This window comes from Marinobacterium profundum (assembly GCF_001528745.1).
Classification (GTDB): Bacteria; Pseudomonadota; Gammaproteobacteria; order Pseudomonadales; family Balneatricaceae; genus Marinobacterium_A; species Marinobacterium_A profundum.
This window is the reverse complement of record NZ_BCNS01000210.1, coordinates 1-57317: the sequence shown is the minus strand read 5'-3', so window position 1 is coordinate 57317 and position 57317 is coordinate 1. Positions and strand designations below refer to the sequence as shown.

Sequence of the window (57317 nt, the reverse complement as noted above, 5' to 3'; positions counted from 1 at the left end):
GCTGATAGATCAGGGAACGCGGGTTACTGCGATCAATCAGCAGCAGTCCCAGGCCACTGACAATATTGGTTTCCGCCCGGAAGCGGCGGCGGTAGGTGTTCAGGGCCTCGGTCGAGAGCAGTGCCGATTCCAGCGCCAGTGGCTCGCTGGGGTCGACATTGACCGGCACCAGCAGATGGCGCAGCAGCGAGGCTACTTGCTGGGCCTTTTCAAGTCGGCGGCCGATCTGCAGGAAGCGCCAGCCCAGGCCGCGGAACATGCTGTCCTGATAGAGACCGCTCAAAGCCAGCAGGGCAGATATCAGCGGATCCAGGGTTTCTTCAGGCGCTGAAGCCATTCCGCGAGCGACGGCGTCTTCCAGACCGTTCAGCTCATCGCGTATATCGTTGATGATGCGCTGAATATCGGCCGAAAGCAGTTCCTTGACCTCCTCGGCACAATTGAGCATGGCAATCAGTGACGCCTTGACGCTGCCGGTACGCTTTCCGTCGCTGATCACCGACAGTAGTTCCGGCTCAGGCTTGCGCAGCAGGTCCAGGTTGTCCCGGGTGAAGCCCGGCAAGGTCAATGTGACCTCGGAGACGGCCCGCAGCAGTAGCCGTTCCGCTCCTTTGGGCAGAATCACGGCGCTGTTGAGCTGGACGAATACGGTGCGCAGTACGCGGATCGCGGCATCTGCGCGCTCGGAATAGCGGCCCATCCAGAACAGATTTTCCACCATACGACTTGGCAGGGTGGTGTACTGATGAATATGACTGAGGCTTTCGCCGCCAGGGCCGGTCTGCAGCGTCAGCTGTTTTTCCGGTTCCGATGCCAATACCCATGTGTCCTTGCTGAGGGAACCGAGCTGGTTCGATATCAGGCGACTGTCGTTAGCGATGCCCACCCGGGTCATGCCGCCTGGCATCACCGAGTAGGAGCCTTCGCCAGCGACCGAGAAGCTGCGCAACACCGAGGGTCGCGAGTGCATGGCGCCCTTGTGCCAGCTGGGTGCCGAGGACGGCGCCGCGTATTCCTGCGCTGTATAGTGCAGTGGATTAAGCCGGATACGCTCGACTAATTCCTGGCGCTCACTGGCGGGCAGGTCACAGCCAAAAATGCTGAACTCGCCGGCGCGACGGGCGCAGCGCTTGATGACCAGCTTGTCGATATTGGCGAGCACATGGGCAAGATCGCCGGCATCGCCGCACCAGTATGTCTTGACCGAGGCCAGCTGCAGTTCGTGACCCAGGAAAAACTGGCTGATTTGCGGCATGTATTTCAGCAGTGCGGTGTTTTCCAGTACGCCACTGCCCATGGGGTTGGCTACCACGACCCGGCCTGAGCGTACCACTTCCAGCAGCCCCGGCACGCCGAGGCGCGAATCGCTCTTGAGCTCGACCGGGTCGCAGAAGTTGTCGTCGACCCGGCGCAGTATGACATCCACCCGTGTGAGGCCATCAAGGGACTTCATCCAGACGTAGCCATTGCGCACCGTCAGGTCGCCGCCCTGTACCAGGGGGTAGCCGAGGTAGTTGGCCAGGTAGGTGTGTTCGAAGTAAGTCTCGCTGTAAGCACCTGGTGTCAGTATGACGATGCTGGGCAGCTCGCCACCGGCCAGATTGGCTGGAGGGGCAAGGCGGGTCAGGGTGTGGCGCAAGGTGGTAAAGAACAGCGACAGCCGGTGTACGTGGCTGTCACGGAACAGGCTTGGGAAAACACGGCGCATGACGGTGCGGTTTTCCAGTGCATAGCCTGCGCCGCTTGGGGTTTGGGTTCGGTCACCGATAATGACCATGTTGCCGTCGGCGCCGCGCACCATATCGGCGCTGTGCAGAATCAGCTGGTGGTCGCCCTGCAGCTTGATGTCCTGACAGGGGCGCAGAAAGCCGCCGTGACTGTATATGAGCTCTGCCGGCAAAATGCCGCAGCGCACCAGTTCACGGGGGCCGTAGATATCCTTAAGTAGCAGGTCGAGCAGCTCAGCGCGCTCGCTCAGGCCGGTTTCGATCTGGTTCCATTCCTCGCTGGCAATAAGCAGCGGAACCGGGTCCAGTCCCCAGGTATGACTGGTCAGGGATGCACTGGACAGCGTGTAGGTGGCGCCGTCATCCCGCAGAATGCGTTCGGCCTTGCGCTGGCGATCATTCAGGGCATCGGAGCCCAGAACATTCAGACTGTTCAGTAAGTACTCCCAGTGGCTGCGAATGCTGCCATCGGGAGCGTAAACCTCATCCATGAGCCCCGCCGGACGCGGGTAAACCAGGGCATTGCCCTGGTCTGATTGTTGCTGTTGGGAAAAGCTCATTCGGCGTGAACCTGTCTCGTCGAGAGGTGTTATCAGGAAGGTTCAGCATAGTATACCCGAGACCGGGGCCACGCCGTGCTCCAGTTAAGGTTGACGGCGCAAATCCAGGGTATGCGGATACTCGTTGGTGGGCTCTTCCGGTGGTGGTGCCATCGGATGCGGTGCTTTCTGGTGAGGAAAGAAATCGCGAATGGCATCAAATTGCGACAGTGGCTCCTGGGGCCCAGGGGTATGACCGAACTCCCAGAAACGGTTGACGCGTCGGGCTTCGGCTTCAAAGCCGTTGACCGGGAAGCTGTCGTAGCTGCGCCCGCCTGGATGGCGCACATGGTAGGTGCAGCCGCCGATGGACTGGCCATTCCAGGTATCGATCAAATCGAACACCAGGGGCGCATGTACGCCTATGGTGGGGTGCAGTGCCGAAGGTGGCTGCCAGGCACGGTAGCGCACGCCGGCGACATACTCGCCCTTGCGGCCGGTATTGCGCAGCGGTACGCGACGACCATTGCAGGCCAGTACGTAGCGGCCTTCCGTCAGACCGCTGACTTTTACCTGCAGACGCTCCAGCGATGAGTCGACGTAGCGGGACGTGCCAAAGCTGCTGATTTCCTCTCCCAGTACGTGCCAAGGTTCGATGGCCCAGCGCAGTTCCAGCTTGATATCGTCGATATTCACGCGGCCGTAGTGCGGGTAGCGGAACTCTTCAAAGGGTGCCAGCCAGGAGAGCTGGAAGGGGCAGCCATGCTGTTGCAAATCCTTCACCACGTCCTGTACATCGGCCCAAGTGTAGTGCGGAAGCATGAAACGGTCGTGCAGCTCTGTGCCCCAGCGTACCAGCGGCTTGTGGTACGGTTCCTTCCAGAAACGCACCAGCAGGGCACGAATCAGCAGTGCCTGCACCAGTGCCATGCGCGGATGGGGTGGCATTTCAAAGCCGCGGAACTCGAGAATGCCCAGGCGTCCGGTGGCGCTGCCGGGGGCATAGAGCTTGTCGATGCAGAACTCCGAGCGATGGGTGTTGCCCGTGATATCGACCAGCAGGTTGCGCATCAGGCGATCGATCAGCCAGGGCTGGTCGACCAGTCCTTCTGGCATCTGCTGGAAAGCAATCTCGAGTTCATACAGTGCCTCGTCGCGACCCTCGTCGACCCGGGGCGCCTGGCTGGTGGGGCCGATAAACATGCCGGAAAACAGGTACGACAGGCTGGGGTGGTGCTGCCAGTAGGTCACCAGGCTGCGCAGAATGTCGGGCCTGCGCAGTAGCGGGCTGTCTTGGGGTGTGGCACCGCCCAGGGTAATATGGTTGCCGCCGCCGGTGCCGCTGTGGCGCCCATCGACCATAAAGGACTCTGTGCCAAGGCGGGACTGATGCGCCTCCTCGTAGAGGGTGATCATGTTGTCGGTCAGTTCACGCCAGTTATTGGCCGGGTGAATATTGACCTCGATCACGCCTGGATCCGGTGTGACCAGAAGGCGCAGCAGGCGGGCGTCTTTGGGGGGTTCATAGCCTTCGAGTACAACCGGCAGGTCCAGTTCGGCGGCGGTGCGCTCAATGGCACTGATCAGCAGAACATAGGATTCCAGCGCCTTGATCGGCGGCAGGAACAGGTGCAGGCGACCGTTCCGTGCTTCAATGCACAGCGCTGTGTGCAGCACCTTGCTGGCGGCTATTGGGTCCCTGGCGCTGGCGGAGTCCGCGGTGGTCTTCATGCTGGACTGGGCATTGCCTGCGGTAAAGCGGTTGATGTCGTAGACAGTGCTTTTCAGTGGCGGATGTTCGGCAAAGGGATCGGGGTCGGCTTCAACCTCGCGCTCTTCCTTGCTAACCCAGGGCAGGGAGTTGAGTGGCAGACGAAAGCCCAGCGGCGCATCACCCGGGATCAGCACCAGGGCGCCGCGTCGCATTTCCCAGCGGCTACTGCGCCAGCGCTCGCCCAGGTCATCCCGGCCCAGCGGCAGCACATAGCCACTGGGGGTATTCAGGCCCCGTTGCAGCAGTCTGGCAAGGCGCATGCGTTCGAGGCCGTCCGACAGCTTGGCCTTGAGTGGGTCCAGGTTGGCTGGCAGCTGCTGCTCCTTGTCGAGGTAATAGAGCGCATCCTCGAAGGCCGGGTGTATGTACTTGTCTGATACCTCAAGGTTGGCGCACAGGCGGCCGATAAAGCGTTCGGCATCTTTCAGCTTGTGTCCCAGGTCCTGATCGACCCGTGCCAGCAGTTTGGGGTTGTGCCACAGCGGTTCGCCATCCTGGCGCCAGAAGCAACCGAGCGCCCAGCGCGGCGTTTCTTCGCCCGGGTACCATTTACCCTGGCCGTAATGCAGCACGGCGCCGGGTGCGAAACGGTCGCGCAGACGCAGCAGCAGCGTTTTGGCCAGGCGCAGCTTGTCGGCGCCAAGGGCTTCGGTGTTCCACTGGGCGGACTCCATGTCGTCGATGGAGACGAAGGTCGGTTCGCCGCCCATGGTCAGGCGGACGTCCAGTGCATCCAGATCGGCGTCTACGGCCTCGCCCAGGGCCTGGATTTCCTGCCACTGGTGTTCGGCATAGGGCTTGGTTACCCGAGGGTCTTCATGGATGCGGTAGACCTTGTTGCTGTACTCGAACTCGACCTCGCACTCGTCCATGGCACCGCTGATGGGGGCGGCTGAGGCCGGGTCCGGGGTGCAGGCCAGGGGAATATGGCCTTCGCCGGTCATCAGGCCCGAGGTGGGGTCCAGTCCGATCCAGCCGGCGCCCGGGATATAGACTTCGCACCAGGCGTGCAGGTCGGTAAAGTCGGCTTCAGGGCCGCTGGGGCCGTCGAGGGATTTTACGTCCGAGCTGAGCTGAATCAGGTAGCCGGAGGCAAAACGCGCCGCCAGCCCGAGGCTGCGCAGGATTTGTACCATCAGCCAGGCGCTGTCACGGCATGAGCCTTTTTTAAGCTCCAGGGTTTCCTGGCAACTCTGAATGCCGGCTTCAAAACGCAGGCCGTAGCCAATGTCCTGCTGCAGGCGCTGATTCAGTGACACCATGAAGTCGTTGATCGGCATCTTCTCGCGCGACACAGAGGCAACCCATGCCTGCAGCAGCGGGCTGTCGGGCTCGGTGCATTCGAGGTAGGGCGCCAGTTCCTTCTGCTGGCTTTCGTCGTACTTGAACGGAAAATGCTCGGCATATTTTTCGACGAAAAAGTCGAACGGGTTGATCACCGTCATATCGGCGATGACTTCAACTTCGATGCACAGTTCAGTGGTCTTTTCCGGGAAAACCAGTCGGGCCAGGAAGTTGCCGAACGGATCCTGCTGCCAGTTTATAAAGTGGTTTTCGGGTGTGACCTTGAGCGAGTAGCTGTGAATCTGGGTTCTTGAGTGGGCCGCAGGTCGCAGGCGCAACACGTGGGGCGCCAGGTTTACATGACGGTCAAACTTGTACCGCGTCATGTGGTGTATCTTGGTCCGAATAGTCATCTTGACCCCTAGTCGTGAGCAAACCAGTTGCTTGCAATATTGTTGTGGGCCTCGGCCAGCACTAATTGCTGGTCGTTCAGGTAGTCACGAAAATCGGGGCTCAGGCAAAAGCCGTCCCTGATATCGTGTTTCGGCAGCTGTGGCTTAATGGATGTGTAGCGCTTGCCGGCGGTAGGCAGCCTGGCAGTGGCGGAGCTTATCTGGTCGAGGCAGAAGCTCACGGAGCGCGGGAAGTGTTCATCTGCGAGTAGAAAGTGCGCCACATCGGTGCCGTTGACCGCTGTGCGCATGGTGCGGCGGTAGGCCATATAGGCGCTGCCGGAACGCAGTACATTGCCCCATACGATCTGCGACAGGTTGGTGGTCTCGTTGTCTTCGGACAGCTGGAGTACGGCGGCGCCGGCGTCCAGCAGACGGGTGGTCATGTCGGCACGTTCCAGGTTGCAGCCCAGGCGCATGAAATGCCAGGCCGCATCACGGCTCATGGTGCCGAGCAGCAGGCCATTAATGCCCTGGCAGCCCTCAATGATGCCGTTAAGGAAGGCATGGCGACCGTTGCGGTTGATACCCTGCTGAATATTGTTGCGGGCGAACAGCAGCAGTTCGTTAACCAGTTCCCAGGCTTCGGCCGGCAGTACATCGCGGGCGGTGCGGATGTTTTCGCGCAGCATGGTCAGGGACGACAGCATGGAGCTGGGGTTGGTGTCGTCGGCGAGGGTGAATTTCACCACATTGCGCTCGTCCTGTACCTTGTAGCGTTCAAAAAACAGCTCGGTACCGCTGTTGATGATGACCAGATTAAACCAGCCGATATTGACGCTGCGGGGCAGGTCGAACAGCAGGTTGTCGTAGACGCTGACCAGTCGCGCCGTATTTTCGACACGCTCAAGATAGCGCGCCGCCCAGTAAATTCTCTCAGCTACACGGGACAGCATCATTTGGCCTCCGTATCAACGATCCAGGTGTCCTTGCTACCGCCACCCTGGGATGAATTCACCACCAGAGAGCCCTTTTTCATGGCCACACGGGTGAGTCCGCCGGTGGTCACATAGACGTCCTTGCCCTGCAGGATGAAGGGGCGAAGATCCAAATGGCGTGGCTCCAGCTTGTTGTTGTCCACCAGGGTGGGCGCGGTCGAGAGCGCCAGGGTGGGCTGGGCGATATAGTTGCGCGGGTTGGACTTGATCAGTTCGGCAAATTTGGCCTGATCCTTCTTGGTGGAATGGGGGCCAACCAGCATGCCATAGCCGCCGGATTCGTTAGCCGGCTTGACCACCAGTTTGTCGAGGTTTGCCAGTACGTATTCGCGCTGCTCGGCGTCTTCGCACAGGAAGGTTTCAACGTTGCGCAGCAGAGGCTCTTCCTTGAGGTAATACTTGATGAGCTCGGGTACATAGGCATAGATGACCTTGTCATCGGCAACCCCTGCACCTGGCGCATTGGCCAGCGCCACGTTGCCGGCTTTCCAGGCGCGCATGAGACCAGGCACGCCCAGTACCGAATCCTTGTCAAAAACTTCGGGGTCCAGGAATAGGTCGTCAATACGGCGGTAGATCACATCGACCCGGGTCAGGCCGTCGATGGTACGCATGAACACGAGGTCGTCTTCGCTGACCACCAGGTCGCTGCCTTCCACCAGTTCTGCGCCCATTTGCTGGGCCAGAAAAGCGTGTTCAAAATAGGCAGAGTTAAAGATGCCGGGGGTCAGGACCACAATTTCGGGTTGCTTTACCTTGCGTGGAGACAGGGCCGCCAGAGTGTCGAACAGGTGTGCCGGGTAGTCATCGATCGGCATGATATTGTCGTTTTCGAACAGTTCTGGCAGTACCCGCTTGGTGATAGCGCGGTTCTCGAGCATGTAGGAGACGCCGGACGGCACGCGCAGGTTGTCTTCGAGCACATAGAATTCGCCGTCGCCATCACGCACCAGGTCAGTGCCGCAGATATGGGCCCAAACGCCATGGGGCGGCGACACGCCGACACACTCGGGGCGAAAGTTGACGGAGTTCTCGATCAGGTGGCGTGGAATGATGCCATCGTTGATAACATTCTGATCGTGATAAAGATCGTTGATGAACATGTTCAGTGCCCGCAGACGCTGTTTCAGTCCGGCAGCGGTCTTGTCCCACTGCTTGAGAGAGATGGTGCGAGGAATAAGGTCAAAGGGCCAGGCCCTGTCGATATTTCCTTCCTCGGTATAAACAGTAAAACTGACCCCCATTTCCTGAATGGTCGCCTCAGCCATAAGGCGGCGCTTCTCAAGTTCTTCTTCGTCGAGGCTGGCCAGATAATTGGCAAGTTTGCGAGCTGGTGCTCTGGCGTTGCCGGGGGAACTGATCAATTCGTCGAAGAAACCACCGCTGTCGTACTGCTTCCAATCGATACTCATGGCTTATGCCTTCTGCTGATCCCTGTTGCATTTCAACTCCCCAAAATGGGGCATTTTTCGATCCATTAACGGGCATGGTGCACTGATATGGTGATGCCTGACCGGGAGGGCTGTCGAAAAGTCGCATCTTGCTACTCTAATACCGTTCATACAGCAATTTGCAGGCCAGAATGCAGGCTGCAGAGACGGATAAGCGAGTGACTCAGCCGCTACAGTGTAGCAGTGGCCGGCTTGGGCGTGCGAGAGTCCGCAAGAAAAGTTGCTGCAAATTCAGCGTGCTGCGCATGATTTTCGAGTCGACGTGAGTGTTATGCCTGGGTGGCCCCCGTAAGGGTGTCGATGGACCTGGATGCTATGCAGGGGTTATAGGAAGCGGTTGCGAAAAGGGTGTCTGAAAAATAGGTAATGGTGGCTAGTGCGCGAAACAGGAGCATTTGGTGGCTGCTGCTTTGGCCTGTCAGAAAAGTCGGCCAGGTGAGTCTGTTGCGTGAGTATTACGGTATGGCAGGGAGAAAACAGGCGTCCCGTAAAGCTTTGCAAAGGGACTATAAAAAGAGGGTAGTAAAGCGGCTGCGGATAAGAACGGTGTTGCTATGGATACTGCTTAATTTAATGAAAAGGTGTCTGAGAAAGGAAAGCGCCGGTGTAATAAAAGAGACTGAGTCAGATTTGGTCGGGGTAACAGGATTTGAACCTACGACCCCTGCCTCCCGAAGACAGTGCTCTACCAGGCTGAGCTATACCCCGACGTATCTGGCTTATCTAGCGCAGCCGTAGCTGCAATGGTCCTAAGACCCAACTGCACGCAGTTGTTAAAGCGGGAAAGTTTGGTCGGGATAACAGGATTTGAACCTACGACCCCTGCCTCCCGAAGACAGTGCTCTACCAGGCTGAGCTATATCCCGAACCAGTGCCCTCAGCAGGCCTTTGGGCAGGCTGCTGTGAACAGGGCGAAATTATAATCTGGGCTCGGATGATGTCAAGGCTGTTTTATAAAACAAGCGCTTAGGCATCAGTTGCGTATTATTGCATTTCAACTTCGCCGAGGCGGTTGGCGGTTTCCGGGCAGGCCAGGCGATCGGTGGCGACCAGTACATTGGCCAGATGATCATAGGCCAGGCGCTGCTGTTTGATGATCTGCTCGGCTTCGGTGAGGGCTTCCTCGACGCTGATCTGTCCGCTGCGATGGTCCTGACTGACCGTGAGGCTGCGTTTGTCGTTGGCGACGATACGCTTGTAGGTATTTTTGGCTTCAATGTTGAGGCGAAAACAGGCGGCATAGATGCCGTCCTTGAGGTCTTGTTCACTTGCAGGCTCTTCGGCTCGGCCGCTGGCGGCGCTGAGCAACAGCAGGACGAAAAGCGGGAAAGTCCTTTTCATTCAGTAACTCCGGTAGGCAACTTGGCAATGGCGCAGTCAGTATAGCGTAGCCCTGGCGTTGATCGTGCATAGTTCTAAGGCTGATCTTGTATCGTCCTTAGTATGATAAATCTGCAGGCGGGCTGAGTTCTGAGTCTCCCGCTTTGTTGGCAAAGTGCGCCTGAGGAGGGGCTGTTACACTGTGGTGGTGAATCTTCAGAAAGTGCTTGGCTGCGGTATTTGCCCAACTGAAAGGAGTGGAGGAATTGCGTATGTCATCAGGGAATCTGGCGCTGGGGCGCAGTGTTGCGGGTAAGGATGTTGAGTTGCCGCTGATTATGGCGAACCGCCATGGCTTGATCGCAGGTGCTACCGGTACCGGCAAGACTGTCAGTTTGCAGACCATGGCGGAAGGCTTTGCCCGCAGCGGTGTGCCGGTTTTCATGACGGACGTAAAGGGAGACCTGTCGGGGCTGGCCGCAGAGGGGCGTGGGCACCCGAAGATCGCCGAACGAGTGGCGCTGCTGGGGCTTGATGATTATCGTCCAAGGTCGGCGCCTGTGGTGTTTTGGGATCTGCTGGGGGTCAAGGGGCATCCGGTGCGTACGACGGTGTCGGATATGGGGCCGCTGTTGCTGAGTCACCTGCTGGAGCTCAACGAGACCCAGTCCGGCGTGCTCTATGCCTGTTTTCGCATTGCTGACGACGAAGGGCTTTTGCTGCTGGATCTGAAAGACCTGCAGGCGATGCTGGCCTGGATGGGCGAGAATCGCAGCGCGCTGGGCAGTCGCTACGGCAATATCGCCAGCGCCAGTATAGGGGCTATTCAACGTCGCCTGCTGATGCTGGAGTCCGAGGGCGCGGCGCAGTTCTTTGGCGAGCCCGCGCTGCAGATGGCGGACCTGATGCAGCGGGATTTCTCAGGTAATGGCGTGATCAGCGTGCTGGATGCAACGGCATTGATGACAAGGCCAAGACTCTACTCCACTTTTTTACTCTGGCTGCTATCAGAGCTGTTCGAGCAGTTGCCGGAAGTCGGCGACAAGGCTGAGCCCAGGCTGGTGTTTTTCTTTGATGAGGCGCATTTGCTGTTTGATCGCGCCCCCCGTGCGCTGCTTGACAAGGTTGAGCAGGTGGTGCGGCTGATACGCTCCAAGGGTGTCGGCATCTATTTTGTCAGTCAGAGCCCGGGTGATATACCCCAGGATATTCTGGGTCAGCTGGGGCACCGGGTGCAGCACGCGCTGCGTGCCTTCACGCCCAAGGATCGCAAGGTGGTGAAGGCGGCGGCCCAGACGTTCCGTGCCGCCGCCGGGGTGGATACGGAAAAGCTTATTACGTCGCTGGGGGTGGGTGAGGCACTGGTGTCGGTGCTGGATGTATCCGGTGTGCCAACGGAGGTGGCGCATACGCTGATGCGCCCGCCAGAGTCACGCCTGGGTCCGCTGGAAGATGCGGAACGGGCGCAGTTGCTGTCGCGTTCGCCAATGGGTGAGCGTTACGACCAGATGGTTGATCGGGAGTCGGCCTTCGAACTATTAAAGGCGCGCAGTGAAAAGGCACTGCAACACGAAGTTGAGACACAGGGCGATGCGTCTGCGGAGGAAAAAAAGCCGCGCAGTCAGACTGGGCGGGCCAGCAGTGGTCTGTTTGGCAGTCTGGCGAAAAGTGCCATGCGTGCCATCGGGACTCAGCTTGGGCGCCAGATCGTGCGCGGGTTGCTGGGTTCTATTCTGGGCGGGCGTCGCTAAGGCGCTATTGGTGCAAGGCGTGATGCGCGTTTCTGGGTGTTTGTCATGCTGCTCTTGTTCCAAGGTCGCGATTGCCAATGCCGGTGTAGCTAGGTAAAGTGCCGGCACTTTTTGATCGACGAACAGATGGCAGAGGTTGGGGCCGGTATGACTCCTTTAGGACGCTACAAGCAAGATCTAGAGCGGGATGATTTTTCCTATGATCCGGCGCAGGAGTTGGCGGTAAAGCATCTGCAGCGCCTGTTTGATGACCTGGTTGCGGCGCCGCCGCCAAAGCCAGGCCTGATGCAGCGACTGACCAGTGGCTGGAAGAAAGAGCCGAAGGAGCCGCTGCGCGGGCTCTATTTTTGGGGGGGCGTCGGCCGGGGTAAGACCTACCTGATGGACACCTTTTATGACAGTCTGCCGTTTGAGCAGAAAACACGCACCCATTTTCATCGCTTCATGCAACGGGTGCATCAGGATCTCAAAACCCTGGCTGGGGAAAAGAACCCGCTGGTCGAGTTGGCAAGGCGCTATGCGCAGGAAACGCGCATCATCTGCTTCGATGAGTTCTTTGTCTCCGATATTGCCGATGCCATGATTCTGAGCAGTCTGCTTGAGCAATTATTCGCCAATGGCGTATCGCTGGTAGCGACCTCCAATATAGTGCCCGATGGCCTCTATAAGGATGGTTTGCAGCGCGCGCGCTTTATGCCAGCCATCGCGTTGCTGAACAGATTCACTGAAGTGGTCAACGTGGACGGCGGTATCGACTACCGGCTGCGGGCGCTGGAGCAGGCTGAGCTCTATCACTCGCCACTGGATGCAAAGGCCGATGAAAGTCTTAATGCCAGCTTCGAAGCACTGGCACCGGATCTGGTTGAGGTTGTGGAAGGTGAGGTGCTGCAGATCAATGGCCGCGGCATTCGTTCGCGCCGCTGCTGTGAGGATGTGGTCTGGTTTGATTTTTCTGATCTATGTCAGGGGCCGCGCTCGCAGAATGACTATATAGAGCTGGCCAAGCTCTACCATGCGGTGCTGGTGTCCAATGTGCCGCAACTTGGGCGCAGTAATGATGATGCGGCGCGCCGCTTTATCAATATGGTGGATGAATTCTACGACAGTGGCGTCAAGCTGATTCTGTCGGCGGCGGCACCAATCCATGGGATCTATACGGAAGGGCGTCTGGAATTCGAAATTCAGCGTACCCAGAGTCGTCTGCTGGAAATGCAGTCCCACGAGTACCTGGCGCGGGCGCACAGGGCCTGACAAAAATATGCGGGTTCGGATGGGGAAACTGCTTTTTTGCTATCGCATTTGCAGTGCGACTTGTCTATAATTCGCGCCACCTATTTCTATGGGTTGTTACTGTTGTGGTCGGGATGCTCTCGAACACAACCAAGAATTATAAGTCAGTTCGGTGGCGCATCTGAAATGTGTGGCGAGAACTGAGTTAAATAAAGGCAATATACAGATGAAGACTTTTGTTGCTAAACCAGCCGAAGTAAAACGCGACTGGTACGTTGTTGACGCTGAGGGTAAAACCCTGGGTCGTCTGGCTACTGAGATTGCACGTCGCCTGCGCGGCAAGCATAAGCCGGAATTCACTCCTCACGTTGATACCGGCGATTACATCGTTGTCGTTAACGCTGAGAAAATCGGTGTTACCGGTAATAAGCGTAAAGACAAGATCTACTACCGTCACACCGGTTACCCGGGCGGTCTGCGCGAAGCTTCTTTCCAGACAATGATCGACTCTCACCCGGAGCGGGTTCTTGAGATCGCGGTCAAGGGTATGCTGCCCAAGGGCCCGCTGGGCCGTGCCATGAATAGCAAGCTGAAAGTTTACGCTGGCACCGAACATCCGCATCAGGCTCAGCAGCCCAAAGAACTGAACATTTAAGGGAAGGCAGACTATGTCCACTACTCAGTATTACGGTACCGGCCGTCGTAAAACCTCTACTGCTCGCGTCTTCCTGCGTCCGGGTACAGGTGTTATTACTATCAATGACCGCACGATCGAAAACTACTTCGGTCGCGAAACTGCGCGCATGATCGTGCGTCAGCCGCTGGAATTGACTGACTCTGTCGAAAAATTCGACGTTTTCGTTACTGTTGCCGGTGGCGGTGGTTTCGGACAGGCAGGCGCTATCCGTCACGGTATCACCCGTGCGCTGATGGTCTATGATGAAACTCTGCGTCCATCACTGCGTAGCGCTGGTTTTGTAACCCGCGACTCCCGTATGGTTGAGCGTAAGAAAGTCGGCCTGCGCAAAGCACGTAAGCGTCCTCAGTTCTCCAAGCGTTAATTCGCTTTCGGCTTCGGTCGAAGACTGTGGCAAGAAAAACGCTCAAGCCTTTTTGGCTTGGGCGTTTTTTTGTTTGGGTTAGGTCAAAAGTCGTATGGATGTCAGAGTATTGGTCCACCAATGTCCTTGTAAGCGAAGGGTATTTTCATTACCATTTGGGCCATTTTAAAAATCCGCTATTTGATGATTTTTAGTTGAGCGATCGGGTTATTTGCGTTCTTGCTGGGCGTTTAGTAGCAGATCGAACAAGGGGAGAGAGAGTTAATGAGTAATGACGGCGTGAACAAGGGGCGGCGTCGACTCCTGGTCGGCGCGACCTCTGCGGTAGGGGCTGTCGGTGCAGCGGGGGTTGCTGTTCCCTTCGTGGCCTCATGGATGCCCAGTGCCAAGGCACGCTCCGCGGGTGCTCCGGTAACGGTCGATGTGAGCAAACTGGAGCCGGGTCAGCAGATGGTCGTCAAGTGGCGTGGCAAGCCGGTCTGGCTGGTCAAGCGCAACGAAAAGACGCTGAGTGATCTGGCAGGTCTTGATAGTCGTCTGACGGACCCCAAGTCAGAAGTGCCACAGCAGCCGGAGTACATTCCGCATGATTCTAGCCGCTCCCTGCGCCCGGATATTTCGGTGCTGGTGGGTATCTGCACGCACCTGGGCTGTTCTCCGACTTACCGTCCGGAAATCGCGCCTGAAGATTTGGGTCCTGACTGGGTCGGCGGCTTCTACTGCCCTTGCCACGGTTCGCGCTTCGATCTATCCGGTCGCGTACTGAAAGGCTCTCCGGCGCCCTCGAATCTGGTTATTCCTCCGCATAATTACCCGGAAGAAAATATCCTCGTCGTCGGTGTGGATCAGGAGACTGCATAATGGCTAATCCGAACAAGAGCAAGGCCGAAGGCGGTCTGATGCGCTGGATCGACGATCGTTTTCCGGCGACGCAGATGTGGGAAGATCACCTTTCCAAATACTATGCGCCTAAGAACTTCAATTTCTGGTATTTCTTCGGTTCGCTGGCGATGCTGGTTCTGGTTAACCAGATCCTTACCGGTATCTGGCTGACCATGAGCTACAACCCGTCCGCAGAGGGTGCTTTTGCCTCTGTTGAATACATCATGCGCGACGTCGAATATGGCTGGCTGCTGCGCTACATGCACTCCACCGGCGCCTCGGCTTTCTTCCTGGTGGTGTATCTGCACATGTTCCGCGGCATCCTGTACGGCTCCTACCGCAAGCCGCGCGAGCTGGTGTGGCTGTTCGGCATGGCCATCTACCTGGCGCTGATGGCGGAAGCCTTCATGGGTTATTTGCTGCCCTGGGGCCAGATGTCCTACTGGGGTGCTCAGGTTATCGTATCCCTGTTCTCTGCCGTGCCCTTTATCGGTGAAGACCTGTCGTTGTGGATTCGTGGTGACTATCTGATATCGGGTATTACCCTGACGCGCTTCTTCTCGCTGCATGTCATTGCCCTGCCGATAGTGTTGCTGGCGCTGGTGGTGCTGCACATCATCGCGCTGCACGAAGTGGGTTCCAATAACCCTGATGGTATCGAGATCAAGGCTAACAAGGATGAAAATGGCGTGCCGCTTGACGGTATCCCGTTCCACCCTTACTACACCGTCAAGGATATTGTTGGTGTGGTCGTGTTCCTGTTCGTGTTCAGCATCGTGGTCTTCTTCTTCCCTGAAGGGGGCGGCTACTTTATTGAAGCGCCAAACTTTGAGCCTGCGAACTCGCTGAAAACGCCTGAGCACATAGCGCCGGTGTGGTATTTCACGCCTTTCTACGCCATGTTGCGTGCCATTCCGCCCATTGCCGGCTCCCAGTTCCCGGGTGTTGTCGTCATGGGTGGTGCTATAGCTGTTCTGTTCGTATTGCCCTGGCTGGACCGTAGCCCGGTCAAGTCCATGCGTTACAAGGGCATGATCAGCAAGGTAGCGCTGGTGATCTTCGCGGTCAGCTTCGTGATTCTGGGTTACCTGGGTGTGGTTGCGTCCAACCCGACCCGTACGCTGGTTTCCCAGGTCTGTACTGCGCTGTATTTCGCGTATTTCTTTCTGATGCCGATCTACACCAGGATGGAGAGCACTAAACCGGTTCCGGAAAGGGTTACAGGCTAATGAAAAAGTATCTGATTGCATTGGTGATGGTGCTGCTGCCGGTATCGGTACAGGCCTCGGTCGGGGGTGTTCAGCTCGACTCTATCGACGTGGACCTCGAGAACAAGGCCTCTTTGCAGCGCGGTATGGGCACTTTCGTAAACCGTTGCCTGGGCTGCCACTCGGCGGACTACCAGCGTTACGAGCGTGCCGCCATTGATCTTGAGATCCCAACCGAGCTGGCAGAGCAATACCTGCTGCTGGGAGATCAGAAAGTTGGCGAGCAGATGAGAATCGCCATGGACAAGGGTGATGCGGCGAACTGGTTTGGCAGCCCGCCGCCAGATCTGTCTCTGGAAGCGCGCCTGCGTGGTCCGGACTGGATCTACACTTACCTGCGCAGCTTCTACCAGGATGAGACGCGCCCCTGGGGTGTGAACAACGTGGTCTTCAAGGACGTGGGCATGCCCAACGTGCTGCAGGATCTGCAGGGTCTGCAGGTCAATCACTGCACGGCGGAAGAGTTTGCTCACGCAGCGTCCGGCGAGATCGATCCTCTGACCAACACTCGCATGTCCAAGTGTCTGACGGTTGCGGACAGTGGTAGCCAGACAGTCGAAGAGTTCGACAAGACGGTTTACGACCTGACCAACTTCCTGACCTATATGGGTGAGCCGTACCGTCTTGAATCCGAGCGTATCGGCACCAAGGTGCTTATCTTCCTGTTTATTTTCTTCCTGTTCGCATTTGCGCTGAAGAAAGAGTACTGGAAAGACGTACACTAAGGTCCTTGTGTTCGAGTATTGATCGTATGCGGCCTGAAGGATCGGGCCGCATTTATTTTTTTAAATGAATACTGACGGGGATTATCCGATGGGCGTAGTGGCTAAGCGTTCTTCCATGACCTTCTTTTCCAATGGTGCAGACCATTACAGCCACCGCGTGCGTATCGTGCTGGCGGAAAAAGGGGTTGCAGTCGATATCGTCGACTGCGCCGAAAATGACTTGCCCGAGGATTTGTCGTCACTGAACCCTTACAACAGCCTGCCGACCCTACTGGATCGTGAGCTGGTGTTGTATGAGCCGAATGTGATGATGGAATATCTCGATGAGCGTTTTCCACATCCGCCGCTGTTGCCGGTTTATCCGGTGGCTCGTGCCGAAAGTCGTTTGTACATGTACCGCATCCAGCACGACTGGTGTGGTTTGGCAGATACTATTCTGGCAGGCAAGGCTGATGCGTCCGAAATTGAGCGTTGCCGCAAGGAATTGCGTGACGGTCTGGTCGCCATTTCTCCGATTTTCGGAGAAAAGGACTTCTTCATGCATGAGGAATTCTCCCTGGTAGACTGCTGTCTGGCACCGCTCTTGTGGCGTTTGCCCGCCATGGGTATCGAACTGCCGGAAGCGCAGTGCAAGATGTTGGTACGTTACATGAAGCGTATTTTTGAGCGTGAAGCTTTCCAGGAAAGTCTGTCGGAAGCTGAGCGTGAGATGCGCGACTAGCAGCCTTTGGGTTGCAGCGCTGAATCAAGGGATGGAGGCGACTCTGTCCCTTTTTTATGGGTGATGCTCCGTGGGTTGTGGCTGCCGATAAGGTCGCAATGTAGCTGATGGAAAGGCGGCAAGGTCCGTTATGTTGAATTACAGAATGCAGGGTGTCGCAACAGGGATAGGCGGCTGAACTGTGGAGGTGAAGTTATGAACCCTAGTCGTCCCTATATTGCTCGAGGTCTGTATGAATGGATTCTCGACAATGACTGCACACCCCACCTGGTGGTGGATGCAGAGGCGCCCCATGTAGTGGTGCCGCGCCAGTTTGTGCAGGATGGGCAGATTGTGCTGAATGTATTGCCCTCAGCTGTGCGTGATTTTTTTATGGGGGAGAACGAGATTTCGTTTAACGCCCGTTTTAGTGGCGTGCCTATGCAGGTGCGGGTGCCTTACGCGGCGCTTATGGCTATCTTCGCCAAGGAGAACGCCATGGGTATGGGGTTTGGCATGGAGCCTGGTGCTGACTATTACGAACGCCTGCAGCCAGTGGATGGCGAAGAGTCGGCGGATGGGGAGGCGGATAAAGATGCTGGCAAGGCCAAAGGGCCTGTGTTGGCGGGCGTGCCCAAGAGGCCAAAGCCCGGGCGTCCGAGTCTCAAGGTCGTGAAATAGTTGCTGCAGAAGGGAGTCTGTATTTCGCCTGTGGGCGACATACTTTCTTTGCTCGTGCAAAGAAAGTATGCAAAGAAAAACACAGCCCCGATGAAGTCTTTTTGCTGCGCTCTGAGATTATTCTGCGGGCGCCGCTAGTGCTAATCGGCGTTGATAGAGTCCCTGTATCAACCTTGTCAGGCCTGATCGCACAATGACCTCAGTGCTCGCCGGCTTCATAAGGGGGAGCAAAAACCGCTCTGATATCGCTGATGCTGGATTGCCACCGTACCGGGCCGCCAGCGGGTAGGATGGGTGAAGTGCGCATTGTACAAGGCTTGTCATTGCTCAAAGCCCAGTGCGCGCCGTAACCCATCGTCGGTCGAATGGGTGGCATGGGGATGCCAGTGCTCGCCGGTATATGGCCATGGATGGGCGGTAGCCAGGAAATGCAGGAGCAATATTCTGCTCATCAGGGGAACAAGAGCCGCTCTGGTGTTTCGGACAGGCAGCGCGTGGCGCGGCCTGTCCAGTTGTCTTAGATGTATTCAAACGCCTTGACGATTTTCTGCACGCCGGTAATGGTTCGCACCAGGCGCACTGCTATGTCGGCTTCCTTCTGGCTTACCAGGCCCATCAGAAATACCGTGCTGTTTTCTGTAACGACTTTGATGCGGCGGCCGTTGATGTTGCGTTCTGCCAGTAGCTGCAGTTTGACGCGGCTGGTCAGGTAGGCGTCATTGCTGCGCACTATGCCGGACGTTGGGCCGGCAATCTCCAGTTCGTTGTGTACTTTGCGCACTTCGCGAATCTGGCTGGCAATGCGTTCGGCTTCATCGCGGGTGGCGGCGCTGGGAACCTGGCCGGTGAGCAGTACCAGGCCGTTATAGCTGGTGGCGCCGACGTGGGCGTTGCGCAGGCCGACCGAACCCTTGTTGATATTGACCAGAGTCTTGGTTTCGATGACTTCGTCTTCCAGGTAATTACCCAGAGTGCGGTGCCCCTTGTCTTCCTTGATAGGCTCTTCCCTTGTGGCGCTAATCAGGGAGGAGCAACCAGACAGGGCGACAATGCTGGCGAGGCTGGTGGCAATTAACAGTGTTTTCATCGGTTTCAGGCTCCAAACAGTTGGTAGTCGATCAGATCGCACAGGCAGTGCAGCACCAGTAGATGGGCGTCATGTATCAGTACATCGTCATCGGCTGGAACGCAGATTTCGATTTCATCCGGGCGTAAAAGTGCCGTGGTATTGCCGCCATCGTAGCCGGTCAGTGCGATAACGCTCATATCCCGGTCGTGGGCGGCCTGAATGGCCTGGACCAGGTTGCTGGCTCGGCCGTGGGTCGAGACCACCAGCAGGATGTCGCCAGGTTGGCCCAGGGCGCGAATCTGCTTGGAGTAAATGTCGCTAAAGCCGCTGTCTTCACTGATGGCGGTCAGGGTGGCGCTGTCGGCCGACAGAGCAAGCGCAGGCAGTCCCGGGCGCTCATGGCGGTAACGGTTCAGCAGCAAGGCGCAAAAGTGCTGCACCAGCGCGGCTGAGCCGCCGTTGCCGACGCACAGGATTTTGTTTTCATTTACCAGGCAATGCAGCAGTTGCTCGCCAGCGCTGGCGATCATGGGTGTGTAGTGTTCGATGGTATGGGCATTGATATCCATCGAACTGTGAAACTGGCTGACAATGCGGTCTTCGAGTTCCATTCAGCGGTGTTTCCGATCTCAGGGCCTGAAGGCGTCTTTATACCATAGCGGGGTGGCCGTCGGTGAATCTGATTCGAGTGCAATCACATCAAAGCGGCAGGGCTGGGTGGCCCGCTGGGGGTATTGGCTCAGGTAATGGTTAGCGGTAAGGATAATTTTATGCTGTTTGCGGGCATCGACCGAGGCTGCTGCGCTGCTCAGGCTGCTGCGACCGCGCTTGCGCACTTCAACGAAGACCAGGCAGTCGGCGTGCAGCATAATAAGGTCGATTTCTCCCAGGCGGCAGTGGTAGTTGCGCGTCAGCAGCGCCAGGCCCTGCTGTTCCAGCCAGTGCAGGGCCTGGTCTTCGGCAAGCTGTCCGCTGGCGCGCCTGTCCATCAGTTGCTCACGGGTGTCAGCAGCTTGGGGACGCCATTGTCGAACCGGGCCCATGGCAGATCCCTGGCGATGCGTGAACCTGAGACCAGGTGTAGCTCTCCGGTTTCGCCGCTGATGCGTGCCTGTGGGCTTGCCCGCAGTTGCTCCAGGTAAGGGTGCAGCGTGAAGGCGTCGGCGCCCAATGCGTAGAGGCGACCAAAGCGTGTGTCGGTATCATCGCGCTGCTGGCTCATTGCCAGTTTCAGTGTGCTGGGTGGGCCTATCACCCAGGGCAGGTCGCAAAAGAGGATGCCGTTAAGGTCAATATCGCTGATGCTGTTGGGGCTGCCGTTATACAGGTGCGACGTGGCATAGACCGGCAGGTTGGCGGCGTAATTGAAGGCCAGCAAGGGTTTGATCTGGCGGGCATCGATTGGCAGGGCGCTGAGGAAGAGGGCGTCAGCATCGTTGCGCGGCTGAGGTTCGGACTCGATGCGATTGCCGGTGACTGAGCGTATGCGTTTGGCGCGGGCCTCGCTGATATCTGTTTTCAGCAGAGCTCTGACCTGGCCGGCCAGGCTGGCCTGCTCGGCGAAGGTCACGGCGTCGACGACCTGGCCACCGAGGCTCTCGAATTCGCGGATAAAGGCCTGGCCTACACGGGAGCCCCAGTCAGTTTCAGGAATCATTACCAGCATCTGGCGGCGGCCGTCCTGCCAGGCGCGCTGGGCGGCTGCCTGTGCTTCATCCTCGGCGGCAAGTCCCAGCTGATAAAGGTTTGTCGGCGCTGCTATGTCGGTATTGTTCAGTGCCAGCACAGGTATGGGCAGTTCGGTGGCGAGGGCGATCTGGCTCACATAGTTCTTGTCGAGCGGGCCGACCACCAGATCCAATTGCATGGTGCGGGCCAGATTCAGCAGTTGCTCGGGCGTATTGACCAGAGTTGAATCCAGCAGTTGTATTTCCGGCACCGGCTGGCCTTCGCGCTGAGCCTGATAATAGGCGGCCATGAAGCCGTCGCTGATGGCGCTGGCTGCCTTGGAGAGTGAGCCGCTCTGGGGTAGCAGCAGTCCTATGCGTCGGGTCGGGGTAATGCTGGAGTCGAACAGCACGGCTACGGCTTGGGGTGGCAGTTGCAGTGCTGGGTGGGACTGCCACAGGGTGCGCCATGTCGCCAGGCTATTGTACTGCCCGGCCAGATCGGTGCTGGTGCGCAGGTTAATGGCCAGTTCGTACCAGCCCTGCTCGTAATAGGAGGCGTCGCCGCTCGCGGCCAGGCGCTCAAGGCTGGTGCTGGGTAACTCGCCCAGTAACGTCCAGATGCGTTCGTGCAGTTGCTGGCGCAGGGCAGGGTCCTGGCGCAGTTGCGCCACCTTGATCAGTTCTTTCAGTTCGCCCGGGTTGTCTTGTTGCTGCTGGTAGGCTTGTGCTCTCAGCTCGCCCAGTTCAATGGCCTGGGCGGTGGGCAGGGGTTCGCTGCTGGGCATTTCAGCCAGGTAGAGCAGGGCCTGGCTGCTGTTTTGTCGTTCCAGTGCGGTGCCTGCCTTGAGCTTGGCAATATCAAAGCGCAGGATCGGCGGCAGCAGTGCGGTGTCGATGCGCTCCAGAATGGCAATGGCCTGATCGCGCTGGTCTATATCGATCAGTTTGCGGGCGGCTTGAGCACGTAATTCGGCCGAGCGGATAGGCTGGGCGCGGTTGGCTTCATCGAGCAGGGCTGCGATAGCGTTTTGCTCGCGTTCGATAGCGTTGGCGGCGGGTGCGGGTGTCCTTGATGTCGGCGTACTGCAGCCAACAAGCAATAGGGCCAGCACGCTGGCGGTCAGAGACAGGCGCAGCGGATTCATCATATACTCTGTCACCCCAAAAGACGGATGGATTCAATATGTCGGAAGCGGTTTTGTATGTTGTCGCAACACCTATAGGCAATCTCGCAGATATGACTGCGCGTGCAATTGAGGTGCTGCAGACAGTGACACTGATCGCGGCGGAAGATACCCGTCACAGTGCACGTTTGATGGCGCACTTTAACATTAAAACTCCCATGATTTCAGTGCATGATCACAACGAACGTCAGCGAATTGAGCGAATTATTGAGCGACTGGCTGCTGGTGAAAGTATTGCGCTGATTTCCGATGCCGGTACGCCGCTGATTTCTGACCCCGGTTTCGTGCTGGTGCGGGCGGTGCGCGAGGCGCAGTTCAGGGTCGTACCAGTGCCAGGCTGCAGTGCGCTGGTCACGGCGCTCTGTGCTGCAGGCTTGCCGTCTGATCGTTTTGTGTTCGAAGGTTTTCTTCCGGCCAAGAGCCTGGCGCGGCGCCAGCGCCTGGATGCGCTGGCCCGGGAGGAGCGCACACTTATCTTCTACGAGTCGACTCACCGTATTCTTGCGTCCCTGGAAGACATGCAGGCCTGCTTTGGGGCTGGGCGCATGGTGGTGGCTGCGCGTGAGCTGACCAAAACCTTTGAAACCATAAAGGGTGCGCCTGTATCCGAGCTGCTTGATTGGATGCGTCAGGATGCCAATCAGCAAAGAGGCGAGTTCGTGGTGCTGGTTCAGGGCGCGCCCACGGCGGCCGAAGATGAGGTCAACATCGAGGCCATGCGGGTGCTTGATGTGTTGCTGGAAGAGCTGCCGATCAAGCAGGCTGCGGCGCTGGCGGCGAAGCTGACGGGCCTGAAAAAGAACTTCCTTTACCAGGCGGCACTGGCGCGACGCGACGCCTGATTGGGGTTAAGCAAAAAAAGGCCGGGTATCCTGGCTTGCGCTTTGTGTGGATACTGGTATTCTTGCGCCCGGATGAGTTCGCCGGACAGTCGTCGCTGCGCTTGCGCAGGGGAGGAAAGTCCGGGCTCCATAGGGCGGAGTGCCAGATAACGTCTGGGCGGCGCAAGCCGACGGCCAGTGCAACAGAGAGTAGACCGCCTAAGCGTGGAGCTCTTCGGAGCTGCATGACGGTAAGGGTGAAAGGGTGCGGTAAGAGCGCACCGCGTGGGTGGCAACATTCCACGGCACGGTAAACCCCACTCGGAGCAAGACCAAATAGGGACCCACTAGGCGCGGCCCGCGCTGGGTCCGGGTAGGTCGCTAAAGGTGTATGGTGACATGCATCGTAGATGAATGACTGTCCTCGACAGAACCCGGCTTACAGGCGAACTCATCCAACTAATTTTTTCATGCAGTAGCTGTATTCCGCGCGTCCGATTTTTCCGCGTTTTTGTTCTAATTGGCTGATTCCTATATCAGTTATTTCCCAGCCACCCTCGACGCTCAGTCAGTGGCCTCAAATTAGCTAATGCGTTCGCTTATCTTCATGGAAGGTGCCACTGCGGCTGCCTTGCATTGCCTGTGGTTAGTTCCTACTATAGTGTGCGCAAGTGGGGTAAAGTGGGTAGATGTGGGGAGTTGTGGGAATTCTGTGGTGAAAGATGGTTTGAACCGAGGCTGAAAGCTCCATGTTTCGAGGCGTAAATCCAATCAATCTCGATGCCAAGGGCCGTATGGCTATTCCGGCACGCTACCGCCAGCAGATTCAGGCGGGGTGCGAAGGTTGTCTGGTGGCCACTATTGATACCGAAGAGCGTTGTCTGTTGCTCTACCCACTGCCCGAATGGGAGCAGATTCAGCAAAAAATCGAGGCCTTGTCGAGTTTTAATCCGGTCACGCGGCGTATTCAGCGACTTTTGATTGGTCATGCCACGGATCTGGAGATGGATGGCAGTGGCCGTTTGCTGCTGACAGCGCCGTTGCGCGAATACGCGGGGCTCGACAAAAAGGTGATATTGCTGGGGCAGGGTCGCAAGTTTGAGATCTGGAGCGAGGATCTCTGGAATCAGACCCGCGAGCAGTATCTGAAAGATGTAGAGGGTGGTATGGCGCTGCCAGATGAGTTGCAGACGCTGTCACTGTAGGCCAAATGATTACAGCACAAAGGTTGTCGAGCGCGAATGATACAGGATTTCAGTCATACCACCGTATTGCTGCGCGAGGCGGTTGAAGCCCTAGTGCAGGACCCGGATGCCTTCTATATAGACGGCACCTTTGGTCGAGGCGGTCACAGCGGGCTGATTCTGGAGCAGTTGCAGTCCAAGGGGCGCGTGCTGGCGATCGACAAAGACCCCGAGGCGATCACCTACGCAGCTGAGCGTTTTGGCGATGAGTCCCGCTTTGAAATCGAGCGCGGTTCCTTTGCGGATATGGATCAGTACGTGCGTGCGCGCCAGCTGGCCGGCAAGGTCGGCGGCATCTTGCTGGATCTGGGCGTGAGCTCGCCACAGCTGGATGATGCCTCGCGCGGTTTCAGCTTTCTGAATGAAGGTCCGCTGGATATGCGGATGAATCCGGATGTCGGTCTGAGCGCGGCGCAGTGGATCGCGACGGCCAGTGAAAAGGAAATGGCAGATGTGATCTTTACCTACGGTGAAGAGCGCTTTGCCCGACGCATGGCGCGCGCCGTTGTAGCAGCGCGCCAAGAGGTGCAGATCACCACCACGGCGCAGTTGGCCAAGATTATCGCGGAAGCGAACCCTGCCTGGGAGAAGGGGAAACATCCGGCGACGCGAGCCTTTCAGGCTATCCGGATTCATATAAACCGGGAACTGGAAGACCTTGAGCGTTGCCTGGACCAGGCACTGGATTTGCTGTCGATAGGAGGTCGCCTGGTGGTGATCAGCTTTCATTCGCTGGAAGATCGCATCGTTAAACGCTTCATTCGCAAACATGTGAAGGGTGACGAGCATCTGCCCCGTGGCATTCCTGTGACCCAGGACATGCTGCAACAGCGTCTCAAATCCGCGGGCAAGGCGATCAAGGCCAGCCCTGGGGAAGTTCAGCAGAACCCTCGTGCGCGCAGCGCGGTCATGCGAGTCGCGGTGCGTATCAAATGAAAGTGCCCGCCATGGAGTGGCGCCCGTTCCGGATGCTGCAGTGGCTGCAGGGCTGGAAATCGGCCGACGCCGCAGCGACAGATACCAAGTCTGTCCCTGCGGCGTCCTTGCGTCTGTTCAGTGCCGCAGAGCTGACACGTCCGGCGATGGTGCTGCTGGTGCTGGTGGTGTTACTGGTTGGCAGTGCCATGGCGGTAATTTTCAGTGCTTATCAATACCGTATTCTGTTTAACCAGCATCAAAACCTGATTGCCAACTGGGATGAACTCCAGGTCGAGTGGGGTCAACTGGTGCTGGAAGAAAGTGCCTGGGCGGCGAATAACCGCATTGAACAGGTTGCGAGTAAGCGTCTTGCCATGCTGGTGCCTGAGCCCGGCATGATTGAGATCGTGCGTCATGAACGCTGATTCGGTCAAGGTTGAAAATCAGGCGGCCAAAAGCTGGCGCCTGTTACTGCTGTTTGCCCTGCTGGCGATCATCGCCTCGGGCATCCTGTTTAAGCTGTTTTCCCTCTATGGTCAGGATCAGGCCTTTTTGCAGAGTCAGGGCGATGCCCGCACTCTGCGCACCATGCTGATTCCTGCGCACCGTGGTCAGATTACCGACCGTAACGGCGAGCCCCTGGCGGTGAGCGCGCCTGTAGCGACTATCTGGGCCGACCCTGGCAAAGCCGATTTGAATCACCCATCCCTGGGACGTCTGGCGCAGTTGCTGGAGATGGATCGTACCGAGCTGCTTGATCGTCTCAACGAATTCAAGTCACGTCAGTTTATCTATCTGCGGCGACAGGTTTCACCAGAGCTGTCCCAGCAGGTCGCGGCGCTGCGGGTGCCCGGTATTCATGTGGATCGGGAATACAAACGCTACTATCCGGCGGCCGAGGTCACCAGTCACCTGGTGGGCTTTACCAATGTTGATGGTGAGGGGCAGGAGGGCATGGAGCTCGCCTACAACGACTGGCTGCGCGGTGACCCTGGCAGCAAGCTGGTACTCAAGGATCGGCTGGGTCGCACCATCAAGCACATTCGTTCGGTGGAGGAGTCCGATCCTGGCCGCAATTTGCAGTTGAGTATCGATCTTCGGCTGCAGTATCTGGCCTACCGTGAGCTTAAGGCTGCGGTGCAGGTGCACAAGGCTGATGGCGCGGCGGTGGTGGTGCTTAATGCCCATACAGGCGAAGTGCTGGCCATGGTGAATCAGCCGTCCTACAACCCGAATGATCGCAGCAAACTGAGCAGCGGTGCCTTGCGCAACCGCGCTCTGACCGACCTGTTCGAGCCAGGCTCACCAATGAAGTCGCTCACAGTGGCGGCCGCTCTGATGAGCGGCCAGTACAAGCCAGACACTCCGGTGGATGTGTCGCCCGGCTACATCCGCTTAAAGGGACACACCATTCGGGATCACCGTAATTACGGCACCCTGGATCTGACCGGCATTATTACCAAGTCCAGCAACGTTGGCGTGACCAAGCTGGCCCTCAGTATGCACGGCGATGCAGTACGCAATCTGATGACCAACGTGGGTCTTGGGCAGGTGCCGGGCACGGGCTTCCCGGGCGAACAGTCGGGCTCTGTGCCCTATGTGTCGGAAAAACAGGTCGTCGAGCGCGCCACCATGTCCTACGGCTACGGGCTCTCTGTGACACCGCTGCAGCTGGCTCATGCTTATATTCCCTTCGCCAGCAACGGCATGATTCGTCCCGTTTCCCTGCTCAAACAGAGCGAACCCGCGCCCATGGTGCGGGTAATGCCGGAACAGGTGGCGCGGGATGTGCTGGGGATGATGGAAACGGTGACCAACAGTGGTGGCACTGGAACTCGTGCACGGGTTCCGGGTTACCGCATTGCCGGCAAAACAGGTACGACCCACAAGATTGGCGCCGGTGGCTATATCGCCGATCAGTATGTCTCGGTCTTTGCCGGTGTGGCGCCGGTGGAGAACCCGGAACTGGTGATGGTGGTCATGGTGGATAACCCCAAGGGGCAGGAATATTTCGGTGGCGAGGTGGCAGCGCCGGTGTTTTCGCGGATAGCGGCCGGTGCGTTGCGGCTGCTGAATGTGGCGCCGGATGACTGGCCGCAGACAGATAGCAAGCGGGTGGCGATGAAATAACATGACTCCAATCGCGCAAGTTACATTGCAACAGCTCCTGCCAGAGGCGGTTAACACCCCTCTGGCTTCGCTCGTTCTCGGGGGGCTGTCCCAGGACAGCCGTACGCTGCAGGCCGGTGAGCTGTTTCTCGCCCGCCCGGGTTTGAGGCACCGGGGTGTTGATTTCATTCCCGCAGCCGTCGCCCGTGGCGCCGTGGCGGTGCTGGTGGATGAAACCGAGTCGGCGATGATCGCGCAGACCGATTTCGGCGTGCCGGTGCTGGCCATCCCGCAACTGGCGTGGCGCATAGGTCCCATGGCGTCGCTTTTTTACGGTGAGCCGAGTCGCGCCATGCAGATGATTGGCGTGACCGGGACCAACGGCAAAACCTCCTGCAGTCACTACATTACCCAGGCGCTGAACCTTGCCGGGCGGCGCGCGGCGCTGATAGGTACCGTGGGGAATGGTTTTATCGGTGCCCTGGCAAGTGCTAGTCATACCACGCCCGACCCCATCGCATTGCAGCGCCTGCTGGCGGATTTTCGCCGCCAGGGCGCAGATGCGGTGGTGATGGAGGTATCGTCCCACGCGCTGGATCAGGGGCGCGTCCAGGGCATCGCTTTCGATGTGGCGGCATTCAGCAACCTGAGTCGCGATCACCTGGATTACCACGGTTCCATGGAGGCCTACGGCGCCGCCAAGGCGCGCCTGTTCGATGCCATGGAGGTGCCTTTGCTGGCCATCAATGCCGATGATGCTTTCGGCCGCAGCTTGCTGCAGCGTTCTTTTGCCGATGCGCGTGAGGTGCTGGCCTTTGGTACTGGCACCGATGTGGATATTTATCCTGTCAGCAGTCAGCTCAACAGCAACGGCATGCAGCTGCGACTGCATACTCAGCTGGGTGATATGGATATACAGAATCGCCTGCTGGGGCACTTTAATCTGAGTAACCTGCTGCTCAGCGCTGCGGTACTGCAGTTGGCGGGGCTTGGTCGTGATCAGCTGCAACATGGCCTTAATGGCCTGACGCCCGTCTGTGGTCGCATGGAATGTTTCGGCGGCGGTGAACTGCCGCTGGTTGTGGTCGATTACGCCCATACGCCGGATGCACTGGAAAAGGCGCTGCAGGCGCTGTCCGATCATGTTGAAGGTCAGCTCTGGTGTCTGTTTGGCTGCGGTGGTGACCGCGACACCGGCAAGCGCGCTCAGATGGGCACTATTGCCGCACGCCTGGCGGATCGCGTGGTGGTCACCAGCGATAATCCGCGCAGCGAAGACCCGGTTCTTATCATCGGCATGATTCAGGAGGGCATCGACAGCGCCACGGTTTGCGAGGTGGAGCCTGACCGTGCCCGGGCGATCCAGCAGACCCTGAGCCGTGCCGGCACTGGCGACATAGTGCTGATTGCGGGCAAGGGACATGAGGATTATCAGGAAGTTAAAGGCCAGCGTCGTCCGTTCAGTGATCAACTGATCGCGCAGCAGGCGCTGGATATGCGCAAACAGGGGGCGCTGTCATGATCGGATGTTTCAGTCTTGCCGAGCTGAGGCCGGTACTGGATGGGCGTCTTGAAGGCGATGCGGGAGCCATCAGCATTAGCCGCGTCAGCACGGATACGCGTCGGATTCAGCCGGGGGATCTGTTTGTGGCACTGCGCGGTGAGAATTTTGATGCCCATGATTTTGTCGCCCAGGCTCAGAGCCTGGGCGCTGTAGCGGCGGTGGTCGAACGCCTGCTGCCACTGGCGATGCCGCAGCTAGTTGTCGCCGATACACGACTCGCGCTCGGTGCAATTGCGCAATACAATCGCACCTTTTTTGCAGGCCCCCTGATCGCAGTCACGGGCAGCAGCGGTAAAACTTCTGTTAAGGAAATGCTTGCTACCATACTGGCCGGCGCAGGCCCTACGCTGGCAACCCGTGGCAACCTGAACAACGAAATCGGCGTGCCGCTGACGCTGTTCGAGCTGGAACAGCAGCACCGTTATGCCGTAATCGAGATGGGCGCCAGTGGCCCTGGCGAGATCGACTACGTATCGGGGCTGGCCAGGCCCGATGTGGCGGTGCTTAACAATGCCTTTGGCGCGCACCTCGAGGGCTTTGGTTCGCTGGAGGGGGTCGTGCGGGCCAAGGGCGAGATCTTCAATGGTCTCAACGCCGGTGGCACAGCGGTGGTCAACGCCGATGATCCACATGCGGATACCTGGCTGCGACAGCTGGAGCAGCGCCGGGTATTGAGTTTTGGACTTGAGCGCAGTGATGTGGATGTGACGGCCAGGGACTTGTATTACCAGCCCAACGGCTGTTACGGCTTTGAACTGGTTGTCGGTGAGCAGCGCGCTGCGGTGCATCTGCGGGTGCTGGGGCGTCACAACGTCGCAAACGCTCTGGCAGCAACGGCCGCGGCCTTCGCAGCGGGTCTGGAGTTAAAGCTGATTGTGCAGGGGCTTGAGCGTTTCGAAGCGGTCGCAGGGCGTATGAAACCGCTTGCGGGCGTGGCGGGCTGCCGGCTGATTGATGACAGCTATAACGCCAATCCCGCGTCGGTCAAGGCTGCCATAGATGTGCTGGCGAGCCTGCCGGGTGAGCGGGTGCTGGTGCTCGGTGACATGGCGGAGCTCGGCGCTGATGCTGCCCAGCAGCATGGCGAGGTGGGAGCCTATGCGGCGGCGGCCGGAATTGAGCGCTTCTATGCCACAGGGCCTTTGTGTAGTCACGCGGTTGCGGCCTATTGCGCTAAGGGCGGTAGCGATGGACAGAATTTTGATAACAGAGCCGAGTTAATCGGCGCACTTAATACACTGGCGCACGCGCAGCTGACCCTGCTGGTCAAGGGGTCGCGCAGCGCCGCTATGGATCAGGTCGTATCCGGCCTGACGCAAGGGGAATCTCACTAGATGCTGGTTATTTTTGCCGAATTTATGACGCAGTATTTTAAAGGCTTTGCTGTGTTTCAATACATTACGCTGCGCGGCATTCTGGGTGTGCTGACGGCACTGGGGATCTCGCTGTTCGCAGGTCCGCGCCTGATCAGACTGCTGAAAAATCGCCAGATCGGTCAGTCCGTACGCAATGACGGTCCCCAGTCCCACCTCAGCAAAGCCGGCACCCCGACCATGGGTGGTGGCCTGATATTGCTGGCGATCGGTATCAGCACCTTTCTGTGGAGCGACCTGGGCAATCGCTATGTCTGGATACTGATGGGCGTGACCTTCATTTTTGGCGCCGTTGGCTGGGTCGATGACTGGCGCAAGGTAGTGGAGAAAAACTCCCGTGGCCTGCCTGCGCGCTGGAAGTATTTCTGGCAGTCCGTCGGCGGCCTGGGGGCTGCCATTGCACTCTATAGCACGGCTCCGGGTGTGGCCGAAACCACTCTGATCGTGCCCTTTTTCAAGGAAGTGGCGCTGGACCTCGGCATCTTCTTTGTCGTCTTTACCTATTTCGTGATTGTTGGCACCTCCAATGCTGTCAACCTCACCGATGGTCTGGACGGGCTGGCCATTATGCCCACGGTCATGGTGGCCGGTGCGCTGGCGGTTTTTGCCTATCTGACCGGCCACAGCCAGTTCGCCAGTTATCTGAATATCCCCTATATCGCCGGTGCCGGTGAGGTGATTATTTTCTGCGGTGCCATCGTCGGCGCGGGCCTGGGCTTTCTCTGGTTCAATACCTATCCGGCTCAGGTATTTATGGGCGATGTGGGTGCTCTGGCCCTGGGGGCTGCGCTGGGCACCGTGGCCGTAATCGTGCGCCAGGAACTGGTGCTGGTGATCATGGGCGGCGTTTTCGTGATGGAAACCGTATCAGTGATCCTGCAGGTGGCCTCGTTTAAGCTGACTGGCCGGCGCATCTTTCGTATGGCGCCGATTCATCATCACTTTGAATTGAAGGGCTGGCCTGAGCCACGGGTGATAGTGCGCTTCTGGATCATTACAGTGGTACTGGTATTGGTCGGCCTGGCGACGTTGAAGATCAGGTAAAGGTAAAAAGGACGAGGGGCGAGGTGCGAGGTGCGAGGTGCGAGGAGAAAGGTGCTAGCTAAAAGGTGCAAGGTAAAAGGTGCAAGGTAAAAGGTGGTGAGTTGGTATCACCGATGATGCGGTTATTGATGGTTGTGCAACAGGGAATGAGAGATAGATGAGTTTGATTTCGAGTGATCGGCTAACAGTGGTGATCGGTCTGGGCAAGACCGGGCTCTCCTGTGCGCGGCATCTGCAGCGCCTTGGCCGTCGCTTTGCCGTGGTGGATACCCGCCAGGCGCCGCCGGGACTCGAAGAGCTGCGTGCATTTGCGCCCGATGTAGACGTGCACTGCGGCGAGCTGGACGGCGACTTTCTGGCGCGGGCCGATGAGCTGGTGCTGAGCCCGGGTGTGGCCCAGAGTCATCCGGCGATTCGCCAGGCGGTGGCTGCCGGTGTGCGCCTGACCGGTGACATCGACCTGTTCTGCCGTGCCATAAGCGCGCCTGTGATCGCTATCACTGGCTCCAACGCCAAGAGCACCGTCACGACCCTGGTGGGAGAAATGGCGGCGGCGGCGGGTATTGATGTGGGTGTCGGCGGCAACCTGGGAACCCCTGTGCTGGACATGCTGGCCGGCGGCGAACAAGCACTCTACGTGCTGGAGTTGTCGAGCTTTCAGCTGGAAACAACGTCTGACCTGCGTGCCGAAGTCGCTACTGTGCTGAATATCAGTCCCGATCACCTGGATCGCTACGACAGTGTGCAGGACTATTACCGCGCCAAGCATCGCATCTTTCGCGGTGCCCGCAAGGTGGTGGAAAACAAGGATGATCCGCTGACCCATCCGCTGCTGCCCAAGGGTGTGGAAACCTGGCTGTACCATCTTGGCGTGCCTGATCTGAAGCGCTTTGGCTTGCTGCAGGACGCAGCCGGGCAGGACTGGCTGGCGCTGGGCCGCGAGCGGCTGCTGGCGGTCAGCGAGCTGCGTATCCGCGGTACCCATAATGTCAGCAATGCGCTGGCGGCGCTGGCCATTGGCCATGCTGCTGGCCTGCCGATGGCGGCCATGCTGCAGGCACTGCGCACCTTTGGGGGTCTCGAACACCGTTGCGAGTGGGTTGCCGATGTCGCCGATGTCGCCTACGTCAACGACTCCAAAGGCACCAATGTCGGCGCTACTGTTGCTGCGCTGAACGGGCTGGGGCCGACCCTGGCGGCGGGCGCAGGTATAGTGCTGATCGCCGGTGGTGATGGCAAGGGCGCCGAGTTTGCCGAGCTGGATGCACCGCTCAATCGTTATGCCCGGGCGCTGGTATTGATCGGTCGCGATGCACCGCGCATTGATGCCGCTATCAACACCGTTGCGCGTGTCTATGCCCAGTCCATGGATGATGCGGTTCAGCAGGCCGCTAGCCTGGCCCAGCCCGGCGACATAGTGCTGCTGTCGCCAGCCTGTGCCAGCTTTGACATGTTCAGCGGCTATCCGGCACGCGGCCATAGCTTCGTCGCTGCAGTGAGGGCCCTGGCATGATCAAAAAGTACTGGCAGGCATTGCAGCCGCAGCAGCAGGGGACGTTACCGTTCGACCCCTGGCTGCTGCTGGCCGCTGTCAGCCTGGTACTGACCGGTTTTGTGATGATCACCTCGGCGTCCATGGACGTGGCGGCAGAGCGCTTTGGCGGGGCTTTTTTCTTCAGTATCCGCCACGGCATTTTCATGATCATGGGGCTGGTGCTGGCGCTGGTGGTGTCGCGCATCCCGCTGGCATTCTGGCACCGGCTGGGGCCTGTGCTGCTGCTGGTGGCGCTCGTGTTGCTGGTACTGGTGCTGATTCCCGGCTTGGGTCGCGAAGTAAACGGCAGTCGACGCTGGATTGGTCTGGGTCCGATCAATCTGCAGGCGTCGGAAATCGCCAAGTTCTGTATGGTGCTCTACCTCAGTGGTTATCTGGTACGGCGTCTGACCGAGGTACGCAGTAGCTGGACCGGTGTGGCCAAGCCCGCGCTGCCACTGGGTATCCTGGTGTTCCTGCTGATTATGGAACCCGATTACGGTGCGGCTGTGGTGCTGATGGGCACTGTCATGGGCATGATATTTCTGGGTGGCATGCGATTTGGGCAGTTTTTGATGGTTACCTGCGGCGCCATTGCCCTGATCGGTGTGCTGGCCATCGCCCAGCCGTACCGCATGGAGCGCCTGAAGTCCTTCCAGGACCCCTGGTCCGACCCTTTTGGTGCCGGCTATCAGCTGTCCCAGGCCCAGATCGCTTTTGGTCGCGGTGACCTGTTTGGCACTGGCCTTGGCAGCAGTGTGCAGAAGCTGTTTTACCTGCCCGAAGCCCATACCGATTTTGTATTTTCGGTACTGGCGGAAGAGTTTGGTCTGATGGGCGCGCTGCTGGTGATCAGTCTTTATGTCGTGCTGGTAACGCGGGTCTTCCTGATCGGGCGCCAGGCGGAGAAACAGAAAGAGTTTTTCATGGCCTACGCCGCCTACGGTTTTGGCTTTATCTTCGCAGGCCAGGCGCTGATCAATATAGGCGTGAATGTCGGTGCCTTGCCCACCAAGGGGCTGACACTGCCGTTGCTGAGCTACGGCGGCAGCAGTTTGCTGGTGTGCTGCGCCATGATTGCCATAGTGCAGCGAATTGATTTTGAACTTAAAACCAAGCGTCTGGCGGCCGGGGCGCCGCGGTCGCGCAGGCGTCGTCGTGTTGGTACGGATGCGCAAGTAACGGAGTCTGCGACATGACGGCCTGGCAGGGTAAGAAAGTGTTGGTTATGGCCGGCGGTACGGGTGGTCATGTATTTCCGGCGCTGGCCACGGCGCGGGAGCTGCAGCGTGAAGGTGTGCAGGTGGAATGGCTCGGAACAAGACGGGGCATTGAGTCCGATCTGGTGCCGGCGGCCGGCATTGAGCTGCACTACATCGATGTGGCCGGCCTGCGTGGCAAGGGTCGATTGAGCCTTGCGCTGGCGCCTTTGCGCCTGGCGCGGGCGCTGTGGCAGGCCTGGTGTTTGCTGCGCCGCTACCAGCCGGACCTGGTGCTGGGCATGGGCGGCTTTGCCGCAGGCCCCGGCGGGCTGGCCGCTCGCTTGCAGGGGCGCCCGCTGGTGATACACGAACAGAACGCCACGGCAGGCATGACCAATCGCATTCTGTCGCGCATGGCAACACGGGTGCTTGAAGCCTTCGGTGGGGCTTTCGGTGCCGGCCGCGACGTCACCCTGACCGGCAACCCGGTGCGCGGTGCCATTCTTGAACTGGCACCGCCGGAAGAGCGCATGCAGGGGCGTACCGGGCCGCTACGCCTGCTGGTGGTCGGCGGCAGTCTGGGGGCGCGCGCCATTAACGACTTGCTGCCCAAGGTGCTTGCATCCCTGGCGCCGGAGCAACGACCGCTGGTGCGGCATCAAACGGGCAGGAAACTGCTGGATGAGACCCAGGCGCTCTATCGGGACTGCGGTGTTGAGGCCGAGGTCGTACCTTTTATCGATCGCATGGATGAGGCCTATGGCTGGGCCGATCTGGTACTGTGCCGCGCCGGGGCCTTGACGGTGAGCGAGTTGTCTATCGCTGGCGTTGCTGCGGTGCTGGTGCCTTTCCCGTTCGCGGTGGATGACCATCAGACAGGCAATGCCGCTTACCTGGCGGGTCCGGGGGCTGCGCGACTGATTCAGCAGCGCGATCTGGATGAGAGCGCGCTTAAAGCCCTGCTTGAAGAGCTTGGCAGTCGGGAAACCCTGCTTGGCATGGCGAAGATTGCGCGGGCGCAGGGTCGGCCTGAGGCCAGCCGCGATGTGGCGCGCATCTGCCTGGAAACCATGAAATGAACAAGATACACAAAAGCCTGACAGTGTTTGAAAGTGAGTAACCAGATGCACAAGAGTCCGACAGTATTTGAAGTACCCGAGTCTGTGGTGCGGTTCTGTCAGGACATCGAGAAGTGAGTCATTTAATGCGCAAAAGCCTGACAGTGTTTGAAAGTGAGTAACCAGATGCACAAGAGTCCGACAGTGTTTGAAGTACCCGAAATGCGGCGTATCCGCAGCATCCACTTTGTCGGTATCGGCGGTGTGGGCATGTGTGGCATTGCCGAAGTGCTGCTGAACCAGGGCTATGCCGTCACTGGTTCCGATATTCGGCCGTCTGCCACGACGCAGCGGCTCGAATCCCTGGGCGCGGGGGTCTTTATCGGCCATGCCGCAGAACATGTTGAACTGGCCGACGTGGTGGTGACATCTACCGCGGTGAACGAGCAGAACCCCGAAGTCATAGCGGCGCGCGAACGCCGGGTGCCGGTGATTCCCCGTGCCGAAATGCTGGCAGAGCTGATGCGCTATCGCCATGGCATCGCCGTGGCCGGCACCCATGGCAAGACTACCACCACCAGCCTGATTGCCTCGGTGCTGGCCGAAGGCGGATTGGATCCGACCTTTGTTATAGGTGGCCGTCTTAACAGTGCTGGCACCAATGCCAAGATGGGCGGAAGCCGCTATCTGGTGGCCGAAGCCGACGAAAGCGATGCGTCCTTTTTGCATCTGCAGCCCATGGTGGCCATTGTCACCAATATCGACGCCGACCACATGGATACCTATGAAGGCGACTTCAATCGACTGAAAAAAACCTTTGTCGATTTTCTGCATAACCTGCCGTTCTACGGACTGGCGGTGGTGTGCACGGATGACGAGGTGGTGCGCGACATCATTCCCGAAATCGGTCGGCCCATGCTGACCTACGGTTTCAATGACGATGCCGACTATCGCGCCTTCGATGTACGTCAGAATGGCATGTGCACGCGCTTTCGCGTCCAGCGTCCGGAAGGTCATGCCGAGCTTGAAATCAGCCTGAATATGCCGGGCCGGCACAATGTGCTGAACGCACTGGCGACTATCGCCGTGGCGACAGACGAGGGTATCGGTGATGCCGCCATCTGCCGGGCGCTGGAGCAGTTCGAGGGTGTTGGTCGTCGTTTTCAGGTTCTGGGCGATGTGCCGGTCAATGGTGGAAGTGCCATGCTGGTGGATGACTACGGTCACCACCCGCGCGAAGTGCAGGCCACCATCCGCGCCGTGCGTGACGGCTGGCCGGACCGCAGACTGGTAATGATCTATCAGCCGCACCGCTACAGCCGTACACGGGATCTGTATGAAGACTTTGTGCAGGTGTTAACCGAGGTCGACACCCTGTTGCTGATGGAAGTTTACGCCGCCGGCGAAGAACCCGTGCCCGGTGCCGACAGCCGTAGCCTGTGCCGCAGCATCCGCCAGCGCGGCCGCGTCGATCCGGTATATATCGAAAACAGCGAGCAGGTGGCCGAGGTGCTGCGCGATATTCTGCGTCCCGGCGATCTGTTGCTGACCCAGGGTGCTGGCAACATCACCGCCCTGGCGCATGAACTCAAATCACTGAGCCTGACCCATGACTGACGGGGGAAACACTATGGCAAACGCTGCCGATTTTCAGATTTCCGCCGCCGAGGCCGCAGAGCTTGGGCGGGTGGCGGTCATCATGGGAGGCAACTCAGCTGAGCGTGCGGTGTCGCTGAAAAGCGGCGCCGCGGTGCTGGCTGCTCTGGGTCGCGCCGGCGTCGATGCCTTTGGTATCGATCTATACGGCGAAAGTCAGGATTTCTGTCCCGTGACCCAGCTGCAGGCCCAGCCCATTGATCGGGCCTTTCTGATTCTGCACGGGCGCGGCGGCGAAGATGGCGTGATCCAGGGCGTGCTGGAAATGCTCGGCATTGCCTATACCGGCAGTGGCGTTGAAGCTTCGGCGCTGGGCATGGACAAGCTGCGCAGCAAGCAGCTGTTTGTTGGTGCGGGTTTGCCGACGGCACCCTTTGCGGTGCTGTCCTCGGCCCAGATGCTGGATGAGGCCGAAAGTCGCCTCGGCTACCCGGTGATGGTGAAGCCGGCCCACGAAGGTTCGAGTCTTGGCATGAGCAAGGTGCGTGACCGGGCGCAGTTTGAAAGCGCCCTGGGCGAAGCGCTGCGTTACGACAACAGTGTTATCGCCGAACAGTGGCTGACCGGCGCGGAGTTCACGGTGGCAGTGCTGGAGGGTGCTGCGCTGCCGGTGATCCGTCTCGAAACGCCGCACGAGTTTTATGACTACGACGCCAAGTATCAGGCTAATGACACCCGTTACCTGTTTGAACACGGTCTGGATGAGGTTCAGAGCAAGGCTCTGGCCGCGCTGGCCTGCGAGGCTTTCGCGGTGATCGGTTGTCGCGGCTGGGGCCGCATCGACGTGATGCAGGATGCAGCGGGTCAGTTTCATCTGCTAGAGGTGAACACGGCTCCTGGCATGACCGATCATAGCCTGGTACCCATGGCGGCACAGCGGGCTGGTATCTGTTTTGAGGAGCTGGTGGTGCGGATACTGCGGGGCGCTGAGTGACAGCGATGATGCAGGGGCGGCAGGCATCGCACAGTGCGGTGCCGGATGCTCAGGTGCTCCGGGTGTCTGCCGGTGCCAAGCGCGGACTGCTGCGATCGATACTGGTGCTGGTGTCGCTGGTGATCTTTGCCGGTCTGTGCACGGCGCTGGCGCAGCAGGTGTGGCGCTGGCTGGACAAGCCGGTAACCGAGGTGCGGGTGCTAGGCGATGCGCGTCATCTGAACAAGACGGAGCTGGCTCAGCGTCTGGCGGCGGGGCTGAATGCACCGCTGCTGCAGCTGGATCTTTCCCGGCTGCAGGAGCGGCTGCTGGAGGAGCCCTGGGTGCGCGGTGCCAAAGTGCGACGTGACTGGCCGCCAGCGATAGAGGTGCGTATTGACGAGGAAGTGCCGGTGGCGCGCTGGGGTGACAAGGGGCTGCTGAATCACGAGGGCGATATTTTCTGGCCCGAGCTGAAACCGGAGTACGTGTCACTGCCGCGACTCAACGGGCCCGCCAGCGATACTGGTCGGGTGATGGCACAGTTTCATGACCTTAACCGCATGTTCCAGAGCGCCGGGCTGAAGCTCAGTGGTCTGTCGCTGGAGGCGCGGGGCGCCTGGACGCTGGAGCTGGACAACGGCATGCGGGTGGTGGTCGGCCGTGAACGGGTGACCGAGCGGTTGGCACGATTTATTCAGATCTACCGTCAGGGGCTTGCGGAGCACGCGACGCAGATCGAACAGGTAGATATTCGGTATACCAACGGTGTGGCGGTCAAATGGCGGCCCAAACCGGATACAGACGAAAAAGCGGGTTAGAACTATGTCCGACAGCAACATGATCGTGGTGCTCGATATTGGCACCTCCAAGGTGGTTTGCCTGGTGGGCGAAGTCGGCCCGGAAGGGCGCATTGAAATTATCGGTGTCGGCTCCCAGCCCTCCCGCGGTCTCAAGCGTGGCGTGGTGGTTAACATTGAATCCACCGTCAGCTCTATCCAGCGGGCGGTAGAAGAAGCGGAACTGATGGCCGGCTGCAAGGTTCACTCGGTGACCGTAGGGATTGCAGGCAGCCATATCAGCAGCATGAACTCCCACGGCATAGTCGCGGTCAAGGATCGGGAAGTGACCGAACACGACCTGGAGCGGGTGATTGATGCGGCGCGGGCGGTGGCGATTCCGGCGGATCAGAAGATCCTGCATATTCTGCCTCAGGAGTACCTGATCGATAACCAGGAAGGCATTCGCGAGCCGTTGGGCATGTCCGGCGTGCGGCTGGAAGCGCGGGTGCATCTGGTCAGCGGCGCCATCAATGCGGTGCAGAATATCGAGAAGTGTATCCGTCGCTGCGGGCTTGAAGTTGACCATGTGGTACTCGAACAGCTCGCCTCGAGCTATGCGGTGCTAACCGACGACGAGAAGGAACTGGGTGTCTGCATGGTGGACATCGGCGGTGGTACCACGGATATCGCCATCTTTATCGGCGGCGCCATACGGCATACCGCAGTGATTCCGATTGCCGGTGATCAGGTGACCAATGACATCGCCATGGCACTGCGTACCCCGACGCCGCACGCCGAGCAGATCAAGATCAAGTACGCCTGCGCCCTGGCCCAGCTGGCGGGCGTGAATGAAACCATCAAGGTGCCAAGCGTGGGGGATCGCCCGGCACGGGATCTGTCCCGTCAGGCGCTGGCAGAGGTGGTGGAGCCGCGTTATGACGAGCTTTTTTCGCTGATTCAGAGCGAGCTGCGTCGCAGCGGTTTTGAAGATCTGGTGGCGGCAGGCCTGGTGCTGACAGGCGGTAGCGCCAAGATGGAAGGTGCAGTGGAGCTGGCGGAGGAAATTTTCCATATGCCGGTACGTCTGGCAGTACCCAGTGGAGTTTTCGGTATGGAGGACGTGCTGAAAAACCCGATTTACGCCACGGGCACCGGCCTGTTGCACTATGCCCGTCAGGAACACCAGTACCAGGCGCCGACCAACAAGTTACCGGCATTGTCGGCCCGCAGTTCCATGCAGGAACTGCCGGCGCGGCGTCGCCAGATGCAGATACCCGAACTGCCGAGCGTGGGTTCGGTGCTGGGTCGCATGAAAACATGGTTTCAGGGAAATTTTTGAGGCGCCAGGCGGCCTCGATTGGACAATTTATTAGTATTTGACGGTGCCGGAATGTAGTAGGCAGGCGCTATAACGGAGGAAGGGGATATGTTTGAATTACTCGATAACGTACCACAAAGCGCAATAATCAAGGTTGTTGGTGTGGGCGGTGGCGGCGGTAATGCCGTTCACCACATGCTGAACAGCGACGTTGAAGGTGTTGAGTTTATCTGTGCCAATACTGATGCCCAGGCGTTAAGCAACTCTGCTGCGCGCTCGGTACTGCAGATTGGCAATGAACTGACCAAGGGGCTGGGCGCCGGAGCCAATCCGGATGTCGGCCGTCAGGCTGCCATCGAAGACCGCGAGCGGATCGCCGAAATGATTCGTGGCGCCGACATGGTGTTTATTACCGCCGGCATGGGCGGTGGTACAGGCACAGGTGCGGCGCCAATCGTTGCCGAAGTGGCGCGTGAACTGGGCATTTTGACCGTGGCGGTCGTGACCAAGCCGTTCCCGTTCGAAGGCAAAAAGCGCATGAAGATTGCTGAAGATGGCATTCGTGAACTGCGTGATTCGGTGGACTCCCTGATCATCATTCCCAATGAGAAGCTGATGCAGGTGCTGGGTCGCAACTGCAGCCTGCTGAACGCCTTCAACACGGCGAATGATGTCTTAAAGGGCGCTGTGCAGGGTATTGCAGATCTGATTACCCGCCCCGGCATGATCAACGTCGATTTCGCCGACGTGCGCACTGTTATGTCCGAAATGGGTATGGCGATGATGGGTACGGGTATTGCCCGCGGTGAGGACCGTGCAACCCTGGCAGCGGAAGCTGCCATCAAGAGCCCGTTGCTGGAAGATGTGGACCTCAAGGGTGCCAGCGGCATTCTGGTCAATATCACCGCGGGTCTGGATCTGAGCCTGGGTGAATTTACCGAAGTGGGTAACATCGTTGAGGAATACGCTTCCGATAACGCCACCATAGTGGTGGGTACTGTTATAGATCCGGAAATGAAGGACGACCTCAAGGTTACCGTGGTTGCGACCGGGCTGGACAAGCGTCCCGAAGAAATTCGGGTAGTTAGCAGCAACAGTAACTACAAGCCCGATGGCGCCCTGGATATGCGCGAAATCGAGCTGCCGACAGTACTGCGTCGCAAGCGCCAGGAAGCCATGCTGGATGAGCCCACTGTGCCGACCGATGCCGAGTCGCCCCGTGGATCGCTGCGCCAGGGTGGCAATAATGCGCAGTCTGAATATGGCGCGCTGGATATCCCGACCTTTCTGCGCCGCCAGGCAGACTGATGCGGGCTACCGGGGTGAGTAAATGGGGTGGGCGTGCCGGGCCATGCCGGCCGGCGCTGGTTTGCCTCGTTCAACTCACCTTTGTTACTATTCGCCGCCTCTGCGGGCGGAACCGGGTGTGGCTACAAGCATGATCAGACAGCGTACTTTGAAGACCAGCATCAAGGCGACGGGGATCGGGCTGCACACCGGGGAGAAGGTGTACCTGACGCTCAAACCTGCCGCGGTGGATACCGGCATCCTGTTCCGCCGTGTCGACCTGGATCCTGTGGTCGAAATCGAGGCCCGTGCGGACCTGGTGGTGGATACCACGCTGTCGAGTAACCTGTCCTTTGGCGGCGCGCGGGTTGCGACCGTCGAGCACCTGATGTCGGCTCTGGCAGGCCTGGGTATCGATAACGCCTGTGTTGAGCTGAGTTCGGAAGAAGTGCCGATCATGGATGGCAGTGCCGCGCCCTTCGTGTTCCTGATTCAGTCCGCCGGTATTGTGGAGCAGGATGCGCCCAAGCAGTTTATCCGTATCAAGCGCGAGATCAGTTTTAGCGCCGACGACAAGGTAGCCACTTTCAAACCCTTTGATGGCTTCAAGGTCGGTTTTACCATCGAATTCGACCACCCGGCCTTCAGCGATCGTAACATGGAGGCCTGTCTGGATTTTTCCACGACCAGTTTTGTGCGCGAGGTGAGCCGGGCCCGTACTTTCGGTTTTATGCGCGATATCGAGTACCTGCGCTCGAAGAATCTGGCCTTGGGTGGCAGCTTCGACAATGCGATAGTGGTGGATGATCACCGTATTCTAAATAGCGAAGGCCTGCGCTATGACGATGAATTCGTCAAACACAAGATTCTGGATGCGGTGGGTGATCTGTATCTGCTGGGCAAGAGTCTGATAGGTGAATTTGTGGGCCACAAATCGGGTCACTATCTGAATAACATGCTGGTGCGCAAGTTGCTGGAAAATCAGGATGCCTGGGAAATCGTCACCTTTGAGGACGACGACGCCCAGGCGCCGATCGCCTACGCCAAGGCGGCGCAGGCGGTCTGATCAGGGCGGTTTTTACATCGGGCTGCACTCAGTCAGGCCGGGCTTTTGCCCGGCCTGACTGCTTTCAGACGGCGGCTTTTCTGCACTGCCGCAAAATAATTACGTTTAAAATTCTACTCGGCGCCCCAATATGGGTAGAATGTCGAGTCGTTTTTCGTGGCACGCGCGTAAAAGTCTTTGTATTCAACTGGTTGAAATTCGGATTATGCTGACATCACTATTGAAGAAGGTTTTCGGGAGCAAGAACGACCGGGAACTCAAGCGTATGGGCAAGACCGTCGAACAGATCAACGCTTTTGAGCCCGAAATGGAACCGCTCAGCGACGAGGCCCTGCGGGACCTGACCGTCGTTTTTCGTCAGCGGCTGGAGCAGGGCGAAAGCCTGGAGCAGATACTGCCGCAGGCATTTGCCGTGGTGCGGGAAGTTTCGAAGCGTACCCTCGGCCTGCGTCACTTCGACGTGCAGATGGTTGGTGGTGTTGCGCTGCATGAGGGCAAGGTGGCCGAAATGCGCACCGGTGAGGGCAAGACGCTGGTGGCAACCCTGGCGGTGTACCTCAATGCGCTCAGTGGCAAAGGCGTGCACGTGGTTACGGTCAACGATTATCTGGCGCGGCGTGATGCCGACTGGATGCGTCCGCTGTATGAGGGGCTCGGTCTGAGTGTTGGTGTGGTGATGTCGGGGCAGGATCAGCAGACCAAGCGCGATGCCTACGCGTGTGACATTACCTATGGCACCAACAACGAATTCGGCTTTGACTACCTGCGCGACAACATGGCCTTCAGTCTGGCCGACAAGGCGCAGCGCGACTTCAACTTCGCCGTGGTCGATGAAGTCGACTCCATCCTGATCGACGAAGCCCGTACCCCGCTGATTATTTCCGGCCCTGCCGAAGACAGCTCGGCAATGTACCGTACGATCAATACCCTGATACCCGAGCTTAAGCGCTTCGAAGGCGAGATCGATCCCAAGGACGATACTCAGGTCATCAATGAACACTTTGTCGTTGATGAAAAGAATCGCACGGTTGAGATGACTGAAGCCGGTCATCAGCTGGTGGAAGACATTCTTGTCAGCAACAAGCTGCTGGGTGAAGGCGAGAGCCTCTACGCACCTGGCAACCTGAGCTTGCTGCACCATGTGCTGGCAGCACTGCGAGCGCACAACCTGTTCCAGCGCGATATCGATTACATAGTGCAGGACAATCAGGTGGTGATCGTCGACGAGCACACCGGCCGCATCATGCCCGGGCGACGCTGGTCCGAGGGCCTGCACCAGGCGGTTGAGGCCAAGGAAGGCGTTCAGGTTCAGCTTGAAAGCCAGACCCTGGCATCCACGACCTTCCAGAATTATTTCCGCCTGTACGGCAAACTGTCCGGCATGACCGGCACCGCCGATACCGAAGCCTTCGAGCTGAATCAGATTTATGGTCTGGATGTGGTTGTAATTCCGACCAATCGCGCTGTGTCGCGTCTGGATCAGAACGATATCGTCTTCCTGACCATGGAAGAAAAGTACGAAGCCATCATCGAGGAAATCAAGTCCTGCCAGGAAAAGGGCCAGCCAGTGCTGGTGGGTACGGCCTCGATCGAGTCCTCCGAACTGATCTCGGCCCTGCTTAACAAGCAGAACCTAAAGCACAGCGTACTTAACGCCAAAAACCACGTTATGGAGGCGGGCATCATCGCCGATGCCGGTCGCCCTGGTGCTGTGACTATCGCCACCAACATGGCCGGTCGTGGTACAGATATCATGCTCGGTGGCAAGCTGGATGCGGAAATCGCCGGTCTGGACAATCCGACAGAGGAAGAGCTGGCGGCGGTCAAGGTTGCATGGCAGGCGCGTCACGACCAGGTGGTTGCGGCCGGTGGTCTGCATATTCTGGGTACTGAGCGGCATGAATCGCGCCGTATCGATAACCAGCTGCGTGGCCGTGCCGGTCGCCAGGGTGATCCGGGTTCGTCGCGCTTCTTCCTGTCACTGGAAGATGACCTGATGCGCATCTTCGCCTCCGAGCGCGTGCGTCAGTTCATGTTGGCACTGGGCATGGAGCGCGGTGAGGCAATCGAGCACAAGATGGTCAGTAATGCCATCGAGAAGGCGCAGCGCAAGGTGGAAGGCCGCAACTTCGATATCCGCAAATCGCTGCTGGAATATGACGATGTGGCGAATGATCAGCGCAGCGTGGTTTACCGTCAGCGCAACGAACTGATGGCCAGTGATGATATCTCCGATATCGTGGCCGAGGTACGGGCTGAAGTGGTTGAGGGTGCCATCAGCGAATATATAGCACCGCAAAGCCTGGCTGAGCAGTGGGATGTCGAGGGGCTGGAGAAGTCCCTGCAAGCCGAGTTCGCCGTGGCGCTGCCGTTGCAGCAGTGGCTGGATGAAGACGATGGTTTGCACGAAGACGGCCTGCGCGAGAAAATCATGACCGCCGTCAGCGAAAGCTATGCGCAGAAGGAAGCTCTGGTCGGTGCCGAGGGTATGCGTACCTTCGAGAAGCAGGTCATGCTGCAGGTACTGGATACGCTGTGGAAAGAGCATTTGCAGACTATGGATCAGCTGCGGCAAGGCATACATCTGCGCGGTTACGCCCAGAAGAACCCCAAACAGGAGTACAAGCGCGAAGCCTTCCAGCTGTTCACGGAGCTGCTTGAGCATATCAAGCGCGACCTGATCAAGGTGCTGAGTCATGTACAGGTGCGTCAGCCTGAAGAAGTGGATGTGGTTGAACAACAGCGTCGCGAACAGGCACAGAACCAGCAGATGAACTATCAGCACGCTTCGAGCAACGCCATGCAGGAAGATGCACCGCAGCCGGCCGACACGGGTGAAGCAGATGCTGAGGTAGAAGATCCTGCCCAGGTTGAAACCTTTGTACGCGAAGCGCCCAAGGTTGGGCGCAATGATCCCTGCCCCTGTGGTTCAGGCAAAAAATTCAAGCAGTGTCACGGTCAATTGAGCTAAGCACCCGCAGGCAGTGCCGGTAGAAAAAGGTTTCCGGTACTGCCTGTCTGGCGTCTATTGAGGATTAGGTGGTTATGGCTGTAGGTCCCGGAACTTTACCCCCATTGCATCCCGTTAAGGGCATGCGTATTGGCATCGCTTCGGCGGGCATCAAGAAACCCGGCCGCAAGGATCTGGTACTGATGGAGCTGTGCGAGGGCGCCACTGTCGCAGGTGTCTTTACCCTTAATGCCTTTTGCGCAGCACCGGTGCAGATCGCCAAGCGCCATCTTGCTAGTGCTCCGCGCTATCTGCTGACCAATACCGGCAATGCCAATGCCGGTACTGGCAGCGAAGGCATGCGGGATGCAACCCGCTGCTGTGAAGCACTGGCACAGCTGGTATCTCTGCCGATCGAGCGTATTCTGCCGTTTTCCACCGGTGTGATTGGCGAAAAGCTGCCGGTCGAGAAGATCGAGAAAGCGTTGCCGGCAGCCCTGGCGGCACTGGATGAAAATGGTTGGGAAGATGCTGCAAGCGGTATCATGACCACTGATACCCGTCCCAAGGCAGCCTCGAGCCAGTTCGAATTTGGTGGCAAGACCGTAACCCTGACCGGTATATCCAAGGGTGCCGGCATGATTATGCCGAACATGGCCACCATGCTGGCTTATATAGGGACTGATGCCGCCGTTGCCGCGCCACTGCTGCAGCGCATCCTTGGCGTTGCGGCGGACAAATCGTTTAACCGCATCACCATTGATGGTGATACTTCGACCAATGACAGCTGCATGCTGGTCGCGACCGGTCAGAGTGGCGTGGTGGTCGATGAGCAAAATTCTGATCTTTTGGCACAGTTCACCGCAGCAGTAGAGTCAGTTCTGCTGGAGTTGTCCCATGCCATAGTGCGTGATGGCGAGGGTGCGACCAAGTTTGTCACTGTGCAGGTGGAAGGTGCGCGTAGCAGCGCCGAAGCGCTGCAGACCGCCTATACCATTGCCCATTCGCCGCTGGTGAAAACAGCACTTTTTGCCAGCGACCCTAACTGGGGTCGCATTCTGGCGGCCGTCGGTCGTGCAGGTATCGAAAACCTTGATCTGGATGCGCTGCGCCTCTACTTGGGCGATGTCTGCATCGTCGAGAATGGTGGCCGCTCTCCGGGCTATACCGAAGCTGCCGGGCAGCGTGTCATGCAGCAGGAAAATATCCTGATTCGCGTGCTGCTGGCTCGTGGCGAGGCGACGGAAACTGTCTGGACTACGGACTTTTCTGAAGAATACGTGCGCATCAATGCGGACTACCGTAGCTAACTGACCAACCCGCGTCAGCGTGCCTGTCCTGGGTACTCTGGCGGGGGTAGATATCGAAGGCCCCCTGCATGAGCAAAACAGAACCACGTCTGATTCACGTCGCTGCGGCGGTGATTCTGGATGGGGATCAGCGTATCCTGCTGGCCCGGCGACCCGACGACAAACATCAGGGCGGGCTCTGGGAGTTCCCTGGTGGCAAGGTTGAGGCAGGGGAGCCGGTACGTGATGCGCTGGGTCGCGAGCTGCACGAGGAGCTCGGTATTCAAGTACTCAGCGCCCGGCCGTTGATTCAGATACCGCACCACTATGCTGATAAGTCAGTGCTGCTTGATGTCTTTGTGGTGGATCAGTTTGACGGTGAGGCTCATGGTCGCGAAGGTCAGCCGGTGCGCTGGGTCTGTGCAGAGCAGTTGTCCGACTACCGTTTTCCGGCTGCTAACAGGCCCATAGTCGCGGCTGCCCGGCTGCCGACGCGCATGCTGATTACCGGTGTTGCAGCGGATACTGCCGACTATCTGGCTCGTACTGAGCAGGCGCTGGCCCGCGGGCTGCGCTGGATTATGCTGCGGGCGCCTGAACTGGCGGAGGCGGATTTCTGTGAGCTGTATCGGCAGCTGCTGCCGCTCTGTGATGCCGCAGGGGCTACGCTTGGCGTAAATTGCGATCTGGCGCTGGCTAATCGCCTTGGTGCCAAGGCGTTGCATCTGAACCGCCATCGTCTGGTGCAATTGGGTGGGCGTGAAGAATTTCAGGGTCAGTGGCTCAGTACGTCCTGTCACGATGCCACAGAACTTGCGCGTGCCGCTGAGCTACAGCTGGATTTTGTTACCCTGTCACCAGTGGCGCGCACGAGCTCGCACCCCGACACCCAGCCGCTGGGCTGGCAGGGCTTTGCCGATCTGTGTGGCGAGGCGACCTTGCCGGTCTATGCATTGGGCGGAATGGGCGAGGGCGATCTACATGATGCCTGGGCACAGGGCGCTCAGGGCGTGGCGGCTATCAGCGAATGGTGGGGCTGACGTCAGCTGCACGCCGGCGAGTGCTAAGTCAGATTTAGTGACGTGTCGGTGTATGCGGGCGCTCGTCATCGTCCATACCGGTGCTGTAGTCGTCTTCCGATGGCGCGGTGGGGATGCGGTATTCTTCATTGGCCCAAGTGCCAAGATCAATCAGCTTGCAACGTTCGCTGCAAAACGGCCGGAAACTGTTTTCGGGGCTCCAGACACTGGGCTTGCCGCATTGCGGGCATTTGATGGTCTTTGTCTTGCTGCTGGTTTTTGGCTGGCTAATTGTCATGAATCTCTCGCGTCTTGCGCGCGCTGCAGCAAGGTTCGGTGGAGTTGCAGTGTGGCGGCGCGCAGGGATTGAAGGTTGCCTGAATTGTCGATGATGCTGTCGGCTCTGGCAAGCCTGGTTTTGCGGTCCATTTGCGCCGCCATAATGCGCCTAATCTGATCCGTGCTGTTCCGGTCCCGCTCGGTGGCGCGCTGCAGCTGGATTTCTTCCGGAACGTCCACCACTACTATGTAATCCACTAGTTTGTGCTGATCTGTTTCCAGCAACAGTGGCGACATCAGCAGGCTATAGGCTGATGTCGCGGCCTGAAGCGATGCCTGTATGCGCTGGCGAATCAGTGGATGAAGCAGGGTTTCGAGCCAGAGGCGTGCATCCGGTGTGGCAAAGACGATTTGGCGCAAGGCGGCGCGATTCAGCGCGCCATCGGACTGCAGTATCTCAGCGCCAAACCGCTTGGCGATCTGCGCCAGAGCTGGCTCCCCAGGTGCAACTACATCCCGCGCTACCTGGTCGGCATCAACCGCGACAATACCCTGCTCCTGAATCAGCCTGGCGACAGCGCTTTTACCGCTGCCAATGCCGCCGGTCAGGCCTGCAACAAACATGACTGGTGCTTCCTGTTGTGCTCAGTGGTGTTCATTGCTTAGAACCTGAACAGTTGCAGATAGGCTTCGGTGATCGGGCGGCCCCAGATAATTGCAATCCAGCCAGCAATCGCGAGGTAGGGCCCAAAGGGCAGGGGGTTGGCAATCTGGTGCTTGCGCAGCAGCATCAGCACCATGGCCAGCAGTATTCCCACCACTGAGGACACCAGGATGATCAATGGCAACTGCTCTATGCCGCACCAGGCACCCAGTGCCGCCAGCAGCTTGAAGTCGCCATAGCCCATGCCTTCCTTGCCGGTCATGAGCTTGAACAGCCAGTAGATGGACCAGAGTGAGAGGTAGCCGATCACGGCGCCCCAGAGGGCCGACTCAAGCGTTGTGAAGAGTGTAAAGCTGTTAAGGATCAGCCCCAGCCAGATCAGGGGCAGTGTGATGCGATCCGGCAGTAGTTGGTGATCAATATCGATAAAGGTCAGGGCGATCAGCGCCCAGCTCAGTGCGACCAGGCTGAAACCGACGGAATTATAGCCAAAGTGGGAGATCACAAAGGTGCTGATCAGGGCAGTCAGCAGTTCGACCACAGGATAGCGTACCGAGATCGGTGCTGAGCAGGCAGAGCATTTGCCCAGCAGTGCCATATAGCTGATCAGCGGGATATTCTCATACCAGCGGATACGATGCTGGCAGTGGGGGCAGCGAGACGCCGGTGTCGCCAGGTTGAAACTGCTTCCGTTTGCATCCTCCTCGTTGTATTCGTCGCCTGCCGCCATGGCCTGCCATTCGTGTTCCATCATCAGGGGCAGTCGATGGATAACGACATTGAGGAAGCTGCCGACCAGCAGTGAAAATACGAAGGCGAACGTGGTACCGAGAAGCGTAAGTCCCCCCAGTCCCTGTGTATCGAATAACTCAATGTGCATAAATGGATTCTGATCGGCCCGCAGTGACTGGCATCAGATGCAGGCACGGCGGGAGAGTTTCGGGTTTACGGTTAAGCTCTAGCAAAACCTGGCTTATTATTAACCGACAACATTACCCAGCTGGAATATGGGCAGATACATCGCGATAACCAGGCCACCCACCAGGACGCCAAGCACCGCCATTATCATTGGTTCCATCAGGCTTGAAAGCGAGTCTACCGCATTATCGACTTCCTGCTCGTAAAAAGCTGCGACCTTGTCGAGCATAGCCTCAAGGGAGCCTGCCTCTTCACCAATACCGATCATCTGAATGGCCATGTTGGGGAAAATATCGGTCATTTGTACGGCGTTCATCAGGGATTGGCCGGTGGAAACACCATTACGGATCTGGATGACGGCGTTGCGGTAAACCACGTTACCTACGGCGCCTGCGGCGGAATCGAGTGCCTCAACCAGGGGTACACCGGCTGCGAAGGTCGTTGCCAGTGTGCGAGCGAAGCGGGCAATGGCAGCCTTGTGAAGTATTGATCCAAGTACCGGGATTTTAAGTACAGATCGACCGACAAAATCTCGAAACTTTTCTGATTTTCGGTGAACACTTTGGATAAGAAAGCCAGCTACAGCTACCGCGAGCATAACCGCAAACCACCACTTTTGCACGACGTCGGAGAGGTTGACGACAAAACGGGTAAAAACGGGGAGGTCAGCACCAAAGCTGGAGAACACGCTTTCAAAAACAGGAACAACTTTAACCAGCAGTATGGCGGTAACGATAATGCCAATCACTACAACTGCGATTGGATAGGTCATGGCTTTTCGAATCTTGGCTTTAAGGGCTTCAACTTTCTCCTTGTAGGTAGCAATGCGATCCAGCATCGCATCCAGGGCGCCGGACTGTTCCCCTGCTTTGACCAGGTTGCAGTAGAGATCATCAAAAAATATCGGGAACTTGGATAGTGCGGCGGAGAAATCCGAGCCGCCGCTGACATCGTTGCGAATGTCATAGAGCATCTTTTTCATTTTGTCTTTTTCGGAGCCGCCGGCAACGATTTCAAGACTCTGTATCAAAGGCACACCAGACCTTAGCATGGTCGCTATCTGGCGTGTAAAGAATGCGATATCCAGCGTTTTGATGGCTTTGCTGCGATTGCTGAAAAGCGAAATACTTTCTTTAGCCACCTTTTTCGGTTTTATGCCCTGGCTACGCAACTGAGCGCGAGCGGTGGCGACATTGGCAGCATCGAGCTTGCCCTTCGTTAGGTTTCCGCTCTTGTCTCGCCCCTGCCAGACAAATGTCTGCAGCTTGACTTCTTTCGTGGCCATGGTAATCCCTGTATTAACTTAGGCTCAGGTAACGATAACCCGGTTCATTTCTTCCAGGCTGGTAAGCCCTTTGGCAACTTTGATTAGCCCGGACAGTCGCAGGGTACGAAAACCCTGGCTCTGTGCCACACGGAGAATATCGAGTGAATTGCCGTTGTTCATGATGGCGTTGGCAATTTCGGTACTCATCTGCATCATTTCGTAAATCCCGACTCGGCCTTTGTAGCCCCGGTTGCATTTGGAACAGCCCTCGGGGTTGGCTTCAAATAGTGTAATTTTTTCCAGTTGCTCGGCGGTAAAACCCTCTTCCAGCAGGGCGGCTTGGGGAATATCCGCCGGTCGCTTGCAGGATTCACAGAGTCGCCGCGCCAGGCGCTGGGCAATGATGAGAGAGACTGAAGTCGCGATGTTGAAGGCAGGTACGCCCATGTTACGCAGACGTGTCAGGGTTTCGGGCGCGCTGTTGGTGTGCAAGGTAGAGAGTACCATGTGACCGGTTTGGGCTGCCTTGATGCCGATCTCCGCCGTTTCGAGGTCGCGAATCTCACCCACCATGACCACATCGGGATCCTGGCGCAAAAAGGCACGCAGCGCTTCGGCAAAGGTGAGGCCAACTTTGGTGTTTACATGCACCTGGTTGACGCCTTCCATATTGATCTCCACCGGATCTTCGGCGGTGGAGATGTTGCGCTCTTCGTCATTGAGAATATTCAGGCCGGTGTAGAGAGTCACCGTCTTGCCACTGCCGGTGGGGCCTGTGACCAGGATCATGCCCTGGGGTTTGGATAGCGTTGCCTGGAAAATTTCCTTCTGGTCAGGGTCGAAACCCAATGCATCGACGCCCATCTTGGCGCTGGCGGGATCCAGAATACGCAGGACGATCTTTTCCCCCCACAGGGTCGGCAGGCTGTTGACGCGAAAGTCGATGGAGCGCTTGGCTGAAATTTTCATCTTGATGCGGCCATCCTGGGGCATACGGCGCTCGGAAATATCCATGCGGGACATGACCTTAAGGCGTGCTGCCAGGCGCGGTGCCAGATTGGCCGGTGGTTTGGCAACTTCCTGCAGGATGCCATCAATGCGGCTGCGGATACGGTAGTTTTTTTCGTAGGGCTCAAAGTGAATGTCGGAGGCGCCATTCTTGATGGCATCCAGCAAAATCTTGTTAACAAAGCGTACGATGGGGGCGTCGTTGGCTGCTTCTTCTGCCGTTTCGGCAACATCGGCTTCCGGGCCGTCACCCACATCAAGATGATCAAGATCGGTATCACTAATGTCATCCAGCGCGCTGTGCTGGTTGTCGAGAAAGGCATCAATCAGCCGGCGCAATTTGTCTTCTTCGACAATCACGCCCTCGGTTGTAGTACCTGTATGAAATTTAATCTCATCCAGCGCCTGAATATTGGTGGGGTCGGCGATGGCAATAAAAAGCCGATTTTCCCGTTTCATCAGCGGCAGCGCATGATGCTTGCTAATGAGAGCTTCGGACACCAGGCCCTGGGGCAGAGCTTCACGGGTGATGACATCGAGATCAAGCAGTGGCAAACCGAATTCATCGGATGCGGCGCAGGCCGCCCTGTGGGCGCTCACCAAGCGCTGTTCTATTATATGGCTGATAAAGGGCTTTTGCGCGGCCCGTGCCTGAGCAAGCGCGTCTACTGCCACTTCGGCGGAAAAAACACCGTCATTAACCAGTCGCTTGGCGAGACCGCTGAGAGGTTGAAAAGCGTTCACCTTGACTCCCTAGAACCTGCTGGTTAGCTGACCAGTTCATTATTAAACACGAACAGAATGTAACATAGCACTTGCGTGACTCTTTGAAAATGCAGACTATACTTGTTCCAAGATTACTGTACTGTAACAGATATGATACGGTCTGATGGTAGGTTGTCGGTGATCTGGGGCTTGGAAACGCTCAAGATAGCTCGGGTCAAAGCAATAGCTCAGGTTATTGTGATGCTTGAGTCAATCTGGATGGGTCGTGTAACCGATTGACCGGGGTATAGGTAGTGCCTTTGGTCGTGGCTATCGATCAAAATGGAAAACTCGCTGGAGATAAGCACAATGAAAAAATCGTTCAAAAAAGTGCAGAAGGGTTTTACCCTGATTGAATTGATGATCGTGGTAGCGATCATTGGGATACTCGCAGCCATAGCGTTGCCTGCATATCAGGATTATACTATCCGTTCCAAGGCTGCTAACGCAGTTGCATCATTAGCTGGTCAGAAGATCAAAGTGGCAGAGAGCTACAACACTGACGGTATATTTAGTTGTGACAATAATGGGGTTTCGATTCCGAATTGTGTGATTGATGGTACTGTTTCTAGTGGCGTTGCACTGGTTGGTGAAGATAGAACTACGGGTAATGTCACTGCTACATTGGTTCCTGATGCTACTACGACCGATGGCGAGATTATCTGGGACTGCACAATTTCTGCTACTTCGGGTGCTACGCCTGTTCTAACTATTACAACTGCTCATGCACCTACAGGCTGTGAGATTTAATTCCTAATTTGATAAAGATTGGCCTGTTGAGCACTGGGGTGTTATCCCAGCCTAAAACCCCGGAATGATCCGGGGTTTTTTGATCTTTATGATATTGTAGACTCTTGTATGAATCTGCTTTGGAGCTTTGGTATAGTAGTTAGTATCGTGGCTAGATAAGCCTTTTCGCGTATATTTAGCGATATTTTTGATCGTGGCTACTTGAGCATTGACAGTACCCCTTCCCATAGCCTAATTCGCAAAAAGTCTTTCGGAAGTCTTACTTGACCCTTAGATACTCCTGTATCAGTCTTTTTTTACTCGCACCCTCTCGCTCTTGTCCACCAAGGTATAATGTATTCCTTGTCAAATTCAGTTCAGAATCAGTCGTTATGAAAAGAGTAATATTGCTTGTCCTTATTGCGTTATCTGTCGGGGTAACCCTGTACCTTAACCGGCAGGCTGAACCCGTGGCTGAGTCCGTTCGCCTTATGTTGGAAGCGCAACTGGCCAAGGATCCTCGCTTTCCTGCCCGTCCAGTCTGGTGGCAAGACGGTGCCATACTGGCGGTGGGCATGATGCCTGAAACTCAGTCGCAGGATGCAGCTGCGCAGGATGTGTGCAAGTTGCTGCATGCTCAGGGGATAACCGGTACGGCAGTTGAAATTTATGACCTGCAAAAAATACAGCAGAGTGATAATTGGGCCCTGATTGGCAGGGCTTCGTGCAAGCCGTCGCCAGAGTGATTTTCAAGTTCGAGTGATAACTGATGGTTGCTCGAACATTGCTGCGGTGGATATCGGGCACGCCGGTCTAGATGAACGGTGCTGTAATTGATCTAAGTCGATATAAGTAAAAATGAGGGCCTGCTTTTAACAGGCCCTTTTTTGTATGTTGAAATTATCAAATGCGGTGTGCCTAGTTTAAAGTGTCGGCGGTTTAAACTAGCCGCAGCGACAGATCAATTGCCTGGCAATGCTTGGTCAGGGCGCCGATAGAGATGTAATCCACGCCCGTTGCGGCGATGGTGTAGAGGGTCTCTTCGCTAATGCCGCCTGATGCTTCCAGTTTGGCTTTGCCTGCGGTGGTTTTTACCGCGGTGCACATGTCGTCCAGACTGAAGTTATCCAGCATCACTATATCGGCGCCGGCGTTTAGTGCTTCTTCGAGCTGCGCCAGGGTTTCCACTTCCAGTTCAACCAGTTTGCCCGGTTCATTCTGCTTCGCGGTCTGAATGGCGGCGGAGATGCCGCCACAGGCCAAAATATGATTTTCCTTGATCAGGAAGGCGTCATAAAGACCGATACGGTGGTTAAAGCAGCCGCCGCAGGTCACGGCGTATTTCTGCGCTTTGCGCAGGCCTGGAAGGGTCTTGCGGGTATCCAGTAGGCGCACGCCTGTGTCTTTCACTAGGTCTGCATAGTGGCGGCTGATGGTGGCGGTACCAGACAGGGTCTGCAGGAAATTCAGTGCTGCACGCTCGGCGGTGAGCAGGGAGCGGGCCGCGCCCCTGGCTTCAAACAGCAGTTGGTTGGCCTCAACGCTTTCACCATCGCGCACATGCCAGATGAGTTGCACCGCTGGATCAACCTGGCGAAATACTTCATCAACCCAGTCGGTGCCACAGATAACGGCATTCTGTCGCGTAATTACACGGGCGTGGCCAGATTGAGTTGCCGGTATCAGGCAGGCGGTGATATCGCCATCGCCGATATCTTCGGCCAGGGCCAGGGCAACGCTTTGATGGATAGTGTTTTTCAGGTCTTGTTGGGTCAGCATAGGTGTTTGATCTGCAACAGCAATGAAAAGGCGAGTGATGCTAAGCTAGCAGCCTGTCAGACTTGCCACTGATCTACTGTGAAAAAGCCGATACTCTCCGGTAAAGAGAGGGCATTTTTGTACTCTTTTATCGCTCCACTATTCACAAGCTAGATCCCTGTAGCTTGTCCGGTGGGCAGGTAGCGCTGTCTAAATCGACTATCCTGTCGATTTATCGCCTCAAAAGAGCTCAAAAACTGCCGCAAATCGGTCTTTCCCTCGTTACGATCGGCCAAGCCCGATAGACTGCTAGGCAGAATTTTAGCCCAATCCAGATGATGCTAATAGGGGTAATTGATGGCGACTGCGCAGCCGCGGCCTACAGGGCTGCTTTCGAATGCACGTTTTGTGGCGAGCCCGAATCACAATGCGCGCCCTGCAGGCGCCGTAGTGTCGCTGCTGGTCATACACAATATAAGTCTGCCGCCGGGGCAGTTTGGAACAGGCTGTGTTGAGCAGTTTTTCTGTAACCAGCTCGACTGGCAGGCTCATCCGTACTTTAAAAGTATTGAGGGGCTGGAGGTGTCAGCGCATTGTCTGATCGAGCGCAGCGGTGCCCTGATCCAGTTTGTGTCGTTACATCAGCGTGCCTGGCATGCCGGGCGATCCAGCTTTGAAGGCCTGGAGAACTGTAATGACTTTTCTATCGGTATCGAGCTGGAGGGCACCGACGATCAGCCCTACAGCGATGCCCAGTATGAATCTCTGGTGCAGGTCACTCTGCAGTTGCAGCAAAATTTTTTGCAGCTTACGAACGCACGCATTGTCGGGCACTGCGATATAGCGCCCGGGCGCAAGACAGATCCAGGGCCTGCATTTGACTGGGTTCGTTTTCGGACGCAATTGCTGGACGCTCAGTCGGTGATAGGGGAACTTCGATGAAGTTTCTGGCACTGCTGTGCGCGTTATTCCTCAGCCGGTTGTTGTTCCGGCCTCATAGCCAGCCTTATCAGCCGGCCGCAGGTTCCACTCGGGATAGGGTAATTGTCTGGCTGTTCCTGTCTCTGTGTCTTGAGGCGCTGTTATTTTTCAGTCTGGAGTTTGCCTATGGTCTGCCGGTACTGCTGCTGGAAACAGCGTTACTGAGCTACTGGCTGGGGCGTTCGACGCCTGGCAACCTGTTGCAGGAGTATGCAGCCCTCTGGGCTCGGGGCGAGTTCAGAGCAGCTTCTGCCCATGCCGCAGAGCAAATCCGTTTTCACGAGCATACAGGGTCTGAGCGGCCGCTGCGTCTGCATTACCGTATTTGTCAGTGTTACCTGCAGCAGCTGTTACTTACGCTTTTTGTGCCGCTATTCTGGTTCTGGCTGGGGGGCATTCCCGGGCTATTGCTGGCCGTGCTGGTGCAGCCTCAGCTCGAAACGATCAGGCCTGCCTCACTCGCTTACTGGGTGCAGTGGCTGCCGGTTCGGCTGCTGGGTTTCAGTTTCTTCGTGGTGGGCAGTGGCAATGGAGCCTGGTTTGCACTGTCGCACTTGTCCCACAGACGCAATGATATTCTATGGCTGTTCCGGGTTGGTCTGGGTGCCGTTGGCGATTACGCGGGCAGCCGCGATCTTGCCGGCAGCCTGGCGCAGCGCGGTTCCGAAGAAATGGACGCGCTGCAGCGCTTGATAGCCCGTGCTCTGGTGCTTTGGGTGTTGGTAATTGCAGCGCTTGCCATGGCCGGGCTCGAAATCAGGCTGTATTGAGAATTGTTTTCATTTATCATTTGCGGGTAAAAATTGTAGTGCCTTGTTTTTCGGCGGTGTTTGACATGCCGGCGAGCCTTGAGCCTGTTTGAAACCCGAACCAATATGGATTTGCATGAGTCAGTTGCTGGAAGTTGAATCGGTCAGTTGTGCCTATCAGGACAACGTCGTGGTCAAGGACCTTTCCTTCGAGGTGGCTGCCGGCGAGATCGCCTGTCTGCTAGGCCCCAGTGGCTGTGGCAAAACGACGGTGTTGCGGGCGCTGGCAGGTTTTAATCGTCTGCGTACGGGCTGTATTCGTATTGACGGTGTGTCGGTTTCTACAGCGGACCATGTGCTGGAGCCGGAAAAGCGTCAGATGGGTATGGTGTTTCAGGACTACGCACTCTTTCCGCATCTCAATGTGCTTGAAAATATCAGTTTTGGGCTGGTATCGGCTTCGCGCATGGAAAAGGCGCGCATCGTCGCCGAAGTGCTCGAACTGGTGCAGTTGCCGGACTTGTCCAGGCGCTACCCCCATGAACTGTCGGGTGGGCAGCAGCAGCGTGTTGCTCTGGCCCGGGCCCTGGCGCCGCGGCCGCAACTGCTGCTGATGGATGAGCCTTTTTCGAATCTCGATACGGAGCTGCGCAAGCAGCTGTCGCTGGAGGTACGCAATATTTTGAAGCATCAAAATATTGCGGCTATCGTAGTGACTCACGATCAGGAAGAGGCCTTTGCCATTAGCGATCAACTGGGCATTCTTGCGGGCGGCGAGCTGCAGCAGTGGGGGCGCGCCGAAACGCTGTACTATGAGCCGGTGAATCCATTGGTGGCGGGTTTCGTTGGCAAGGGTAGCCTGTTTGACGGCGTATGCGAGAGCGCCACCTGCGTGCGTACAGAGCTTGGGCTGCTGGAGTTCGCAGAACCCTTCTGCTCACCCCATGGCAGCGCGGTACAGCTGTTTGTCCGCCCGGCGGACATAAGGCCGGCATCGGAAGGCACAGTGCAGGCGCGGGTGCTGACGCGGGAGTTTCTGGGGGGGATGACTCTGTATACGCTGGAATTGCCGAATGGGCGCCGGGTCGAATCCGAGGTGCGTGAAAAAATGGACTATGAGGTGGACGAGCAGATACATCTACAAGTTTCAGTGCACCGCCCGATTGCCTTTTTTGACTTGTGATAGTTGGTCTTTAATCGGGCGCCAGAGTCCAATGGGCTAGTGTAGTGTTGCACTCTTGGTGGCGCTTTAGAACGCGCTCATTTTTTCGCCAGCCAAGGCGTGAGGCGGAGTCATAGTGGGGCTACGGCGACAACGAACAACGCAGGATGGCGGAAAAAGGGGC

49 protein-coding genes, 2 tRNA genes and 1 other RNA gene (1 of these 52 running past the window's edge) are annotated in these 57317 nt (G+C 57.7%); 35 read left to right on the top strand and 17 right to left on the bottom strand.

Annotated elements, in window-relative coordinates:
• From MPRO_RS23765 to MPRO_RS23735, 7 genes are all read right to left on the bottom strand, one after another.
• Positions 1 to 2287 carry the 5' portion of a circularly permuted type 2 ATP-grasp protein gene (locus tag MPRO_RS23765; RefSeq protein ID WP_067298793.1) on the bottom strand. Its footprint begins 290 nt before the window's first position, so 2287 of the gene's 2577 nt are visible here — the first part of the coding sequence; it begins with the start codon at positions 2285 to 2287; its stop codon lies beyond the left edge, outside the window.
• An 84-nt stretch (positions 2288 to 2371) separates the two neighbouring features.
• Complete coding sequence (locus MPRO_RS23760) at positions 2372 to 5737, bottom strand: transglutaminase family protein (RefSeq protein ID WP_067298792.1); 3366 nt, start codon at positions 5735 to 5737, stop codon at positions 2372 to 2374.
• Between the two features lie 8 nt (positions 5738 to 5745).
• A complete protein-coding gene (locus tag MPRO_RS23755) occupies positions 5746 to 6675 on the bottom strand; it encodes an alpha-E domain-containing protein (RefSeq protein WP_216821362.1) in 930 nt (309 codons plus the stop codon).
• Positions 6672 to 8126: a circularly permuted type 2 ATP-grasp protein gene (locus MPRO_RS23750; protein WP_067298791.1), complete on the bottom strand. Its 1455-nt coding sequence runs from the start codon at positions 8124 to 8126 to the stop codon at positions 6672 to 6674. The genes MPRO_RS23755 and MPRO_RS23750 overlap by 4 nt, the downstream gene beginning before the upstream one ends.
• A gap of 670 nt (positions 8127 to 8796) precedes the next feature.
• Positions 8797 to 8873, bottom strand: a tRNA-Pro gene (locus MPRO_RS23745).
• 81 nt (positions 8874 to 8954) lie between these two features.
• A tRNA-Pro gene (locus tag MPRO_RS23740) sits at positions 8955 to 9031 on the bottom strand.
• Between the two features lie 118 nt (positions 9032 to 9149).
• Positions 9150 to 9506: a hypothetical protein gene (locus MPRO_RS23735; protein WP_067298790.1), complete on the bottom strand. Its 357-nt coding sequence runs from the start codon at positions 9504 to 9506 to the stop codon at positions 9150 to 9152.
• 251 nt (positions 9507 to 9757) lie between these two features.
• Between MPRO_RS23735 and MPRO_RS23730 the strand changes: the two genes are divergently transcribed.
• The 9 genes from MPRO_RS23730 (at position 9758) to MPRO_RS23690 (ending at position 17783) form a co-directional block, all read left to right on the top strand.
• Positions 9758 to 11236 (top strand): helicase HerA-like domain-containing protein, encoded by a 1479-nt coding sequence (locus MPRO_RS23730; protein ID WP_067298789.1) that lies wholly within the window; start codon positions 9758 to 9760, stop codon positions 11234 to 11236.
• Between the two features lie 147 nt (positions 11237 to 11383).
• Positions 11384 to 12487 carry a cell division protein ZapE gene (zapE, locus tag MPRO_RS23725; protein ID WP_067298830.1) on the top strand — a complete coding sequence of 368 codons (1104 nt, stop codon included), beginning with the start codon at positions 11384 to 11386 and terminating at the stop codon, positions 12485 to 12487.
• A gap of 205 nt (positions 12488 to 12692) precedes the next feature.
• Positions 12693 to 13121: a 50S ribosomal protein L13 gene (gene rplM, locus MPRO_RS23720; protein ID WP_067298788.1), complete on the top strand. Its 429-nt coding sequence runs from the start codon at positions 12693 to 12695 to the stop codon at positions 13119 to 13121.
• Positions 13122 to 13134: 13 nt separating this feature from the next.
• Positions 13135 to 13527 carry a 30S ribosomal protein S9 gene (rpsI, locus tag MPRO_RS23715; protein WP_067298787.1) on the top strand — a complete coding sequence of 131 codons (393 nt, stop codon included), beginning with the start codon at positions 13135 to 13137 and terminating at the stop codon, positions 13525 to 13527.
• 264 nt (positions 13528 to 13791) lie between these two features.
• Positions 13792 to 14388 carry a ubiquinol-cytochrome c reductase iron-sulfur subunit gene (gene petA, locus MPRO_RS23710; protein WP_067298786.1) on the top strand — a complete coding sequence of 199 codons (597 nt, stop codon included), beginning with the start codon at positions 13792 to 13794 and terminating at the stop codon, positions 14386 to 14388.
• Positions 14388 to 15638: a cytochrome b gene (locus MPRO_RS23705; RefSeq protein ID WP_067298785.1), complete on the top strand. Its 1251-nt coding sequence runs from the start codon at positions 14388 to 14390 to the stop codon at positions 15636 to 15638. Before petA ends, MPRO_RS23705 begins: the two co-directional genes overlap by 1 nt.
• Positions 15638 to 16402 carry a cytochrome c1 gene (locus MPRO_RS23700; RefSeq protein WP_067298784.1) on the top strand — a complete coding sequence of 255 codons (765 nt, stop codon included), beginning with the start codon at positions 15638 to 15640 and terminating at the stop codon, positions 16400 to 16402. Before MPRO_RS23705 ends, MPRO_RS23700 begins: the two co-directional genes overlap by 1 nt.
• Before the next feature lie 88 nt (positions 16403 to 16490).
• Positions 16491 to 17123, top strand: a complete 633-nt coding sequence (locus tag MPRO_RS23695) for a glutathione S-transferase N-terminal domain-containing protein (protein ID WP_067298829.1) — start codon at positions 16491 to 16493, stop codon at positions 17121 to 17123.
• Positions 17124 to 17318: 195 nt separating this feature from the next.
• Entirely contained in the window at positions 17319 to 17783 is a 465-nt protein-coding gene (locus tag MPRO_RS23690) for a ClpXP protease specificity-enhancing factor (protein ID WP_067298783.1), read from the top strand.
• A 517-nt stretch (positions 17784 to 18300) separates the two neighbouring features.
• Here the strand turns inward: MPRO_RS23690 and MPRO_RS23685 are convergent.
• From MPRO_RS23685 to MPRO_RS23670, 4 genes are read right to left on the bottom strand one after another with little or no spacing between them, the layout of a single operon-like run.
• Positions 18301 to 18870, bottom strand: coding sequence for a BON domain-containing protein (locus tag MPRO_RS23685; protein WP_067298782.1), 570 nt, complete (start codon positions 18868 to 18870; stop codon positions 18301 to 18303).
• Positions 18871 to 18875: 5 nt separating this feature from the next.
• Entirely contained in the window at positions 18876 to 19463 is a 588-nt protein-coding gene (locus MPRO_RS23680; protein ID WP_067298781.1) for an SIS domain-containing protein, read from the bottom strand.
• Positions 19464 to 19481: 18 nt separating this feature from the next.
• Positions 19482 to 19841 carry a YraN family protein gene (locus MPRO_RS23675; RefSeq protein ID WP_067298780.1) on the bottom strand — a complete coding sequence of 120 codons (360 nt, stop codon included), beginning with the start codon at positions 19839 to 19841 and terminating at the stop codon, positions 19482 to 19484.
• Positions 19841 to 21670 carry a penicillin-binding protein activator gene (locus tag MPRO_RS23670; protein ID WP_082709092.1) on the bottom strand — a complete coding sequence of 610 codons (1830 nt, stop codon included), beginning with the start codon at positions 21668 to 21670 and terminating at the stop codon, positions 19841 to 19843. The genes MPRO_RS23675 and MPRO_RS23670 overlap by 1 nt, the downstream gene beginning before the upstream one ends.
• 35 nt (positions 21671 to 21705) lie before the next feature.
• On the opposite strand from MPRO_RS23670, the gene rsmI reads away from it, so the two are divergent.
• From rsmI to MPRO_RS23565, 21 genes are all read left to right on the top strand, one after another.
• Positions 21706 to 22548: a 16S rRNA (cytidine(1402)-2'-O)-methyltransferase gene (rsmI, locus tag MPRO_RS23665; protein WP_067298778.1), complete on the top strand. Its 843-nt coding sequence runs from the start codon at positions 21706 to 21708 to the stop codon at positions 22546 to 22548.
• Between the two features lie 73 nt (positions 22549 to 22621).
• Positions 22622 to 22985: RNase P RNA component class A (gene rnpB, locus MPRO_RS23660), an RNA gene on the top strand.
• Positions 22986 to 23276: 291 nt separating this feature from the next.
• Positions 23277 to 23732, top strand: a complete 456-nt coding sequence (gene mraZ, locus MPRO_RS23655; RefSeq protein WP_067298777.1) for a division/cell wall cluster transcriptional repressor MraZ — start codon at positions 23277 to 23279, stop codon at positions 23730 to 23732.
• Between the two features lie 36 nt (positions 23733 to 23768).
• The gene (rsmH, locus tag MPRO_RS23650) at positions 23769 to 24707 is read left to right on the top strand and encodes a 16S rRNA (cytosine(1402)-N(4))-methyltransferase RsmH (RefSeq protein ID WP_067298776.1); all 939 of its coding nucleotides are present in this window, start codon (positions 23769 to 23771) and stop codon (positions 24705 to 24707) included.
• Positions 24704 to 25114 (top strand): cell division protein FtsL, encoded by a 411-nt coding sequence (gene ftsL / locus MPRO_RS23645; protein WP_245635192.1) that lies wholly within the window; start codon positions 24704 to 24706, stop codon positions 25112 to 25114. The genes rsmH and ftsL overlap by 4 nt, the downstream gene beginning before the upstream one ends.
• Positions 25104 to 26819: a peptidoglycan D,D-transpeptidase FtsI family protein gene (locus MPRO_RS23640; protein ID WP_067298775.1), complete on the top strand. Its 1716-nt coding sequence runs from the start codon at positions 25104 to 25106 to the stop codon at positions 26817 to 26819. Before ftsL ends, MPRO_RS23640 begins: the two co-directional genes overlap by 11 nt.
• A 1-nt stretch (position 26820) precedes the next feature.
• Entirely contained in the window at positions 26821 to 28320 is a 1500-nt protein-coding gene (locus MPRO_RS23635; RefSeq protein WP_067298774.1) for a UDP-N-acetylmuramoyl-L-alanyl-D-glutamate--2,6-diaminopimelate ligase, read from the top strand.
• Complete coding sequence (locus MPRO_RS23630; RefSeq protein WP_067298773.1) at positions 28317 to 29696, top strand: UDP-N-acetylmuramoyl-tripeptide--D-alanyl-D-alanine ligase; 1380 nt, start codon at positions 28317 to 28319, stop codon at positions 29694 to 29696. Before MPRO_RS23635 ends, MPRO_RS23630 begins: the two co-directional genes overlap by 4 nt.
• Entirely contained in the window at positions 29697 to 30779 is a 1083-nt protein-coding gene (gene mraY / locus MPRO_RS23625; RefSeq protein WP_067298772.1) for a phospho-N-acetylmuramoyl-pentapeptide-transferase, read from the top strand.
• A 157-nt stretch (positions 30780 to 30936) separates the two neighbouring features.
• Complete coding sequence (gene murD / locus MPRO_RS23620) at positions 30937 to 32292, top strand: UDP-N-acetylmuramoyl-L-alanine--D-glutamate ligase (RefSeq protein ID WP_067298771.1); 1356 nt, start codon at positions 30937 to 30939, stop codon at positions 32290 to 32292.
• Complete coding sequence (gene ftsW, locus MPRO_RS23615) at positions 32289 to 33512, top strand: putative lipid II flippase FtsW (protein WP_067298770.1); 1224 nt, start codon at positions 32289 to 32291, stop codon at positions 33510 to 33512. The genes murD and ftsW overlap by 4 nt, the downstream gene beginning before the upstream one ends.
• Positions 33509 to 34594, top strand: a complete 1086-nt coding sequence (gene murG, locus MPRO_RS23610; protein ID WP_067298769.1) for an undecaprenyldiphospho-muramoylpentapeptide beta-N-acetylglucosaminyltransferase — start codon at positions 33509 to 33511, stop codon at positions 34592 to 34594. Before ftsW ends, murG begins: the two co-directional genes overlap by 4 nt.
• Positions 34595 to 34759: 165 nt before the next feature.
• Positions 34760 to 36190: a UDP-N-acetylmuramate--L-alanine ligase gene (gene murC / locus MPRO_RS23605; RefSeq protein WP_067298768.1), complete on the top strand. Its 1431-nt coding sequence runs from the start codon at positions 34760 to 34762 to the stop codon at positions 36188 to 36190.
• Between the two features lie 13 nt (positions 36191 to 36203).
• Positions 36204 to 37163, top strand: a complete 960-nt coding sequence (locus MPRO_RS23600) for a D-alanine--D-alanine ligase (protein WP_067298767.1) — start codon at positions 36204 to 36206, stop codon at positions 37161 to 37163.
• Between the two features lie 5 nt (positions 37164 to 37168).
• Positions 37169 to 37963 carry a cell division protein FtsQ/DivIB gene (locus tag MPRO_RS23595; protein WP_245635195.1) on the top strand — a complete coding sequence of 265 codons (795 nt, stop codon included), beginning with the start codon at positions 37169 to 37171 and terminating at the stop codon, positions 37961 to 37963.
• A 4-nt stretch (positions 37964 to 37967) separates the two neighbouring features.
• The gene (ftsA, locus tag MPRO_RS23590) at positions 37968 to 39263 is read left to right on the top strand and encodes a cell division protein FtsA (protein WP_067298766.1); all 1296 of its coding nucleotides are present in this window, start codon (positions 37968 to 37970) and stop codon (positions 39261 to 39263) included.
• Between the two features lie 87 nt (positions 39264 to 39350).
• Positions 39351 to 40550 (top strand): cell division protein FtsZ, encoded by a 1200-nt coding sequence (ftsZ, locus tag MPRO_RS23585; RefSeq protein WP_067298765.1) that lies wholly within the window; start codon positions 39351 to 39353, stop codon positions 40548 to 40550.
• A 130-nt stretch (positions 40551 to 40680) separates the two neighbouring features.
• Positions 40681 to 41595 carry a UDP-3-O-acyl-N-acetylglucosamine deacetylase gene (gene lpxC, locus MPRO_RS23580; protein WP_067298764.1) on the top strand — a complete coding sequence of 305 codons (915 nt, stop codon included), beginning with the start codon at positions 40681 to 40683 and terminating at the stop codon, positions 41593 to 41595.
• A gap of 205 nt (positions 41596 to 41800) precedes the next feature.
• Positions 41801 to 44566 (top strand): preprotein translocase subunit SecA, encoded by a 2766-nt coding sequence (gene secA, locus MPRO_RS23575; protein WP_067298763.1) that lies wholly within the window; start codon positions 41801 to 41803, stop codon positions 44564 to 44566.
• Positions 44567 to 44640: 74 nt separating this feature from the next.
• Positions 44641 to 45855: a bifunctional glutamate N-acetyltransferase/amino-acid acetyltransferase ArgJ gene (argJ, locus tag MPRO_RS23570; protein ID WP_067298762.1), complete on the top strand. Its 1215-nt coding sequence runs from the start codon at positions 44641 to 44643 to the stop codon at positions 45853 to 45855.
• Positions 45856 to 45923: 68 nt separating this feature from the next.
• Positions 45924 to 46874: a Nudix family hydrolase gene (locus tag MPRO_RS23565; protein WP_067298761.1), complete on the top strand. Its 951-nt coding sequence runs from the start codon at positions 45924 to 45926 to the stop codon at positions 46872 to 46874.
• A 34-nt stretch (positions 46875 to 46908) separates the two neighbouring features.
• Here the strand turns inward: MPRO_RS23565 and yacG are convergent, their stop codons facing one another.
• The 5 genes from yacG to pilB form a co-directional block, all read right to left on the bottom strand.
• On the bottom strand, positions 46909 to 47151 hold the full coding sequence (gene yacG / locus MPRO_RS23560; protein ID WP_067298760.1) for a DNA gyrase inhibitor YacG: 243 nt from the start codon (positions 47149 to 47151) through the stop codon (positions 46909 to 46911).
• A complete protein-coding gene (gene coaE, locus MPRO_RS23555; RefSeq protein WP_067298759.1) occupies positions 47148 to 47756 on the bottom strand; it encodes a dephospho-CoA kinase in 609 nt (202 codons plus the stop codon). The genes yacG and coaE overlap by 4 nt, the downstream gene beginning before the upstream one ends.
• A 38-nt stretch (positions 47757 to 47794) precedes the next feature.
• Complete coding sequence (locus MPRO_RS23550; RefSeq protein WP_082709091.1) at positions 47795 to 48676, bottom strand: prepilin peptidase; 882 nt, start codon at positions 48674 to 48676, stop codon at positions 47795 to 47797.
• Positions 48677 to 48775: 99 nt separating this feature from the next.
• Positions 48776 to 49999 carry a type II secretion system F family protein gene (locus MPRO_RS23545; RefSeq protein WP_067298758.1) on the bottom strand — a complete coding sequence of 408 codons (1224 nt, stop codon included), beginning with the start codon at positions 49997 to 49999 and terminating at the stop codon, positions 48776 to 48778.
• A 24-nt stretch (positions 50000 to 50023) separates the two neighbouring features.
• On the bottom strand, positions 50024 to 51733 hold the full coding sequence (pilB, locus tag MPRO_RS23540) for a type IV-A pilus assembly ATPase PilB (protein ID WP_067298757.1): 1710 nt from the start codon (positions 51731 to 51733) through the stop codon (positions 50024 to 50026).
• Positions 51734 to 52063: 330 nt separating this feature from the next.
• On the opposite strand from pilB, the gene MPRO_RS26540 reads away from it, so the two are divergent.
• Together MPRO_RS26540 and MPRO_RS23530 are read left to right on the top strand one after the other, a co-directional pair.
• A complete protein-coding gene (locus tag MPRO_RS26540; RefSeq protein ID WP_067298756.1) occupies positions 52064 to 52504 on the top strand; it encodes a pilin in 441 nt (146 codons plus the stop codon).
• Positions 52505 to 52875: 371 nt separating this feature from the next.
• Positions 52876 to 53229 carry a hypothetical protein gene (locus MPRO_RS23530; protein ID WP_158651927.1) on the top strand — a complete coding sequence of 118 codons (354 nt, stop codon included), beginning with the start codon at positions 52876 to 52878 and terminating at the stop codon, positions 53227 to 53229.
• Between the two features lie 193 nt (positions 53230 to 53422).
• Here MPRO_RS23530 and nadC read toward each other — a convergent pair whose 3' ends face one another.
• Positions 53423 to 54262, bottom strand: a complete 840-nt coding sequence (gene nadC / locus MPRO_RS23525) for a carboxylating nicotinate-nucleotide diphosphorylase (protein ID WP_067298754.1) — start codon at positions 54260 to 54262, stop codon at positions 53423 to 53425.
• Between the two features lie 336 nt (positions 54263 to 54598).
• Between nadC and ampD the strand changes: the two genes are divergently transcribed.
• The 3 genes from ampD (at position 54599) to MPRO_RS23510 (ending at position 57154) form a co-directional block, all read left to right on the top strand.
• Positions 54599 to 55183: a 1,6-anhydro-N-acetylmuramyl-L-alanine amidase AmpD gene (gene ampD, locus MPRO_RS23520; RefSeq protein WP_067298753.1), complete on the top strand. Its 585-nt coding sequence runs from the start codon at positions 54599 to 54601 to the stop codon at positions 55181 to 55183.
• A complete protein-coding gene (locus MPRO_RS23515) occupies positions 55180 to 55992 on the top strand; it encodes a hypothetical protein (RefSeq protein ID WP_067298752.1) in 813 nt (270 codons plus the stop codon). Before ampD ends, MPRO_RS23515 begins: the two co-directional genes overlap by 4 nt.
• A 115-nt stretch (positions 55993 to 56107) precedes the next feature.
• Positions 56108 to 57154 (top strand): ABC transporter ATP-binding protein, encoded by a 1047-nt coding sequence (locus tag MPRO_RS23510; protein ID WP_067298751.1) that lies wholly within the window; start codon positions 56108 to 56110, stop codon positions 57152 to 57154.
• Positions 57155 to 57317: the final 163 nt, after the last annotated feature.

Excerpts from the sequence above, each read along its gene's own strand:
- MPRO_RS23760 (WP_067298792.1), bottom strand. The coding sequence starts at position 5,737 with ATGACTATTCGGACCAAGATACACCACATGACGCGGTACAAGTTTGAC.
- MPRO_RS23755 (WP_216821362.1), bottom strand. The coding sequence starts at position 6,675 with ATGATGCTGTCCCGTGTAGCTGAGAGAATTTACTGGGCGGCGCGCTAT.
- MPRO_RS23750 (WP_067298791.1), bottom strand. The coding sequence starts at position 8,126 with ATGAGTATCGATTGGAAGCAGTACGACAGCGGTGGTTTCTTCGACGAA.
- MPRO_RS23735 (WP_067298790.1), bottom strand. The coding sequence starts at position 9,506 with ATGAAAAGGACTTTCCCGCTTTTCGTCCTGCTGTTGCTCAGCGCCGCC.
- MPRO_RS23730 (WP_067298789.1), top strand. The coding sequence starts at position 9,758 with ATGTCATCAGGGAATCTGGCGCTGGGGCGCAGTGTTGCGGGTAAGGAT.
- zapE (WP_067298830.1), top strand. The coding sequence starts at position 11,384 with ATGACTCCTTTAGGACGCTACAAGCAAGATCTAGAGCGGGATGATTTT.
- rplM (WP_067298788.1), top strand. The coding sequence starts at position 12,693 with ATGAAGACTTTTGTTGCTAAACCAGCCGAAGTAAAACGCGACTGGTAC.
- rpsI (WP_067298787.1), top strand. The coding sequence starts at position 13,135 with ATGTCCACTACTCAGTATTACGGTACCGGCCGTCGTAAAACCTCTACT.
- petA (WP_067298786.1), top strand. The coding sequence starts at position 13,792 with ATGAGTAATGACGGCGTGAACAAGGGGCGGCGTCGACTCCTGGTCGGC.
- MPRO_RS23705 (WP_067298785.1), top strand. The coding sequence starts at position 14,388 with ATGGCTAATCCGAACAAGAGCAAGGCCGAAGGCGGTCTGATGCGCTGG.
- MPRO_RS23700 (WP_067298784.1), top strand. The coding sequence starts at position 15,638 with ATGAAAAAGTATCTGATTGCATTGGTGATGGTGCTGCTGCCGGTATCG.
- MPRO_RS23695 (WP_067298829.1), top strand. The coding sequence starts at position 16,491 with ATGGGCGTAGTGGCTAAGCGTTCTTCCATGACCTTCTTTTCCAATGGT.
- MPRO_RS23690 (WP_067298783.1), top strand. The coding sequence starts at position 17,319 with ATGAACCCTAGTCGTCCCTATATTGCTCGAGGTCTGTATGAATGGATT.
- MPRO_RS23685 (WP_067298782.1), bottom strand. The coding sequence starts at position 18,870 with ATGAAAACACTGTTAATTGCCACCAGCCTCGCCAGCATTGTCGCCCTG.
- MPRO_RS23680 (WP_067298781.1), bottom strand. The coding sequence starts at position 19,463 with ATGGAACTCGAAGACCGCATTGTCAGCCAGTTTCACAGTTCGATGGAT.
- MPRO_RS23675 (WP_067298780.1), bottom strand. The coding sequence starts at position 19,841 with ATGGACAGGCGCGCCAGCGGACAGCTTGCCGAAGACCAGGCCCTGCAC.
- MPRO_RS23670 (WP_082709092.1), bottom strand. The coding sequence starts at position 21,670 with ATGATGAATCCGCTGCGCCTGTCTCTGACCGCCAGCGTGCTGGCCCTA.
- rsmI (WP_067298778.1), top strand. The coding sequence starts at position 21,706 with ATGTCGGAAGCGGTTTTGTATGTTGTCGCAACACCTATAGGCAATCTC.
- mraZ (WP_067298777.1), top strand. The coding sequence starts at position 23,277 with ATGTTTCGAGGCGTAAATCCAATCAATCTCGATGCCAAGGGCCGTATG.
- rsmH (WP_067298776.1), top strand. The coding sequence starts at position 23,769 with ATGATACAGGATTTCAGTCATACCACCGTATTGCTGCGCGAGGCGGTT.
- ftsL (WP_245635192.1), top strand. The coding sequence starts at position 24,704 with ATGAAAGTGCCCGCCATGGAGTGGCGCCCGTTCCGGATGCTGCAGTGG.
- MPRO_RS23640 (WP_067298775.1), top strand. The coding sequence starts at position 25,104 with ATGAACGCTGATTCGGTCAAGGTTGAAAATCAGGCGGCCAAAAGCTGG.
- MPRO_RS23635 (WP_067298774.1), top strand. The coding sequence starts at position 26,821 with ATGACTCCAATCGCGCAAGTTACATTGCAACAGCTCCTGCCAGAGGCG.
- MPRO_RS23630 (WP_067298773.1), top strand. The coding sequence starts at position 28,317 with ATGATCGGATGTTTCAGTCTTGCCGAGCTGAGGCCGGTACTGGATGGG.
- mraY (WP_067298772.1), top strand. The coding sequence starts at position 29,697 with ATGCTGGTTATTTTTGCCGAATTTATGACGCAGTATTTTAAAGGCTTT.
- murD (WP_067298771.1), top strand. The coding sequence starts at position 30,937 with ATGAGTTTGATTTCGAGTGATCGGCTAACAGTGGTGATCGGTCTGGGC.
- ftsW (WP_067298770.1), top strand. The coding sequence starts at position 32,289 with ATGATCAAAAAGTACTGGCAGGCATTGCAGCCGCAGCAGCAGGGGACG.
- murG (WP_067298769.1), top strand. The coding sequence starts at position 33,509 with ATGACGGCCTGGCAGGGTAAGAAAGTGTTGGTTATGGCCGGCGGTACG.
- murC (WP_067298768.1), top strand. The coding sequence starts at position 34,760 with ATGCACAAGAGTCCGACAGTGTTTGAAGTACCCGAAATGCGGCGTATC.
- MPRO_RS23600 (WP_067298767.1), top strand. The coding sequence starts at position 36,204 with ATGGCAAACGCTGCCGATTTTCAGATTTCCGCCGCCGAGGCCGCAGAG.
- MPRO_RS23595 (WP_245635195.1), top strand. The coding sequence starts at position 37,169 with ATGATGCAGGGGCGGCAGGCATCGCACAGTGCGGTGCCGGATGCTCAG.
- ftsA (WP_067298766.1), top strand. The coding sequence starts at position 37,968 with ATGTCCGACAGCAACATGATCGTGGTGCTCGATATTGGCACCTCCAAG.
- ftsZ (WP_067298765.1), top strand. The coding sequence starts at position 39,351 with ATGTTTGAATTACTCGATAACGTACCACAAAGCGCAATAATCAAGGTT.
- lpxC (WP_067298764.1), top strand. The coding sequence starts at position 40,681 with ATGATCAGACAGCGTACTTTGAAGACCAGCATCAAGGCGACGGGGATC.
- secA (WP_067298763.1), top strand. The coding sequence starts at position 41,801 with ATGCTGACATCACTATTGAAGAAGGTTTTCGGGAGCAAGAACGACCGG.
- argJ (WP_067298762.1), top strand. The coding sequence starts at position 44,641 with ATGGCTGTAGGTCCCGGAACTTTACCCCCATTGCATCCCGTTAAGGGC.
- MPRO_RS23565 (WP_067298761.1), top strand. The coding sequence starts at position 45,924 with ATGAGCAAAACAGAACCACGTCTGATTCACGTCGCTGCGGCGGTGATT.
- yacG (WP_067298760.1), bottom strand. The coding sequence starts at position 47,151 with ATGACAATTAGCCAGCCAAAAACCAGCAGCAAGACAAAGACCATCAAA.
- coaE (WP_067298759.1), bottom strand. The coding sequence starts at position 47,756 with ATGTTTGTTGCAGGCCTGACCGGCGGCATTGGCAGCGGTAAAAGCGCT.
- MPRO_RS23550 (WP_082709091.1), bottom strand. The coding sequence starts at position 48,676 with ATGCACATTGAGTTATTCGATACACAGGGACTGGGGGGACTTACGCTT.
- MPRO_RS23545 (WP_067298758.1), bottom strand. The coding sequence starts at position 49,999 with ATGGCCACGAAAGAAGTCAAGCTGCAGACATTTGTCTGGCAGGGGCGA.
- MPRO_RS26540 (WP_067298756.1), top strand. The coding sequence starts at position 52,064 with ATGAAAAAATCGTTCAAAAAAGTGCAGAAGGGTTTTACCCTGATTGAA.
- MPRO_RS23530 (WP_158651927.1), top strand. The coding sequence starts at position 52,876 with ATGAAAAGAGTAATATTGCTTGTCCTTATTGCGTTATCTGTCGGGGTA.
- nadC (WP_067298754.1), bottom strand. The coding sequence starts at position 54,262 with ATGCTGACCCAACAAGACCTGAAAAACACTATCCATCAAAGCGTTGCC.
- ampD (WP_067298753.1), top strand. The coding sequence starts at position 54,599 with ATGGCGACTGCGCAGCCGCGGCCTACAGGGCTGCTTTCGAATGCACGT.
- MPRO_RS23515 (WP_067298752.1), top strand. The coding sequence starts at position 55,180 with ATGAAGTTTCTGGCACTGCTGTGCGCGTTATTCCTCAGCCGGTTGTTG.
- MPRO_RS23510 (WP_067298751.1), top strand. The coding sequence starts at position 56,108 with ATGAGTCAGTTGCTGGAAGTTGAATCGGTCAGTTGTGCCTATCAGGAC.